The sequence below is a fragment of the Paracoccus sphaerophysae genome (genome assembly GCF_000763805.1).
GTDB lineage: Bacteria > Pseudomonadota > Alphaproteobacteria > Rhodobacterales > Rhodobacteraceae > Paracoccus > Paracoccus sphaerophysae.
On sequence record NZ_JRKS01000010.1, the window covers coordinates 1 to 54,866 of the forward strand.

General features: G+C 70.1%; 58 protein-coding genes. 15 read left to right on the plus strand and 43 right to left on the minus strand.

Going from position 1 to position 54,866, the window contains the following annotated elements; translation table 11 throughout:
• Positions 1-54: 54 nt before the first annotated feature.
• Genes mepA through IC63_RS04915 form a run of 3 tightly spaced genes read right to left on the minus strand, consistent with a single transcriptional unit; the run spans position 55 to position 2,885 of the window.
• Positions 55-942 (minus strand): penicillin-insensitive murein endopeptidase, encoded by an 888-nt coding sequence (gene mepA, locus IC63_RS04905; RefSeq protein ID WP_052041887.1) that lies wholly within the window; start codon positions 940-942, stop codon positions 55-57.
• On the minus strand, positions 909-2,267 hold the full coding sequence (locus IC63_RS04910) for an MFS transporter (protein ID WP_036717460.1): 1,359 nt from the start codon (positions 2,265-2,267) through the stop codon (positions 909-911). Before IC63_RS04910 ends, mepA begins: the two co-directional genes overlap by 34 nt.
• Before the next feature lie 42 nt (positions 2,268-2,309).
• Entirely contained in the window at positions 2,310-2,885 is a 576-nt protein-coding gene (locus IC63_RS04915; protein ID WP_036717462.1) for an acyl-CoA thioesterase, read from the minus strand.
• A gap of 194 nt (positions 2,886-3,079) precedes the next feature.
• Here IC63_RS04915 and IC63_RS04920 point away from each other — a divergent pair, with 194 nt between their 5' ends.
• On the plus strand, positions 3,080-3,373 hold the full coding sequence (locus tag IC63_RS04920) for a YggT family protein (RefSeq protein ID WP_036717466.1): 294 nt from the start codon (positions 3,080-3,082) through the stop codon (positions 3,371-3,373).
• Complete coding sequence (gene recQ / locus IC63_RS04925) at positions 3,373-5,400, plus strand: DNA helicase RecQ (protein ID WP_036717469.1); 2,028 nt, start codon at positions 3,373-3,375, stop codon at positions 5,398-5,400. The genes IC63_RS04920 and recQ overlap by 1 nt, the downstream gene beginning before the upstream one ends.
• Before the next feature lie 3 nt (positions 5,401-5,403).
• Here recQ and IC63_RS04930 read toward each other — a convergent pair whose 3' ends face one another.
• Positions 5,404-6,180, minus strand: a complete 777-nt coding sequence (locus IC63_RS04930) for an IclR family transcriptional regulator (RefSeq protein WP_052041888.1) — start codon at positions 6,178-6,180, stop codon at positions 5,404-5,406.
• Between the two features lie 109 nt (positions 6,181-6,289).
• On the opposite strand from IC63_RS04930, the gene IC63_RS04935 reads away from it, so the two are divergent.
• Positions 6,290-8,419: a malate synthase G gene (locus IC63_RS04935; RefSeq protein ID WP_036717474.1), complete on the plus strand. Its 2,130-nt coding sequence runs from the start codon at positions 6,290-6,292 to the stop codon at positions 8,417-8,419.
• Positions 8,420-8,455: 36 nt separating this feature from the next.
• Here IC63_RS04935 and IC63_RS04940 read toward each other — a convergent pair whose 3' ends face one another.
• The 3 genes from IC63_RS04940 to IC63_RS04950 all read right to left on the minus strand — a co-directional run bounded on the left by IC63_RS04940 (position 8,456) and on the right by IC63_RS04950 (position 11,717).
• Positions 8,456-9,994, minus strand: coding sequence for a phospholipase D family protein (locus IC63_RS04940; RefSeq protein ID WP_036717476.1), 1,539 nt, complete (start codon positions 9,992-9,994; stop codon positions 8,456-8,458).
• Between the two features lie 53 nt (positions 9,995-10,047).
• Positions 10,048-10,431 (minus strand): host attachment family protein, encoded by a 384-nt coding sequence (locus tag IC63_RS04945; RefSeq protein ID WP_036717478.1) that lies wholly within the window; start codon positions 10,429-10,431, stop codon positions 10,048-10,050.
• 83 nt (positions 10,432-10,514) lie between these two features.
• Positions 10,515-11,717: a pyridoxal phosphate-dependent aminotransferase gene (locus IC63_RS04950; RefSeq protein ID WP_036717480.1), complete on the minus strand. Its 1,203-nt coding sequence runs from the start codon at positions 11,715-11,717 to the stop codon at positions 10,515-10,517.
• Between the two features lie 75 nt (positions 11,718-11,792).
• On the opposite strand from IC63_RS04950, the gene IC63_RS04955 reads away from it, so the two are divergent.
• On the plus strand, positions 11,793-12,083 hold the full coding sequence (locus IC63_RS04955; protein WP_036717483.1) for a succinate dehydrogenase assembly factor 2: 291 nt from the start codon (positions 11,793-11,795) through the stop codon (positions 12,081-12,083).
• A 60-nt stretch (positions 12,084-12,143) separates the two neighbouring features.
• Positions 12,144-12,668: a MarR family winged helix-turn-helix transcriptional regulator gene (locus IC63_RS04960; RefSeq protein WP_084115513.1), complete on the plus strand. Its 525-nt coding sequence runs from the start codon at positions 12,144-12,146 to the stop codon at positions 12,666-12,668.
• 308 nt (positions 12,669-12,976) lie between these two features.
• Here IC63_RS04960 and IC63_RS04965 read toward each other — a convergent pair whose 3' ends face one another.
• Positions 12,977-13,405, minus strand: coding sequence for a VOC family protein (locus tag IC63_RS04965; RefSeq protein ID WP_036717485.1), 429 nt, complete (start codon positions 13,403-13,405; stop codon positions 12,977-12,979).
• 151 nt (positions 13,406-13,556) lie between these two features.
• Between IC63_RS04965 and thyX the strand changes: the two genes are divergently transcribed.
• Positions 13,557-14,477: an FAD-dependent thymidylate synthase gene (gene thyX, locus IC63_RS04970; RefSeq protein ID WP_036717488.1), complete on the plus strand. Its 921-nt coding sequence runs from the start codon at positions 13,557-13,559 to the stop codon at positions 14,475-14,477.
• The gene (locus tag IC63_RS17335) at positions 14,474-15,460 is read left to right on the plus strand and encodes a toll/interleukin-1 receptor domain-containing protein (RefSeq protein WP_198026257.1); all 987 of its coding nucleotides are present in this window, start codon (positions 14,474-14,476) and stop codon (positions 15,458-15,460) included. The genes thyX and IC63_RS17335 overlap by 4 nt, the downstream gene beginning before the upstream one ends.
• Before the next feature lie 122 nt (positions 15,461-15,582).
• Here IC63_RS17335 and IC63_RS04975 read toward each other — a convergent pair whose 3' ends face one another.
• From IC63_RS04975 to fabA, 5 genes are all read right to left on the minus strand, one after another.
• Positions 15,583-16,416, minus strand: a complete 834-nt coding sequence (locus tag IC63_RS04975; RefSeq protein ID WP_036717489.1) for an alpha/beta fold hydrolase — start codon at positions 16,414-16,416, stop codon at positions 15,583-15,585.
• Positions 16,417-16,475: 59 nt separating this feature from the next.
• Positions 16,476-17,297, minus strand: coding sequence for a universal stress protein (locus IC63_RS16895; protein WP_052041889.1), 822 nt, complete (start codon positions 17,295-17,297; stop codon positions 16,476-16,478).
• 93 nt (positions 17,298-17,390) lie between these two features.
• Positions 17,391-18,179 (minus strand): enoyl-ACP reductase FabI, encoded by a 789-nt coding sequence (locus IC63_RS04985; RefSeq protein WP_036717491.1) that lies wholly within the window; start codon positions 18,177-18,179, stop codon positions 17,391-17,393.
• Positions 18,180-18,200: 21 nt separating this feature from the next.
• Complete coding sequence (gene fabB / locus IC63_RS04990; protein ID WP_036717493.1) at positions 18,201-19,430, minus strand: beta-ketoacyl-ACP synthase I; 1,230 nt, start codon at positions 19,428-19,430, stop codon at positions 18,201-18,203.
• Between the two features lie 11 nt (positions 19,431-19,441).
• Entirely contained in the window at positions 19,442-19,951 is a 510-nt protein-coding gene (fabA, locus tag IC63_RS04995) for a bifunctional 3-hydroxydecanoyl-ACP dehydratase/trans-2-decenoyl-ACP isomerase (protein WP_036717495.1), read from the minus strand.
• Between the two features lie 193 nt (positions 19,952-20,144).
• Here fabA and gdhA point away from each other — a divergent pair, with 193 nt between their 5' ends.
• Positions 20,145-21,500, plus strand: coding sequence for an NADP-specific glutamate dehydrogenase (gene gdhA / locus IC63_RS05000; protein ID WP_036717497.1), 1,356 nt, complete (start codon positions 20,145-20,147; stop codon positions 21,498-21,500).
• Positions 21,501-21,633: 133 nt separating this feature from the next.
• On the opposite strand, the gene IC63_RS05005 is transcribed toward gdhA, so the two are convergent.
• Both IC63_RS05005 and IC63_RS16900 read right to left on the minus strand, forming a co-directional pair.
• Complete coding sequence (locus IC63_RS05005; protein WP_036717600.1) at positions 21,634-22,494, minus strand: glycosyltransferase family 2 protein; 861 nt, start codon at positions 22,492-22,494, stop codon at positions 21,634-21,636.
• Positions 22,495-22,616: 122 nt separating this feature from the next.
• Positions 22,617-23,291, minus strand: coding sequence for a hypothetical protein (locus IC63_RS16900; RefSeq protein WP_084115509.1), 675 nt, complete (start codon positions 23,289-23,291; stop codon positions 22,617-22,619).
• A gap of 130 nt (positions 23,292-23,421) precedes the next feature.
• Between IC63_RS16900 and infC the strand changes: the two genes are divergently transcribed.
• The gene (infC, locus tag IC63_RS05015; RefSeq protein ID WP_232222515.1) at positions 23,422-24,009 is read left to right on the plus strand and encodes a translation initiation factor IF-3; all 588 of its coding nucleotides are present in this window, start codon (positions 23,422-23,424) and stop codon (positions 24,007-24,009) included.
• 67 nt (positions 24,010-24,076) lie between these two features.
• Positions 24,077-25,177, plus strand: coding sequence for an NAD(P)/FAD-dependent oxidoreductase (locus IC63_RS05020; protein WP_036717498.1), 1,101 nt, complete (start codon positions 24,077-24,079; stop codon positions 25,175-25,177).
• 72 nt (positions 25,178-25,249) lie between these two features.
• Here IC63_RS05020 and rlmN read toward each other — a convergent pair whose 3' ends face one another.
• Together rlmN and IC63_RS05030 are read right to left on the minus strand one after the other, a co-directional pair.
• A complete protein-coding gene (gene rlmN, locus IC63_RS05025; protein WP_052041890.1) occupies positions 25,250-26,470 on the minus strand; it encodes a 23S rRNA (adenine(2503)-C(2))-methyltransferase RlmN in 1,221 nt (406 codons plus the stop codon).
• Between the two features lie 96 nt (positions 26,471-26,566).
• On the minus strand, positions 26,567-27,088 hold the full coding sequence (locus tag IC63_RS05030) for an invasion associated locus B family protein (protein ID WP_036717500.1): 522 nt from the start codon (positions 27,086-27,088) through the stop codon (positions 26,567-26,569).
• 146 nt (positions 27,089-27,234) lie between these two features.
• On the opposite strand from IC63_RS05030, the gene IC63_RS05035 reads away from it, so the two are divergent.
• Positions 27,235-28,233 carry an asparaginase gene (locus tag IC63_RS05035; protein ID WP_036717502.1) on the plus strand — a complete coding sequence of 333 codons (999 nt, stop codon included), beginning with the start codon at positions 27,235-27,237 and terminating at the stop codon, positions 28,231-28,233.
• A gap of 100 nt (positions 28,234-28,333) precedes the next feature.
• A complete protein-coding gene (locus IC63_RS05040; protein ID WP_036717504.1) occupies positions 28,334-28,582 on the plus strand; it encodes a hypothetical protein in 249 nt (82 codons plus the stop codon).
• A 42-nt stretch (positions 28,583-28,624) separates the two neighbouring features.
• On the opposite strand, the gene IC63_RS05045 is transcribed toward IC63_RS05040, so the two are convergent.
• The 22 genes from IC63_RS05045 to meaB all read right to left on the minus strand — a co-directional run bounded on the left by IC63_RS05045 (position 28,625) and on the right by meaB (position 49,796).
• Positions 28,625-29,374, minus strand: a complete 750-nt coding sequence (locus IC63_RS05045) for a TSUP family transporter (RefSeq protein WP_036717506.1) — start codon at positions 29,372-29,374, stop codon at positions 28,625-28,627.
• A 7-nt stretch (positions 29,375-29,381) separates the two neighbouring features.
• Positions 29,382-29,702, minus strand: a complete 321-nt coding sequence (gene hspQ, locus IC63_RS05050; protein ID WP_036717508.1) for a heat shock protein HspQ — start codon at positions 29,700-29,702, stop codon at positions 29,382-29,384.
• A 101-nt stretch (positions 29,703-29,803) separates the two neighbouring features.
• Entirely contained in the window at positions 29,804-30,370 is a 567-nt protein-coding gene (locus tag IC63_RS05055) for a DUF2585 domain-containing protein (RefSeq protein WP_036717509.1), read from the minus strand.
• Entirely contained in the window at positions 30,367-31,107 is a 741-nt protein-coding gene (locus tag IC63_RS05060; protein WP_036717512.1) for a metallophosphoesterase family protein, read from the minus strand. The genes IC63_RS05055 and IC63_RS05060 overlap by 4 nt, the downstream gene beginning before the upstream one ends.
• A gap of 53 nt (positions 31,108-31,160) precedes the next feature.
• Positions 31,161-32,750 carry a phosphoglycerate dehydrogenase gene (gene serA, locus IC63_RS05065; protein WP_036717515.1) on the minus strand — a complete coding sequence of 530 codons (1,590 nt, stop codon included), beginning with the start codon at positions 32,748-32,750 and terminating at the stop codon, positions 31,161-31,163.
• A gap of 101 nt (positions 32,751-32,851) precedes the next feature.
• Entirely contained in the window at positions 32,852-34,000 is a 1,149-nt protein-coding gene (locus tag IC63_RS05070; RefSeq protein ID WP_036717517.1) for a phosphoserine transaminase, read from the minus strand.
• A 90-nt stretch (positions 34,001-34,090) separates the two neighbouring features.
• Complete coding sequence (locus IC63_RS05075; protein ID WP_036717520.1) at positions 34,091-35,683, minus strand: FGGY-family carbohydrate kinase; 1,593 nt, start codon at positions 35,681-35,683, stop codon at positions 34,091-34,093.
• Positions 35,673-38,039, minus strand: a complete 2,367-nt coding sequence (locus IC63_RS05080) for an aldehyde dehydrogenase family protein (RefSeq protein WP_036717522.1) — start codon at positions 38,037-38,039, stop codon at positions 35,673-35,675. The genes IC63_RS05075 and IC63_RS05080 overlap by 11 nt, the downstream gene beginning before the upstream one ends.
• 10 nt (positions 38,040-38,049) lie before the next feature.
• On the minus strand, positions 38,050-39,009 hold the full coding sequence (gene deoC / locus IC63_RS05085) for a deoxyribose-phosphate aldolase (RefSeq protein ID WP_036717525.1): 960 nt from the start codon (positions 39,007-39,009) through the stop codon (positions 38,050-38,052).
• Positions 39,002-39,964: a ribokinase gene (gene rbsK, locus IC63_RS05090; protein WP_036717528.1), complete on the minus strand. Its 963-nt coding sequence runs from the start codon at positions 39,962-39,964 to the stop codon at positions 39,002-39,004. Before rbsK ends, deoC begins: the two co-directional genes overlap by 8 nt.
• Complete coding sequence (locus tag IC63_RS05095; protein WP_052041891.1) at positions 39,961-40,875, minus strand: DUF4432 family protein; 915 nt, start codon at positions 40,873-40,875, stop codon at positions 39,961-39,963. The genes rbsK and IC63_RS05095 overlap by 4 nt, the downstream gene beginning before the upstream one ends.
• Positions 40,830-41,345 (minus strand): DeoR family transcriptional regulator, encoded by a 516-nt coding sequence (locus IC63_RS05100; RefSeq protein WP_052041892.1) that lies wholly within the window; start codon positions 41,343-41,345, stop codon positions 40,830-40,832. The genes IC63_RS05095 and IC63_RS05100 overlap by 46 nt, the downstream gene beginning before the upstream one ends.
• Positions 41,346-41,372: 27 nt before the next feature.
• Complete coding sequence (locus tag IC63_RS05105) at positions 41,373-42,104, minus strand: ABC transporter ATP-binding protein (RefSeq protein ID WP_036717531.1); 732 nt, start codon at positions 42,102-42,104, stop codon at positions 41,373-41,375.
• Positions 42,097-42,810, minus strand: coding sequence for an ABC transporter ATP-binding protein (locus IC63_RS05110; protein ID WP_036717534.1), 714 nt, complete (start codon positions 42,808-42,810; stop codon positions 42,097-42,099). The genes IC63_RS05105 and IC63_RS05110 overlap by 8 nt, the downstream gene beginning before the upstream one ends.
• Positions 42,807-43,772 (minus strand): branched-chain amino acid ABC transporter permease, encoded by a 966-nt coding sequence (locus tag IC63_RS05115; protein WP_052041893.1) that lies wholly within the window; start codon positions 43,770-43,772, stop codon positions 42,807-42,809. The genes IC63_RS05110 and IC63_RS05115 overlap by 4 nt, the downstream gene beginning before the upstream one ends.
• Positions 43,769-44,623, minus strand: coding sequence for a branched-chain amino acid ABC transporter permease (locus IC63_RS05120; RefSeq protein ID WP_036717536.1), 855 nt, complete (start codon positions 44,621-44,623; stop codon positions 43,769-43,771). Before IC63_RS05120 ends, IC63_RS05115 begins: the two co-directional genes overlap by 4 nt.
• A 5-nt stretch (positions 44,624-44,628) precedes the next feature.
• Positions 44,629-45,429 carry a hypothetical protein gene (locus tag IC63_RS05125; RefSeq protein ID WP_036717539.1) on the minus strand — a complete coding sequence of 267 codons (801 nt, stop codon included), beginning with the start codon at positions 45,427-45,429 and terminating at the stop codon, positions 44,629-44,631.
• Between the two features lie 90 nt (positions 45,430-45,519).
• Positions 45,520-46,812: a serine--tRNA ligase gene (serS, locus tag IC63_RS05130; RefSeq protein WP_036717542.1), complete on the minus strand. Its 1,293-nt coding sequence runs from the start codon at positions 46,810-46,812 to the stop codon at positions 45,520-45,522.
• 66 nt (positions 46,813-46,878) lie between these two features.
• Complete coding sequence (locus IC63_RS05135; protein ID WP_052041894.1) at positions 46,879-47,196, minus strand: ArsR/SmtB family transcription factor; 318 nt, start codon at positions 47,194-47,196, stop codon at positions 46,879-46,881.
• Positions 47,193-47,570 (minus strand): thioredoxin domain-containing protein, encoded by a 378-nt coding sequence (locus IC63_RS05140; protein WP_052041895.1) that lies wholly within the window; start codon positions 47,568-47,570, stop codon positions 47,193-47,195. The genes IC63_RS05135 and IC63_RS05140 overlap by 4 nt, the downstream gene beginning before the upstream one ends.
• Positions 47,571-47,639: 69 nt before the next feature.
• The gene (locus IC63_RS05145; RefSeq protein WP_232222516.1) at positions 47,640-48,731 is read right to left on the minus strand and encodes a bifunctional transcriptional activator/DNA repair enzyme AdaA; all 1,092 of its coding nucleotides are present in this window, start codon (positions 48,729-48,731) and stop codon (positions 47,640-47,642) included.
• Positions 48,732-48,791: 60 nt separating this feature from the next.
• Complete coding sequence (gene meaB / locus IC63_RS05150; RefSeq protein WP_052041896.1) at positions 48,792-49,796, minus strand: methylmalonyl Co-A mutase-associated GTPase MeaB; 1,005 nt, start codon at positions 49,794-49,796, stop codon at positions 48,792-48,794.
• 239 nt (positions 49,797-50,035) lie between these two features.
• Here meaB and rpmB point away from each other — a divergent pair, with 239 nt between their 5' ends.
• The 3 genes from rpmB to IC63_RS05165 all read left to right on the plus strand — a co-directional run bounded on the left by rpmB (position 50,036) and on the right by IC63_RS05165 (position 51,390).
• The gene (gene rpmB / locus IC63_RS05155; protein ID WP_036717620.1) at positions 50,036-50,311 is read left to right on the plus strand and encodes a 50S ribosomal protein L28; all 276 of its coding nucleotides are present in this window, start codon (positions 50,036-50,038) and stop codon (positions 50,309-50,311) included.
• 88 nt (positions 50,312-50,399) lie between these two features.
• Complete coding sequence (locus tag IC63_RS05160) at positions 50,400-50,795, plus strand: hypothetical protein (protein WP_036717545.1); 396 nt, start codon at positions 50,400-50,402, stop codon at positions 50,793-50,795.
• Between the two features lie 37 nt (positions 50,796-50,832).
• Positions 50,833-51,390: a copper chaperone PCu(A)C gene (locus tag IC63_RS05165; RefSeq protein ID WP_052041897.1), complete on the plus strand. Its 558-nt coding sequence runs from the start codon at positions 50,833-50,835 to the stop codon at positions 51,388-51,390.
• Positions 51,391-51,448: 58 nt separating this feature from the next.
• Here IC63_RS05165 and IC63_RS17905 read toward each other — a convergent pair whose 3' ends face one another.
• The 4 genes from IC63_RS17905 to IC63_RS05185 form a co-directional block, all read right to left on the minus strand.
• Positions 51,449-52,012 carry a polysaccharide biosynthesis protein gene (locus IC63_RS17905; RefSeq protein ID WP_156965358.1) on the minus strand — a complete coding sequence of 188 codons (564 nt, stop codon included), beginning with the start codon at positions 52,010-52,012 and terminating at the stop codon, positions 51,449-51,451.
• A 54-nt stretch (positions 52,013-52,066) separates the two neighbouring features.
• Positions 52,067-52,228, minus strand: coding sequence for a hypothetical protein (locus IC63_RS17910; protein WP_156965359.1), 162 nt, complete (start codon positions 52,226-52,228; stop codon positions 52,067-52,069).
• A gap of 602 nt (positions 52,229-52,830) precedes the next feature.
• Positions 52,831-53,910: a tRNA 2-selenouridine(34) synthase MnmH gene (gene mnmH / locus IC63_RS05180; protein WP_036717548.1), complete on the minus strand. Its 1,080-nt coding sequence runs from the start codon at positions 53,908-53,910 to the stop codon at positions 52,831-52,833.
• 3 nt (positions 53,911-53,913) lie between these two features.
• Positions 53,914-54,486, minus strand: a complete 573-nt coding sequence (locus IC63_RS05185; protein ID WP_036717551.1) for a L,D-transpeptidase — start codon at positions 54,484-54,486, stop codon at positions 53,914-53,916.
• Positions 54,487-54,866 lie beyond the last annotated feature (380 nt).

Genomic DNA, 54,866 nt, shown 5'->3' on the forward strand with positions numbered 1-54,866 from the left:
GGGCGGGGGCCGGGGCCGGCCCGGCTGCCAGAATGGCAAGGGCCGCCGCGGCGATCAGCGCGCGACCAGGGCCTGACATGTGCGGGGCATCTCACTCAGCCGGAAGCTGCGGGGGTGGCGGTAATCGGGGTCGCCCGGCGGCTGCGGCGGCGGGTTGATGCGGTTGCGGATCCACTGTTCGGCCTCGGCGCAGCCATCGCCGGGCGGGGGCGCGGCCTGGTTCTCGCAGCCCTGGTTGGTGCAGGCGAGGCGGACGTGGAAATGATAGTCGTGGTTGTTGATCGGACGGATCTTGCGCAGATAGGCGCGGTTGCCGCGTTCCTCGTTGCACATCATCACCTTGGCGACCGGATCGACGAAGATCCGCGCCACGCGCGGGTCCGAGGCCGCCGCGCGGATGATCGCGTGGTGCGAGGCCGACCACAGCCGGCTGGGCGCGACGCCGCCCTTGGCGACGACCGACTGCGAGGACAGCTTTTCCCGCTGCGCCGGGGACAGCCGCAGGGACGCGGGCGGCAGCATCCAGATGTCGGCGTCCAGCCCGATCTGGTGGCTCGCATGCCCCGAGGTCATCGGCCCGCCCAGCGGCTGGCTCATGTCGCCGATATACAGCCCCGCCCAGCCATAGCGGGTGGCCTGCTGCGACAGGCCGATCAGGAAATCGACCAGCTGCGGGTTGCCCCAGTTGCGGTTCCGCGACAGCCGCATCGCCTGCCAGGTCGGGCCGGTTTCGGGCAGCTGGATGTTGCCCGAGGCGCAGCCGCGCGAATAGCCGCCAAAGGCCGCCGCCGGCCCGCCATTCGAGCTGCGGAAGGCGCCGAAGACGTCCTTGGCCAGCGTATCGGCCGCCGCCGGAATCGCCAGCACGGCCATCGCCGCGGCGGCGAGGATGGTTTTCAGGTTGCGGATCACTGCCCGGGTTCTCCCTCTGGTTTGACCCATCTTAGCAGCGCCAGCGACAGAAGGAACATCACGATCAGCGGCGATATGCCGATGCGCTGGCTTCCGGTGGCGGCGGTGACGGTGGCGATCAGGAAGGGGGCGAGGAACGCCGTCGCCTTGCCGGACAGGGCGTATAGGCCGAAGGCCTCGGTCGCTCGTTCGGCGGTGGTGTGGCGGACCATCAGTGTGCGGCTGGCGGCCTGCAGCATCCCGCCGGCGCCGCCGATCGCCACCCCGCAGGCAAAGAAGATCGCGTCGGGGATGCGCGAGCCGTGGGCCAGCGGGAGGCCCATGAACTGCTCGCGGCTCATCCCAATCACCACGGCGCAGACGGCGATCAGCGCCAGCGTGCAGGTGACGATGACCGGCTTTGGCCCATGTGCGCGGTCCGCCCGGCCGCCCAGCCAGCAGATGATCGCGGCCGAGACCGCGCTGACCACGCCGAAGATCCCCGACCAGATCACCGGCCAGCCCAGCACCGTCGCCGCATAGACCCCGCCAAAGCTGTAGAGCGCGTTCAGCGCATCGCGCGAGAACATCGACGACAGCAGCCATGCGGCCAGCGAGCGCCGGTGCCGCAGGCTGGCCACCAGCGCGCCCAGATCGCGCAGCGCCGCCCCCGGGCGAACCGGGCGCGACGGGCCGCGGGGCTCGCGCACCCACAGGAAGAACGGGACCATGAAGACCGCATACCAGATCGCCGTGAACGGCCCGACGAAGCGCGTCCCCTCGCGCGCCGCGGCGTCCAGCCCCAGCGCCGGCGGCTGGCCCAGCAGGGTCAGCCCGGTGGTGGCGCTTTCGGCGAACAGCGCCAGCATGACGACCAGCGACAGCACGCCCCCGACATAGCCGAAGGCATAGCCCGAGCCCGAAACGCGCCCCATGTCCTCGCGCGAGGTCAGGGTCGGCATCAGCGCGTTGGTGAAGATCGCGGTGAACTCCATCCCGATCAGGCCGAGGCCGAAGAAGACCAGCGCCGGGATCAGCGCGGCGCCGTCGGGGGCCAGCACCCACAAGCCGGCGGCGCCCGCGACATACAGCGCCGAGAACAGCCAGATCCACGGCATCCGCCGGCCGGTGGAATCCGCGACCGCGCCCAGAACCGGCGCCAGCAGCGCGATGATGACGCCGGTGACGGACAGCCCCCAGCCCCAAAGCGCCTGCGCCTGCGCGCCGGCCTGGACCGTATCGGCGCCCAGCATGGCAAAGCGGTGCTTGGCCACCTCGGCGAAATAGATCGAGAAGATGAAGGTCAGCAGCAGCGTCGCATAGGGCTGGCTGGCCCAGTCATAGAACCACCAGCCCCAGATGCGTTTGCGGTTCATGGCGGTCCCCTGCGCTGACGCCGGCATAAGGCCGGAACCGGGTCAGGCTGGCAAGTCGTCCGTGCGCGGGGTGACGCCTTCGGGCAGCACCGGCGGCCAGGGACGCTGGGCGTCGGCCTCGATCCAGGCGCGGACCCAGCCGGGCAGCTCGGGCGCGGGGCCGTGGTGACCCAGCGCGGCCATGAACTCGGAGGGCGGCACGATCCCCTTGCGGCCGCCGCCGACGATGGCCACGCGCAGCAGCATGTGATTGGCGCATTCGCGCTCGATCCACATCGACTGCTCCATGTAGACGAAGCGGTCGTCCCAGCCCAGCGTCCGGCTGACCTGGGTGAAGCGGTGGAACAGCTGGATGCGCTTGCGATACCGCACGCTGTTGCCGGCGACGGTAAAGCCCCAGCCCTTGTCCCTCAGCGTGTCGGTGATGCCCAGCCGGATCGCCATCGGGATGCGCCCCAGATCATACAGCGTCAGCGTCCGGCCGTTGTTCAGCTCCCACCACGGATCGAGGTCCCAGGGCCAGACGCGGTGGGTCGAGACATGGGCGCCCAGCGGCGGCAGATGCGGCGCGCGGCGCGCGGCCATGACCTCGCGGGCAAAGCGGATCAGCGGATACATGGCGGCTCCCTTCAGCTTTCTGCGGCGGTATCGGCGCCCCGTCCGGCCGTCAACCCGGACCCCGCGGCAGGTGGCACGCCATCTTCTGTCCGTAAATATCCCGCGGGGGTCCGGGGGCGCGAAGCCCCCGGCTTGCATGGGCGGCCCGCATCCCCTACCTCAACCACCGGACGCGGACCCCGGAGAAACCCGACATGACCACGCTGTTTCAGGCGCTGATGCTGATCCTCGACATCCTGTGGTTCATCATGATCGCGCATATCATCATGTCGTGGCTCATCAACTTCCAGGTGCTGAACCTGCGCCAGCCGCTGGTCGCGCAGGTTTGGGACGGGCTGAACCGGCTGCTCGAGCCGCTGTATCGCCCGATCCGCAGCATCCTGCCCGATCTCGGCGGCATCGACCTGGCGCCGCTGGTGGTGTTCATCGGCATCATCATCCTGCAGCGGGCGCTGGTGAACAACGCCGGGTTCTTCCTGGGCTACTGATGCCCGCCGACCTTCTGCGCGAGGTCTGGGGCTTCGACGGCTTCCGCCCGGGCCAGGGCGAGATCGTCGAGGCGGTGGCCGGTGGCCGCGACGTGCTGGCGATCATGCCCACCGGCGGCGGCAAGTCGCTATGCTATCAACTGCCGGCGCTGATGCGGGACGGCGTGACCGTGGTGATCTCGCCGCTGATCGCGCTGATGCGCGATCAGGTGCGGTCCCTGCGCGAGGCGGGGGTGGCGGCCGGGGCGCTGACCTCGGGCAATACCGACGCGGAAACCGACGCGGTGCTGGACGGGCTGCGTGAGGGGACGCTCAAGATCCTCTACATGGCGCCGGAACGGCTCGCCTCGGGCGCGACCGTGCCGCTGCTGAAACGCGCCGGCGTCACCGCCATCGCGGTGGACGAGGCGCATTGCGTCAGCCAGTGGGGCCATGATTTCCGCCCCGACTATCTGCGGGTGGGCGAGTTGCGCCGCGCGCTGGGCGTGCCGCTGGCGGCCTTCACCGCCACCGCCGATGCCGAGACCCGTGACGATATCGTGGCGCGGCTGTTCGACGGGCGCGCCCCGCAAAGCTTCCTGCGCGGCTTCGACCGGCCGAACATCCATCTCGCCTTCCAGCCCAAGGACGGGCCGCGCCGGCAGATCATGGATTACGCCGCCGCCCGCCGCGGCCAGTCCGGCATCATCTATTGCGCCACCCGCGCCAAAACCGAAACGCTCCAGGCCGCGCTGAACGCCGCCGGCATCCCCGCCGTCGCCTATCACGGCGGCATGGAGGCCGAGGCCCGCCGCGCCGTCGAGGCGCGGTTCCAGCGCGAGGACGGGCTGGTCGTCACCGCCACGGTCGCCTTCGGCATGGGCATCGACAAGCCCGACATCCGCTGGGTCGCCCATGCCGACCTGCCCAAGTCGATCGAATCCTACTATCAGGAAATCGGCCGCGCCGGCCGCGACGGCGCCCCGGCCGAGACGCTGACACTCTACGGTCCCGACGACATCCGCCTGCGCCGGTCGCAGGTCGACGAGGGGCTTGCCCCCGCCGACCGCAAGGAGGCCGACCACGCGCGGCTGAACGCGCTGCTGGGACTGGCCGAGGCGACCGCCTGCCGGCGCCAGCACCTGCTGGCCTATTTCGGCGAGACGGCCGAGCCCTGCGGCAACTGCGACCTGTGCGACACCCCGCCCGAGACGTTCGACGCCACCCAGCCGGTCCGCATGGCGCTGTCGGCGATACTGCGGACGGGCGAGTGGTTCGGGCAGGGCCACATCATCGACGTGCTGACGGGCACGGCGACCGACAAGGTCACCCAGCGCGGCCATGACCGGCTGCCGACCTTCGGCGTCGGCAAGGACACGCCGCGCCCGCAATGGCAGGCGATCCTGCGCCAGATGCTGGGGCGCGACCTGATCCGCCCCGACCCGGAACGCCACGGCGGGCTGCGGATCACCGCCGCCGCCCACCCCGTGCTGCGCGGCGGGGAAAACATCACGCTGCGCCGCGACCTCATCGCCCGCGCCCGCCCGGCGACGGTGGTGCGCACCCAGGTCGATGACGAGGACGCGCCGCTGCTGTCGGCGCTCAAGGCCAAGCGCCGGGCGCTGGCCGAGGCGCAGCGGGTGCCGGCCTATGTGATCTTCCCCGACCGTACCCTGATCGAGATGGCGCAGGCGCGGCCGCAGACTCTGGATCAGCTGGCCCGGATCAACGGGGTGGGAGCGAAGAAGCTGGACAGCTATGGCGCCGAGTTCCTCTCGGTGATCGTCTCAGAGGCGCCGCTGCCGATGCACCCGGCGCGGCGGGCGCTGGCCGGGCGGCGGGCGGGCGATCTGTATGACCGGCTGCAGGACGCGGCCCGCGATCTGGCGCGGGGGGCGGACGGGACGGAAAAGCCGCTGTCGCTCAGCGCCTCGGCGCTGCGGCGGATCGCCGAGGACCGGCCGGCGGATCTGGGCCGCTATCTGGACGAGGCGCGGCTGGAACGGTTTGGCGCGGCGTTCGCGGCCGAGATCGCTGTCCAAGACTAGGCCTCAGGCGTCAGGTGGCGTGCCGCCCAGCAGCTCGGTCAGCTGCGCCGCGGCCTGGGCGACCCGCTCGCCCATCTGGTCCAGCCGGTCGGCGGGCAGCCGCCCAGCGGCGCCGGAAATCGAGATTGCGCAGGCAGCCTCGCCCTGCGGCGACCAGACCACGGCGGCGAGGCAGCGCATCCCAAGGTTGAACTCCTCGTCGTCCAGCGCCCAGCCGCGGGCGCGGGTGCGGGCGATGTCCTCCATCGCCGCCTCGGGCGAGCGCAGGCTTTTCGAGGTCAGCGGCGGCAGGCCGGTGCGCTCGGCCAGCGCCAGCACGTCCTCGTCGCGCCAGGTGGCGAGGATCGCCTTGCCCATCGCCGAGGAAAACACCGGGACCCTGCGGCCGGGGGGCGACAGGGCGCGCCGTATCTCGCGGCTTTCGACCTGGCTGACGGTGACCAGGTGGTCGTCGTCGAGAATCCCCAGGTTCGCCGTCTCGCGCGTGGCGTCGCGCAGCCGGCGCAGCAACGGCAGGGCCGGGGCCACGAAGCTGAGCCTGCGGCCATAGGCCATGCCGGTCGAGAACGCGTCGCGCCCGACATGCCAGGCCGAGTCCGAGGGATGGAACTGCGCGAAGCCCTGCTGTTCCAGCGTCGTCAGCAGCCGGTGCGCGGTCGAGACCGGCAGCCCCGCCGCCCGCGCCAGGTCCGACAGCCGCGCGCCCCCCTCGCCCTGCGCCATCAGCCGCAGCAGCGACAGGGCCCGGACCACAGACTGCACGCCATCCTTTTCGGCCATTGCCGGATTCTCCCTCGTTCCTTGCCGCATCATGGAAAAAAATCCGGCGGCTGTCACCTTTGTCTGATGCCGCCTGCTATCGGGTCGGAAACCATCGGAGGACCGAGTGATGACCCAGTATGTCGACCGCGCCGGATTGCAGGTGGCCGCACCCCTGGCCGATCTGGTGGACAACGAGGTTCTGACCGGCGGCGTGACGCCCGACCAGTTCTGGCAGGGCTATGCCGACCTGCTGCGCGACCTTGGCCCACGCAACCGCGCGCTGCTGGACACACGCGACGAGATGCAGCGCCAGATCGACGACTGGCACCGCGCCCGCCGCGGCCAGCCCCACGACGGCGCCGCCTATCAGGCCTTCCTGCGCGAGATCGGCTATCTGGTGGACGAACCGGCGGCCTTCACCGTGGGCACGGCGAATGTCGATGACGAACTGGCGCAGGTCGCCGGGCCGCAGCTGGTCGTCCCGGTGTCGAATGCGCGTTTTGCGCTGAACGCGGCCAACGCCCGCTGGGGGTCGCTGTATGACGCGCTGTATGGCACCGACGCGATTCCGGGCCAGCCGGCGGCGGGCGGCTATGACGCCGCCCGGGGCGCCAAGGTGATCGCCTGGGCGCGCGAGCATCTGGACCGGGTAACGCCGCTGGACGGCGCCGGCTGGGCCGACGTGACCGCGCTGAAGGTGGCCGACGGCAAGCTGGCCCTGACCGCTGGCGGCCGCGAGACCGCGCTGACGGACCCGGCCCAGTTCGCCGGCACCACGAACGAGGACGTGTTCCTGCGCGTGAACGGCCTGCTGCTGCGCATCAAGGTCGACCGCGGCTCGACCATCGGCAAGGTCGATCCGGCCGGCATCTCCGATGTGCTGGTGGAAAGCGCCCTGACCGCGATCCAGGATTGCGAGGACAGCGTCGCCGCCGTCGATGCCGAGGACAAGGTCGCCGTCTATCGCAACTGGCTGGGGCTGATGAAGGGCGACCTGGTCGAGACCTTCGACAAGGGCGGCCGCCAGATGACCCGGCGGCTGAACCCCGACGTCACCTATACCGACCCGCAGGGGCGCGAGGTCACCCATCCCGGCCGCGCCGTGCTGCTGGTGCGCAACGTGGGCCACCTGATGACCACCGACGCGGTGCTGCTGGACGGGCAGGAAACCCCCGAGGGCATCATGGACGCGATGGTGACCGTCGCTGCCGCGATGCACGACCTGGGCGAGGGCGGCGGGCGCAACTCGCGCACCGGCTCGGTCTATGTGGTCAAGCCCAAGATGCATGGCCCCGACGAGGTCGCCTTTGCCAACGACCTGTATGCGCGGGTCGAAAAGATCCTCGGCCTGCCCGAAAACACCGTCAAGCTGGGGGTGATGGACGAGGAACGCCGCACCTCGGCCAACCTCGCCGCCTGCCTTGCCGCGGTGAAGGACCGGGTGGTGTTCATCAACACCGGCTTCCTCGACCGGACCGGGGACGAAATCCACACCTCGATGGAGGCGGGGCCGGTCGTTCCGAAGGAACAGATGAAGGACCAGCCGTGGCTGGCGGCCTATGAGGCCGGGAACGTCGATACCGGGCTGGCCGTGCAGCTGGCCGGCAAGGGCCAGATCGGCAAGGGGATGTGGGCCAAGCCCGACGACATGGCAGATATGCTCAAGGCCAAGATCGGCCACCCGCAGGCCGGGGCCAACACGGCGTGGGTGCCCTCGCCCACCGCCGCCACGCTGCACGCGACGCATTATCATCAGGTGTCGGTCCCCGGCGTGCAGGACAGCCTGCGCAGCCGCGAAAAGGCCAGCCGCGACGCGCTGCTGACGCCGCCGATGCTGGGCGGGCGCAACCTGTCGCCGGACGAGATCGCGCATGAGATCGACAACTCGTGCCAGTCGATCCTGGGCTATGTGGTGCGCTGGGTCGATCAGGGCGTTGGCTGTTCCAAGGTCCCCGACATCAACGACGTGGCACTGATGGAGGACCGCGCGACGCTGCGGATTTCCTCGCAGCACTTGGCGAACTGGCTCAGGCACGGGGTCATCACCGAGGCGCAGGTCGAGGACTCGCTCGCCCGGATGGCGGTCAAGGTGGACCAGCAGAACGCCGGCGATCCGGCTTACGCCCCGATGGCGCCAGCGCTGAACGGCCCGGCCTTCAACGCCGCGCGCGACCTGATCCTGAAGGGCGCCGAGCAGCCCTCGGGCTATACCGAGCCGCTGCTGCACGCCGCCCGACGCGCCGCCAAGGCCGGCTGACGGCTGAAAAGGGGGGCGGCAGGTCCGCCCCCCTGTTCACAGCATCCATTCGATCGGCAGCCGGCCCAGCAGCCACAGGGTGATCCGCTGCACCATGTTGGTGCCGTGCTCGGTCCGGTGGACGGTCTCGGCATCCGCGACGGCCGGCTCGTTCCAGACGATGCGGCCGCGCGCGTCGCGGCGCGGGCCATAGCTGAGCCGCGGCAGCACCTCGTCCAGGCCGCCGCTGACTTCCTGCGCCAGCCGGGGGCTGTCGATCACCACCCCCATCTCGGTGTTCAGCATGACCGAGCGCGGGTCGAAGTTGAACGACCCGATGAACAGCCGGTGGCCATCCACCGACACGGACTTGGAATGCAGGCTGGCGCGGGTCGAGGTGCCGGGCACCCGCGGCTCGGGCGGCATCGCCGGGGTGGCGCGCAGTTCGTACAGCGAGACCCCGCCGTCGATCAGGGCGGGGCGGTATTTCACATAGGCCGAGTGGACGACCAGCACGTCGGTCGCCTCTTGCGAGTTGGTCAGGATGCGGACGCGCTTGCCCTCGCCCGCCAGCCGCACCAGCCGCTGGGTAAAGCGTCGGCCGGGCACGAAATAGGCCGAGACGATGTCGACGCTGCGGTCCGGGCTGGCGATCAGCCGCATCAGCTGCGCGAACATCAGGTCGCGATTGCGCGCCCGGCCCAGCCCCTTTGCGGGATCGTCGCTGAGCAGGGTGACCGGCACCCAGTCGAGCCCGAGTTCGCCGTTCACCATGTCCTTGACGAAGGGCCGCGTATCGACCACCTGGCGGTATTCCAGCGCCGTTGCGTCCTGCAGGGCCAGGTCCAGATCGGCCTGCATGCGGCCCCGGCCAGTCGGCGCGCGCAGGATGCGTTCGGCCGGATAGGCCGAACGGCAGGCCCAGTAGCGGTCGAATTCCGCCGCCGCATCCGCCGCCACCCGCCCCACGGCCAGCACGTCGGTATCGAGGTAATGCGGCCCGGCGCCATACGAGAAATAGACGTCGCCGATATTGCGTCCGCCGAGGATGGTGGCGGCGCCATCGGCGATCAGCGCCTTGTTGTGCATCCGCCGGTTCAGGCGCACGAAGTCGAAGGCATAGCCCAGCGACTTGGGATGGCGCAGGATGAAGGGGTTGAACAGCCGCACCTCGACCGTCGGCATGGCGTTCAGTACCGCCAGATCGTCGTCAAGCCCGGCGATGCCGTTGTCGTCCAGCAGTAGCCGGATCCTCACTCCGCGCTCGGCGGCCTGGCGCAATTCGTCCAGCAGCACCATCCCGGTCAGGTCGCGCTGCCAGATGTAATATTGCACGTCCAGCGCCTGCTCGGCGCCGCGGATCAACGCGAGGCGGGCGCCAAAGGCGTCGAGCCCACCATGCAGCGCCACGATGCCGCTGTCATGGTCCCGGCCGCGCGCCTGGTCCAGCACCGCCCGGCCGATGGCGGTGGCGTCGCTGATCGGCACCGACTGCGACACGCTGCCCCCGTCCAGGGACGGCGGGCGATAGACCACGCGCAGCAGCAGAAGGATGATGGGGATCAGGGCGAGGATGACCAGGACCCAGTTTATCATGGTCAACCCCGCGAAAAGGCGGGCCCCGGCCGATCAGGGCCAGCGCCGCGCGGTCAGCTCAGCGCCTTGCCGATGTCCTCGCCCGAGGCGGTGGTCAGCGTCTTGGCCAGTTCCTTGACCAGCGCCTTTTCCAGCATCTTGTGGTAATGCTTGCGCATCGTGCCCAGCGTGGTCGGGTCGGCGATGATCGCAAGCTCGTCCACCTTGTTCTGCAGCACCATGCGGTTCAGCCGCTCCGCGAGCTGCTTGGCGAAGGTCGCCTCGTCCTCGTCCTTGGGCGTGGTTTCCTCGGGCTGCTTGCCCTGGCTTTCGTCCTGCAGGTGCTTGGGGCTGAGACGTTCCTTTTCCTCAAGCTCGATGCCCTGTTTCGCGGTGTTGCGAAACAGCACGGCCTGATGACCATCGGCGACGACGACGAGCGCGTTATGCGAAAGCATTTCCTGTCCTTTCAGCGTACTCGGACAGGGAACGCTGCCTTGCCGAGTCGGTTCCGGCCGCCGTGACGACGGCGGCGTCGCGGCTAGCGCAGCGTGCCGCAAAAGCCGCGGATGCGGTCGATCGCGTCGATCAGCTGCGCGTCCGAGGCGGCGTAGCTGATGCGGAAATGGGGCGCGAGCCCGAACGCCTCGCCGAAGACCACGGCGACTCCGGTGGCGTTCAGCAGCTCCATCGCGAAGGTCCGGTCGTCGGTGATCTCGACCCCGCCGGGGGTGCGGCGGCCGATCAGCCCGGCGATCGAGGGATAGACGTAGAAGGCGCCCTCGGGCGTCGGGCAGTCGATCCCCTCGCACTGGTTCAGCCCCGAGACGACCAGATCGCGGCGGCGCTGGAACACCGCCCGGCTTTCGGCGATGTAGTCCTGCGGACCGGTCAGCGCGGCCACGGCGGCATGCTGGCTGACCGAGCAGGGGTTCGAGGTCGATTGCGACTGGATCGTCCCCATCGCCCGGATCAGCTCGACCGGCCCGCCGGCATAGCCGATCCGCCAGCCGGTCATCGCATAGGCCTTGCTGACCCCGTTCACGGTCAGGGTCCGGTCCTTCAGCCCAGGTTCCACCTGCGCCGGGGTGACGAAGCGGAAATCGTCGAAGACGAGATGTTCATACATGTCGTCCGACATGATCCAGACCTGAGGATGCCGCATCAGCACGTCGGTCAGCGCCCGCATGTGGCTTTCGCCGTAGCCGGCCCCGGTCGGGTTCGACGGCGAATTGAGGATCACCCATTTCGTCCGGGGCGTGATCGCCGCCTCGAGCCGATCGGCCGAGATCCGATAACCGGCCTCGATCCCGGCCTCGATGACCACAGGGGTGCCGCCGGCCAGCGCCACCATGTCGGGATAGCTGACCCAGTAGGGGGCCGGGATGATGACCTCGTCGCCGGGGTTCAGCGTCGCCATCAGCGCGTTGTACAGCACCTGCTTGCCGCCGGTGCCGACGGTGATCTGCGCGGGGATATAGTCCAGGCCGTTGTCGCGGGCGAACTTGTCGCAGATCGCCTGCTTCAGCTGCGGGATGCCGTCCACCGCCGTATAGCGCGTCTGGCCCGCGTCGATGGCGGCCTTGGCGGCCTCGCGGATATGGGCGGGGGTGTCGAAGTCGGGCTCTCCGGCCGACAGGCTGATGATGTCGCGGCCTTCGGCGGCCAGCTCGCGCGCGAGGTTGGTCATCGCGATGGTGGGCGAGGGTTTGACGCGGGACAGCGTCTCGGACAGAAAGCTCATCGGCGCGCTCCGGCATGGGTTCCCTGCGGGTGTAGGCGCGCAGTCCAGGCGCTGCAAGGCGCGGCGGAGGGTGTGATGGACGACCACGAGGCGCGGCTGAAGCGGCTGCGGATGCGAAGCTGGCGGCGCGGCACGCGCGAGATGGACCTGATCCTCGGGCCCTTCGCCGACAGCGAGCTGGCCGTACTGGATGCCCCGGCACTGGACGCCTATGAGCGGCTGCTCGAGGAAAACGACCAGGACCTGTATCCGTGGGTCACCGCCCGGCTGCGCGGCGACCGCGCCGGGCCCGAGGGTCACGCGGCGATGCTGGACCGGATCGCGGCACATTCGGCGGGCCGGCTGAGGGAAATCCGCGGCGCTTAACCGAATCTTGGGGTTTTTGGGTCAGCCTCGCGTGAACAGATGCTCATGCGGATGACCCCGATGACCCGACTTGCACTCTTGCGCCACGCCGGCCCGATCGCCATCCCCGCCGATGGCGAGCTGCCCGATATCCTTGGCACCTACCTGGAAAGCCTGCAGATTCTCGACCGGCTGCACCGGCTGATGCTGGATCTCATCAAGGACGAATTCGAACGGCTGGGGCAGGGCGAACTGACGCCGGTGCAGGCGCTGCTGGTCTATAACCTCGGCGATGCCGAGGTGACGGCGGGCGAATTGCGCTCGCGCGGCATGTATCAGGGGTCGAACGTCAGCTACAACCTCAAGAAGCTGGTGCAGATGGGCTATGTCCATCACCAGCGCTGCGAAAACGACCGCCGCTCGGTGCGGGTCCGGCTGACCGCAAGCGGCGAGGCGGTGCGGGAGATCATCGGGCAGATGTTCGCGCGCCACGCGGCGGGGCTGCAGGCGTCGGGGGTGCTGGACGATCCGGCGCTGGCGCAGGTCAACATGCAGTGGCGGCGGGTGGAACGCTACTGGGCTGAGCAGATCCGGTATATCTACTGACGCGGACGGCGGGCCGACGCCATTCGGAGGGCACGAGCGGCGCCGGATGCGGACGTGTGGCGCTGTGCGGGGCCGAGACGCGGCGCCGGATGCGGGCGCAATTCGGTGGTCGAAGCGGCGTCCCCGGGGAGCCCGCGGGTCGCGATGTCGCGGCCTGCTTGCGTCAGAAAGCGGCGCCAGCTTACCCCGGCCGCTAAGCCTTGTTAGCGCCCCACCCCACCGCGCCTTGCACCGCGCTGACTTGCGCGGCGAGCGCCGCGCCTCGCGCATCTCGCCTGGCGCCGCAGCCCACCCAGTGCCGTCGCACGTCACCAGTGGCCGGTGTTCTCCATGCTGGCCCAGGGTTCCTGCGGCGGCAGCCGCTCGCCGGCCTGCAACAGCTCGACCGAGACGTTGTCGGGGCTGCGGACAAAGGCCATGTGCCCGTCGCGGGGCGGGCGGTTGATCGTCACGCCGTTGTCCATAAGGTGCTGGCACATCGCGTAGATGTCCTCGACCTCATAGGCGAGATGCCCGAAATGGCGGCTGTCCGAGGGCAGGCCCTCGTCGCCGTCCCAGTTGAAGGTCAGCTCGACCGGCGCCGCCTCGTCGCCGGGCGCCGCCATGAAGATCAGGCTGAACCGCCCCTTGTCGTTGTCGATCCGCCCCGTCTCGCGCAGGCCGAGCAGCGAAAAGAACCGCATCGTCGCATCCAGATCGGCGACGCGCACCATCGTGTGCAGATATTTGACCTTCATGGCTCAGCCCTTCCTGACAGTTCGGGCGCCATTCTGGCACGTCCCGCCCGGCGCCGCCATACCGCCCCGGCCGCCCCCGCGGCGGTCGCAAGTCTTGTGGGAGAAACCCTATTCGGCCACAATGGGTAGGAATTTTTCAGCGAGTCACCCCATGAGCCTGACCCCCGACCAGCAAGCCGAGATCGACGAAGCCCGCAGCACCCCCCGGCCCACGCTGCGCGCCGTCTCCCCGGGGATCGAGGCGCATCTGCACAGTGCTTACCCGGTGCTGGATCACGGGTTGATCCGGGTCATCGACTATATGGGCGACGACGCCGCCATCGTGCAGGCGGCGCGAGTCAGCTATGGCCGCGGCACCAGGGCGGTCAGCAACGACGAGGGGTTGATCCGCTATCTGATGCGGCACTGGCACTCGACGCCGTTCGAGATGTGCGAGATCAAGTTCCACGTCAAGCTGCCGGTCTTCGTCGCCCGCCAGTGGATCCGCCACCGCACCGCCAACGTGAACGAATACTCGGCCCGCTATTCGATCCTCGACCGCGAGTTCTACATCCCCGCGCCTGAGCAGCTGGCCGCGCAATCGACGGTGAACAACCAGGGCCGCGGCGCGCTGCTGGAGGGGGACGAGGCGCAGCGGGTGCTGGACATCCTCAAGGACGACGCGACCCGCGCCTATGACCATTACGAGGCGATGCTGTCGCAGACGCAGGCCGACGGCTCGCCCCAGCAGGGCCTCGCGCGCGAGCTGGCGCGAATGAATCTGCCGGCGAACATCTATACCCAGTGGTATTGGAAGACCGACCTGCATAACCTGTTCCACTTCCTGCGCCTGCGTGCCGACGCCCACGCGCAATACGAGATCCGCGTCTATGCCGAGACGATGTGCCAGATCGTCCGCGACTGGGTCCCGCTCGCCTATGCCGCCTTCGAGGACTACCGCCTGGGCGGCGCGGTGCTGTCGGCGAAGGGGGTGGCGGTTCTGCGGCGCCGCCTAGCCGGGGAGGCGGTGACGCAGGAGAGCTCAGGCATGAGCAAGGGCGAGTGGCGGGAGTTTGAGGGGGTGTGGGGGTGACTAACGCGTTTATTTCTTACGTACGTGAAAATTCAGCACAAGCTGACTATCTGAAGAAGGTACTGGAAAAAAACGGCGTCACTGTTTGGCTTGATCGCGACAAGCTAACTCCTGGCGTTCGGTGGAAGGATGCGATCGAGCGCGCAATTCGTGGCGGCATGTACTTCATTAGCCTTCATTCGAAGGAGCGTGAAACCCGAGATAAATCGTACGCCCATGAAGAGTTGACTGTCGCAGTGGAAGAGATCCGCCAAAGATCGACCAATAAGGCATGGTTTTTAGGGGTTCGTTTGGACGATTCTCCTATTCCTGATCGAAGAATAGGCGGCGGCGAGCTGCTAAGTGACCTTCAATTCGTAGATATTCGTAACTGGCCTCATGGCATAATCCATCTACTGGCGGCTATGGGGGTCGAGAATCCTGTTGTTGATCATCGCGCGCCTCTAGCCCCCTGTATTGCGCCAGAGGTCGCAATTGTTTCCGGGTATTTGCGATATGTGCATATGCAAAGCGCTCCTGAAATCTGGCAAGGAATGGAACACAGGATCTCAGGTGGTTGGTGTAGGCGAGAAGATGATGGCCGGATATTAGGCCAAGTTACGGTTGCGGCGCCGCTTGCACAAGTTCAGCATGTTAATGACATGCTGGGAACAGGCGTTTATGATATCCAGTTGGAAGGGAATGAGATTTCTGCAGATCCTGCGCGGCCTACTAAGCTAACCCACGCACAACGTATAACTCTGCCACAAGGCACTCCAATCCCTGACGTCGCAACTGGGCGAAATATCATTTTACCGATAGACTTTCCAATACTATCTCAAATGGTGGGAGAGGGCTGGCTAGAAGGGCGGCGCTTCAAGGGGAAATTCACGTCCACCATTTCTCCTCTACGGCCTATGCCGGGTTTAGTAGCCAGTTTGAACCAGGAAGGTCTGTTCGAATTGGTGTTCGAAGATCGGCTCCCGCGTGATTTGGAGGGCTAATATCTTGGTTTAACAAAGCCTTTCGTAACGATGGTGGCTGCTCCATGACATAGTTCCACTTCATTAGCAGACCTATGGCGGGGCTCCGCACGCTGGTAGAGCGTTTCGGCGCAGTACGCACCCTACGTAGCCGTCACCCCCTCCACCCACGCCCTGACCACCGCCACCGCCTCCGGCTCGTCCAGCCACGGGATATGCCCCCGTCCGGGGACCTTCCCATAGATCATGTCCGGCCGGCGGCGGCGCATCTCGGCGACCGTCTCGTCGGACAGCAGGTCCGAGCCGGCGCCGTGGATCAGGGCCAGGGGCAGCCCCTCCAGCGCGTCGAACAGCGGCCAGGCGGTGGCCGTGGGGTCCTTCATCGCGGCAAGGAAGCTGTCGCGCAGGGTCGGGTCATAGGTCAGCTCGACCCCGTCCGCGGTCTGGCGGAACAGGCGCGCGGCCTCGGCCTGCCAGCGGCCCTCGGGGACGGCGCCGAACCCGCGCAGGGTCTGGGGCAGGCGGGCGGCGACCTCGTCCAGCGTCCGGGCCGAGGGTCGGCGGCCGACATAGTCCATGATCGCCGTCAGCCCCTCGACCGACAGCGCCGGGCCCACGTCGTTCAGGCACACGCCCAGCAGCCGGTCGCGCGCCGTCGCCGCCAGATACATCGCGATCAGCCCGCCGCGCGAGGTGCCGAAGATCGCCGCGCGCGCGATCCCCAGATGGTCCAGCAGGGCCAGCGCGTCGGCGCCTTCCTGCGGGACGGTATAGGTCGCGGCGCCGGTCCAGGCCGACTGGCCGCGGCCGCGATAGTCCATGCGGATCATCCGGCAATCGGCCAGCGCCGGCGCGAGATAGTCGAAATCGTCCATGCTGCGGGTCAGCCCGGCCAGGCACAGCACCGGCAGGCCCTCGCCCTGATCCCGATAGGCGAGGCGGGTGCCGTCGGCGGCGGTGAAGAACTGGACGGTCATCGGCAAACCTCTCGTGCTGTGCGTCAACGCGTGCTGGTGCGGAAAGGTGACGCGGGCGGCTAGTGCGACATCAGCACCGGCAGGCGTGCGTCGGACAGGATGTCGCGGGTGGCGCCGCCCAGCAGGTCCTCGGAAAACTTGCTGTGCTCGTAGGCGCCCATGATCAGCAGGCCCGCACCCAGCTCGGTGCAGGCGTCGAGGATCGCGGCGCCGGCGCCGCGGGCGGGGGCGGGGCGGGTGACCAGGTCGGCCTCGATCCCGTGGCGGGCCAGCAGCCGCAGCGCGTCCTGGCCGAACTGGGCGGGCAGGTCGTTGCCGACGCCCAGCAGGGTGACCTTGTCCTTGGTGCCGAGGATGTGCATCGCGTCCCCCAGCGCGCGGGCGGCGGCGCGCTTGCCGTCCCAGGCGACGACCGCGGTTTCGCGGATCGCGGGCTCGGCATAGCCCTGCGGCACGATCAGCACCGGCCGGCCCGAGCGCAGCGCCACCACGTCGGGGCGGGTCGAGAACTCGGCCGTGCGGTCGCGGTCGGTCGGTGCGCCCAGGATGACGATGTCGTGGCCCCGCGCGGCTTCCGAGATCCCGCCGCCCCGGGCGTCGAGCACGACGAAGTCGGCCTGCCCGGCCAGGCCCGCCTGTGCGACCGCCTGCTCGAAGGCGGCGCGGCGGCTGGCGGCGAACTCGGCCTCGGCCTGGTCCAGCACGCGGTCGATCTCGCGGGTCATGAAGGCGCCGGCGCGGGCGCGCAGCGGGTTCGGGGGCTGCCACAGGGCGGCGGTCAGGTGGGCGTCGTATTTCCGCGCCACCAGCAGCGCCATGTGGAGCGCCGCGGCCCCGCCGCCAGAGCCGGTATAGCTGGTCAGGATGCTGCGGATCGTCATGGCGCCCCCGTGGGTAGGATCGGGCCGACTATCGGGCAGTTGCGGCGCCGCTGCAATCGCCCTGTCTTCGGGGCGGGGCAGATGGTTCGCGGGTCAGATGTTTTCGGACTGCGGCATGCCCAGCACGTGATAGCCGCCGTCGACCATCACCACCTCGCCCGTCGTGCAGGCGCCCCAGTCGGACGCGAGCCACACCGCCGTGCCGCCGATCGCCTCGAGCGTGGCGTTGGCGCGCAGGGGGGCGTTCGCCTCGGTATGGCGATAGGTCTTGCGGGCGCCGCCGATCGCCGCGCCGGCCAGAGTCTTCATCGGGCCGGGGCTGATCGCGTTGACCCGGATGCCGTCGGGGCCGAGGTCGTTGGCCAGATAGCGCACCGTCGATTCCAGCGCCGCCTTGGCCACGCCCATGACGTTGTAGAACGGCGTCACCCGGTTCGACCCGCCATAGGTCAGGGTCAGGATGCTGCTGCCCGGCGCCATCAGGGGCAGCGCCCGGCGGGCGACCTCGATCAGCGAATAGCATGAAATGTCCAGCGATTGCTTGAAGTTGGCCCGGCTGGTGTTGACGAAGCGCCCGGTCAGTTCGTCCTTGTTGGAAAACGCGATGGCGTGGACGAGGATGTCGATCCGCCCCCAGCGATCCGCCAGCGTGGCAAACGCCGCGTCCAGCGAGGCGTCGTCGGTCACGTCCACGTCCACCAGCAGGTCCGACCCGACCGAGGCCGCCAGCGGCTCGACCCGCTTGCCGAAGGCTTCGCCCTGATAGGTGAAGGCGAGTTCCGCCCCCTGGCCGGCCAGCGCCTGCGCGATCCCCCAGGCGATCGAGCGGTCGTTCGCGACCCCCATGACCAGCGCGCGTTTCCCGTTCAGCAATCCGGCCATGTCGAAAACCTTGTAATGAAATCAGTCGCGGTAGCGGGACATCACCAGGGTCGCGTTGGTGCCGCCAAAGCCGAAGCTGTTCGACAGCACGCTGTCGAAGTCGACCCCGTCGATGCGCTGCAGGGCGATTTCCTCGGGGCGGATCTCGGGGTCCAGCTGGGTGATGTTGGCCGAGGCGGCGATGAAGCCGTTCTGCATCATCAGCAGCGAATAGATCGCCTCGTGCACCCCGGTGGCGCCGAGGCTGTGGCCGGTCAGCGACTTGGTGGACGAGGTCTTGGGCACGTTCCCCTCACCGAACACCCGGCGCAGGGCCTTGATCTCGGTGACGTCGCCGGCGGGGGTCGAGGTGCCGTGGGCGTTCACATAGGTGATCCGCCGCCCCTCGGGCAGGGTCGCCAGCGCCAGCCGCATCGACCGCTCGCCGCCCTCGCCCGAGGGCGCGACCATGTCATAGCCGTCCGAGGTCGCGCCATAGCCGGTGACCTCGGCATAGATCCTGGCCCCGCGGGCCAGCGCGTGGGACAGTTCTTCCAGCACCACCACCCCGGCGCCGCCGGCGATGACAAAACCGTCGCGGGTGGCGTCGAAGGGGCGCGAGGCGGTCTCGGGCGTGTCGTTGTATTTCGACGACATCGCGCCCATCGCGTCGAAGAGGCAGGACAGCGTCCAGTCCAGTTCCTCGCCGCCGCCGGCGAAGACGATGTCCTGCTTGCCCATCTGGATCTGCTCGACCCCGTTGCCGATGCAATGGGCGCTGGTCGAACAGGCCGAGGTGATCGAATAGTTCACCCCCTTGATCGCGAACGGCGTGGCGAGGCAGGCCGAGTTCGTGCTGCTCATGCAGCGCGTCACCATGAACGGCCCCATCCGCTTGGGCGCGCCCTTCTCGATGACGATCTGGTGAGCCTGGAAGAAGTTCGAGGTGGACGGCCCGCCCGACCCCATGATGAGCCCGGTGCGCGGGTTCGACACGTCGTCCGGTTCCAGCCCGCTATCGGCCACCGCCTGCTGCATGGCGAGGAAGTTGTAGGCCGCGCCCGGCCCCATGAAGCGCAGGTCGCGCTTGTCGATATGGTCTTCCAGCACGATCTGCGGCATGCCGTGGATCTGGCTGCGGAAGCCGTGTTCGGCGTATTCCGGCGCAAACACGATGCCCGACCGGCCGTCGCGCAGCGATCGGGTGACTTCGTCGGCGTTGTTGCCGATGGGCGAGATGATCCCCAGCCCGGTGATGACGACGCGGCGCATCTGACCTCCCCTCAGCTCTCGGAGAGAGCGACTTTCATGTCCTTGACCTGATAGATGACCTCGCCATCGGCCTCGACGATGCCGTCGGCGACGCCCATCGTCAGCCGGCGGGTCTGCACGGCCTTGGTGAAATCGACCTTGTAGGTCAGCATCCTGCGGTCCGGGCGGACCATCCCGGTCAGCTTGACCTCGCCCACCCCCAGCGCATAGCCGCGCCCCTGCCAGCCCCGCCAGCCGAGGTTGAAGCCGGTCAGCTGCCACAGCCCGTCCAGGCCCAGGCAGCCCGGCATGATCGGGTTGCCGGGGAAGTGGCAGGCGAAGAACCACAGGTCGGGCGTGATGTCGAATTCCGCGACGACATGGCCCTTGCCGTGCAGGCCGCGGTCTTCGGAAATGTCGGTGATGCGGTCCATCATCAGCATCGGCGGCTCGGGCAGCTGGGCGTTGCCGGGGCCGAACAGCTCGCCGCGCGCGCAGGCCAGCAGATCGTCGCGGGTGAAGCTGGTCTGTTCCATCGCCATCGTGTCTGCCCCGTTCCTGGCCCGGCCGACGGCCGGCTGTCATCGCGTCTCGCTGTAACATCCCGGCGCCGAAGCCTGCAAGGGCAGCGGCAGGCGGCCGGGCCGCGCGGGCGGGCGTGCGAATTGCGGCGTTGCGCCACCGTCCGTGATCGCTATTGATCAAAATCTGGACACAGAGGCAAGGAAACACGCAGTGGCACGGATCGACGAAAAGCTCGAACCCATTCTCGAGACGGTCAAGCAGCGCAACGCGGGCGAGCCGGAGTTCCACCAGGCCGTCATCGAGGTGATGGAAAGCCTGGGCCGCGTCGTCGCCAAGCACCCGCAATTCCTTGATGAAGGGCTGATCGAGCGCATCTGCGAACCCGAGCGGCAGATCATCTTCCGGGTGCCGTGGGTGGACGACCAGAACCGGGTGCGGATCAACCGCGGCTTCCGGGTCCAGTTCAACTCGGCGCTTGGCCCCTACAAGGGCGGCATCCGCTTTCACCCCTCGGTCAACGTGGGGATCATCAAGTTCCTGGGCTTCGAGCAGACCTTTAAGAACGCGCTGACGACGATGCCGATCGGTGGCGGCAAGGGGGGGTCCGACTTTGACCCCAAGGGCCGGTCGGACGGCGAGGTGATGCGCTTCTGCCAGTCCTTCATGACGGAACTGTATCGCCATATCGGCGAATATACCGACGTCCCGGCCGGCGACATCGGCGTGGGCGGGCGCGAGATCGGCTATATGTTCGGCCAGTACAAGCGCCTGACCAACCGCTACGAGGCCGGGGTGCTTACCGGCAAGGGCCTGTCCTATGGCGGCAGCCGGGCGCGGCCCGAGGCCACGGGCTATGGCACGGTCTTCTTCGTCCGCTCGATGCTGGATGCCTGCGGCGAGGGCTTCGAGGGCAAAACCGCCGTCGTATCCGGATCGGGCAACGTCGCCACCTTCGCCATCCAGAAGCTCCAGCACTACGGCGCCAAGGTCGTGGCCTGTTCGGACAGCGGCGGTTATGTCGTCGATGAAAACGGGCTGGACCTCGACCTGGTGCGCGAGATCAAGGAAAACCGCCGCGGCCGGATTTCCGAATACCACCGGATCAAGGGCACCGGGACCTATTTCATCGAGGCGGGCAAGGGCTCGATCTGGGACGTCCCGTGCGAGATCGCGCTGCCCTGCGCGACACAGAACGAGCTGAACGGTAAGCAGGCGGCGACGCTGATCAGGAACGGCGTCCGGGTGGTGGCCGAGGGCGCCAACATGCCCTGCACCCCCGAGGCGATCGCCGCCTTCCAGCGAGCCGACGTGCTGTATGCCCCTGGCAAGGCCGCGAATGCGGGCGGGGTCGCCACCTCGGCGCTGGAAATGCAGCAGAACGCCTCGCGCGACAGCTGGACGTTCGAGCAGACGGTGGACCGGCTGGACGACATCATGACCAACATCCACGATGTCTGCGCCCGGACCGCCGAGGAATACGGCGCCCCGGGCGACTATGTGCTGGGCGCCAATATCGCGGGCTTCGTCCGGGTGGCCGAGGCGATGCGGGCGCTGGGCGTCATCTGAGCGCTGCCCCGCAGTGAGAGGGCCGGCCCTGCGCGGGGCCGGCCTTTTTCATGCGCGGCTTCTTCTTCTTTGCTCAAATATCCCCGCCGGAGGCGTCACCGCCTTGCCGAAGGACCGGCCGTGCCGCCTCGGCTCAGAACCACTGGCCGGGCTCCATCAGCCCCAGTTCCATCAGCTGGTGCGAGTTCCAGCGGAACGGGTGCGATCCGCGCCAGGTAAAGCCGCGGATCTGCGCCCGCGATCCGGGGTTGCGGGCCAGCGCCTTGGCGACCCGGAACGAGGCCACCGCCGCCGTCAGGTTGTTGTGCCAGGGGCAGGAATAGGTGTTCATCTCCTCGACCGACAGGCGGTGATCGGCCAGCAGCCGCAGGCCCGGTTCGGTCCGGAACAGCGCGATCCGGTCGATGCGGCGGCGGTCGGGGGGCAGGTGCTCCTCGAACCGCCAGCGCAGGCCGCCGAAGAAATCCAGCTGCCGTTCCTTCCAGCCGCCCTGGCGGTCCGGCCGCCCCAGCGCGTAATAGCCGGTGCGGTCAAACATCGCCTCGCCGACGCTGACCGCGGTGGGGTGCCGGTCCAGGTCGGGCGCGTACAGGTCGACCACATAGGTCAGCAGGGCGCGCCGGCGTTCCTCGGCATGAAAGGCCAGCATCTCGCCCACGGTGCGGGATTCCGAGAAGGGATAGAACAGATATTCGGCGTTATAGCCGTAATACAGCCAGCTGTCGGGCGGCGCCTTGTCGATCACCGCGTTGACGGCATGGACATGCGCCCCCGGCCGGCGGGCGTCGAACAGCAGGTTCAGGATCACGCCCTTGGGGTCAAGCGGCATCTGCGACGGGCCCAGCGGTTCGGGCGACAGGGCGAGAATGCGCTTGAACCCCGCCTGCAGGTGGTGGGCCAGCGTCGAGGCGATCTCGACCTGGTCCTCGATCAGGATCACCGCGATCGGCCCGCGGGCCAGCTGGTCGGTCGGCGCGTTCAGGAAACTCTCCAGCGCGACCGGGGCCGCCGGCCGGGCCGGGGGCGCGGCGGTGACGGGGGCCGGCGTCGTCGTCTCGGGCTCGATCAGCCCTTCGGGATCGGCGGGGTCGGGCCGGATCGAGGGCGCGGGCTCGGTCACTTGAGCACCGCCCGCACCTGTTCCAGGGCGCTGCCCAGCATGGCCGGGCTGCTGGCGGCGGCCTTGACGATGGCCGACAGCGACTGCTGCTGCGCGGGGTCGAGGTTGCTGTCGCGGATCAGCGCCTCGACGGCGGCGGCGTCAAAGCCCTCGGGCGTCAGCAGGCGGTCGATTTCCTCGGCGGACCGGGCGGCGCTGGCCGCCTCGCGGGTGGCCTCGGCCGCCGTCTGCGCGGCGCTGCCTGCCTGCCGCGAGGCGGCGGCGGCATCGCCCGCGTCGCCCGCCGCGGCCCCGGCCGCCGCTTCCGAGGCGGCATCGGCGGCACTGTCGGCGGCCTCGATGGCGGTTTCGGCGGCGGCCTGGGCCTGGGCCGCGGCGTCGCTGACCGGCGCGGCGGGGTCGGCGGTGGTGGTGCTGGCGGCCTCGGCGGCCTGATCGGCGGCGATGACGGCCGCGTCGGCCGCAGCATCCGCGGCGGTTCCGGCGGCGTCGGCCGCGGCCTGGGCTGCGGGTTCGGCGGTGGGTGCAGTCTCGGCCGGGACCGGGGCCGGCGCCGGCGCCGTGGCGGTCGGCGCCAACGCCCCCGGCGCGATCACGTCGCGCGAACTCCACAGCCAGAACCCGCCCAGCAGCAGGGCGATGACGAGAATCAGGGTGGCAAGACGCGACATGGCGGGCTCCGGTCTGGATGCGGCCCGGCAGGTCGGGCGCGCGCGCCCCCTATCGCACAGCTTGGCGCGGCCGAAAAGCCGCCCGGGGCCGGCGGCGGCGCACCGATCGGCAGTTGAAAACGAGCCCGGAGTGGACTATTTCAACGCTGGATTCCCCAACCATCGAAGGACCACGAAAATAGCTCGCAGACCGCACAACGCTCCGCCCACCCGCGACACCGGCCCCCGCACCAATGACCGCATCCGCGTCCCCGAAATCCGCCTGATCGGCGCCGAGGGGGAAAACATCGGGGTCGTCACCCCCGCGCGCGGCATGGCCCTGGCCGAAGAGGCGGGCCTGGACCTGGTCGAGATTTCGCCCAACGCCGTGCCGCCGGTCTGCAAGATCATGGACCTGGGCAAGTTCAAGTACGAACAGCAAAAGCGCGAGGCCGAGGCCCGCAAGAAGCAGAAGATCATCGAGATCAAGGAAATCAAGTTCCGTCCCGGGACCGATACCCATGATTACGACGTCAAGATGCGCTCGGTGCTGAAGTTCCTGGAAGAGGGCGACAAGGTCAAGATCACCCTGCGCTTTCGCGGCCGCGAGATGGCCCACCAGCAGCTGGGCGTGGAACTGCTGAACCGCGTCCGCGACGACGTGGGCGAGGCCGGCAAGGTCGAATCGATGCCCAAGCTGGAAGGCCGGCAGATGGTGATGATGATCGCCCCGCGCTGAGTGCAGGGCATCTGACGGACGACGCGGCCTGCCGGATCGGCGGGCCGCTTGCACATCGGGGGGCGGGATGGACAGGGTCGGCTGCATCGTGATCGGCGCGGGGGTCGTCGGCTTGGCCGCGGCGCGCGCGCTGGCCCTGCGCGGGGTCGAATTGGTGATCCTGGAACGCGCCGCCGCCATCGGCACCGAGACCAGTTCGCGCAATTCCGAGGTGATCCACGCCGGGATCTATTACCCGCAGGACAGCCTCAAGGCGCGGCTGTGCGTCGCGGGGCGCCGGATGCTGTGTGACTACGCCGCGGCGCGGGACGTGCCGCACCGGCGCTGCGGCAAGCTGATCGTGGCGACCTCGGCCGCGCAGGTAGCGACGCTGGACGCGATCCGCGCGCAGGCGGCCGCGAATGGCGTGGCGCTGCAGCCGCTGACGGCTGCAGAAGCGCAGGCGCTGGAACCGGCGCTGGCCTGCCACGCGGCGCTGATGTCGCCCGACACCGGCATCGTGGACAGCCACGCGCTGATGGCGGCGCTGCTGGCCGATGCCGAAGAAGCCGGGGCGCTGCTGGCGCTGGGGACCGAGGTTACCGGCGTCACCCCCGAGGCGCGGGGCTTCGTCGTCCACACCCGCTCGGGCAGCGAAGACTTCGCCCTGGCCGCCGACCGGGTGGTCAACGCCGCCGGTCTGTGGGCCTCGGAGGTCGCCGCCCGCATCGAGGGGCTGGGCCCGGCCCACGTCCCGCAGATCCGCTATGCCCGCGGCAGCTATTACGCCGCGCCGGGCCGGGCGGTGTTCTCGCGGCTGATCTACCCGGTCGCGGAACCCGGCGGCCTCGGCGTCCACCTGACGCTCGACCTGGGTGGGGCGATGCGCTTCGGGCCGGATGTCGAATGGATCGACGCCATCGACTACCGCGTGAACCCGACCCGCCGCGCCCATTTCGAAACCGAGATCCGCCGCTACTGGCCCGGCCTGCCCGCCGATGCGCTCGCCCCGACCTATTGCGGCATTCGCCCCAAGATCAGCGGCCCGGGCGAGCCCGCCGCCGATTTCCGCATCGACGGCCCCGACCGCCACGGCGTCCCCGGCCTCGTCAACCTGTTCGGCATCGAAAGCCCCGGCCTCACCGCCTCGCTGGCGATCGCAGAGACCGTCGCCGACCTGCTGGGCTAGCTTCTTCTTTGCAGAAATATCCCACGGGATGAACGCATGCGTTCATGAGGGTGTGAAACCCCCGTGGCAGCGCTACAGCCCCGCCTCGGCCGCCACCTGAGCGGCGGACTTGCGCCCCCGCTCGGTCGCTGATTTCAGCTGCCCGCAGGCGGCCATGATGTCCTCGCCCCGCGGGGTGCGGATCGGCGAGGCGTAACCGGCCTTGTAGATGATGTCGGCGAAGGCCTCGATCCGGTCCCACGACGACCGGCGATAGGGCGCGCCGGGCCATTCGTTGAAGGGGATCAGGTTGATCTTTGCCGGGATGCCGCGAATCAGCCGGATCAGGCGGCGCGCATCGTCGTCGCTGTCGTTCACCCCGTCGAGCATGACGTATTCGAAGGTGATCCGCTCGCTGTTCGACAGCCGAGGATAGTCGCGCAGGGCGCCCAGCAGCTCGTCGATGTTCCAGCGCTTGTTGATCGGCACCAGCCGGTCGCGCACCGCGTCGGTGGTGGCGTGGAAGCTGACCGCGAGCAGGCAGCCGATCTCTTCGGCCGTGCGCGCGATCTCGGGCACCACGCCCGAGGTCGAGAGCGTGATCCGCCGGCGCGACAGCGACAGCCCCTCGCCGTCCATCACCACCCGCATCGCGTCGCGGACGTTGTCGAAGTTGTAGAGCGGCTCGCCCATCCCCATCAGCACGAGGTTCGACACCAGCCGCGTCTCATCCTTGGGCGCGCCGGGTTCGGGCCATTCGCCCAGATCGTCGCGGGCGACCATCAGCTGCCCGACGATTTCCCCGGCGGTCAGGTTGCGGACCAGCTTCTGCGTGCCGGTGTGGCAGAAGGAACAGGTCAGCGTGCAGCCGACCTGAGAGCTGACGCACAGCGTGCCGCGGTTGTCCTCGGGGATGTAGACCGTCTCGACCTCGTGCCCGCCGGCGATGCGCAGCAGGTATTTGCGGGTGCCGTCCTCGCTGACCTGGCGGGTGACGACCTCGGGGACGGCGATCTCGAACCGCTCGGCCAGAAAGGCGCGATAGTCCTTGGCAAGGTTGGTCATGGCCGTAAAGTCGCGCACTCCCCAGTGATAGACCCACTGCCAGATCTGGCCGACCCGCATCCTGGCCTGACGCTCCGGCGTGCCGGCCGCGATCAGCGCGTCGCGCAGCTGGTCGCGGGTCAGCCCGACGATGTTGATCCGCAAGGCCGGTTCCATCCGGCGCGGGATCGTCACCACGTCCTGCGTGATGGGCGCGCCCGCAAGGCCGCCGGGCGCGGCGACAGGGGGGATGGTCGGGTGCGAGGTCATCGGTGCAGGATCCGTCGGTTCGGAAAAATCATGGGGCCGCCCTCAGATGGGGCGGCCCCTTGCATAGCACAAGCGCAGGCGGCGCGGCAGCGCAGATTACTTGCAGCTTTCCTTGGCCTTGTTGGTCATCGCCGTGATGCCCGACAGCGAGAACGTGTCGGCGGTGTGGGTGCCACGCGACGACCGCGCCTTGAACACGGCATCGGTCCCGGCGCGCAGGGCGCTGATCAGCTTGGCGTCCTCGTCGGGCGAGCCGGTCCACGCGTTCTCGCCTTCGGTGAACAGCTTGAAGCTGTTGCTGCCGATGGTCACGTCCACGGTCGAATCCGGCGCGAACGGGTAGCCGCCCTGGAACGAGACCTCGCCGTTCTGGCCGGGACGATAGGCGATATACAGGCGGATGTCGCTGCGCGTCACCTCTTTGGGGTTGCCTTCGGCATCGGTGTTCTTGCTGGATTTCGGGGGCGAGACGGCCCAGCATTCCTTGGGATCGGTGCCCCCGAACGCGGTCCAGGCGCCCTCGCTGCCCAGCACCGACGGTTCGGCCGCCAGCACCGGCGACGCCAGCGACGTCAGCAGTGCCGCGGCAAGGCCGAGGTGAAGGATGGATTTCGTCATGCTCGTGGCCTCCTGCAGCCCCGGTTCGGCCCGGGTTGTAACGGATCGGTGGTCTTGCGACCGGATGTGGCCTAGATAACCGGAAAACCGGGGCGCGCAAAACCCCCGGGGGCGGGAAATCGCGCATTTGTCAAAGGGACTTGCACATGGCGGCGGCCGATCTGATTGAACTGTGGCGCGGCGGCCTGATGGAAAGCGTCCATCGCGGTCACGCGGTGGTCTGGGACCGCGGCGGCATGGTCGCCGCCTGGGGTGACGCGGATGCGGTGATCTTTCCGCGGTCCTCGTGCAAGATGCTGCAGGCGCTGCCGCTGATCGAAAGCGGCGCGGCGGACGCGGCGGGGCTGGGGACGGAACAGCTGGCGCTGGCCTGCGCCAGTCACCAGGGTGCCCGGATCCATGTCGACCGGGTCGCGGCGTGGCTGGACGGGCTGGGGCTGGCCGAGCCCGACCTGCGCTGCGGCGCCCACATGCCCAACGATCCCCCGGAAAACCGCCGCCTGACCTGCTCGGACGAGGCGCCCTGCCAGCTGCATAACAACTGTTCGGGCAAGCACGCGGGCTTTCTGACCTGGACCCGCCATCACCGCGCCGGGCCGGATTATCACGAACCCGACCACCCGCTGCAGCAGGCCGTCCGGCGCGTCTTCGAGGAGGTGACCGACGAGACCTCGCCCGGTTACGGCATCGACGGCTGTTCGGCGCCGAACTTCGCCACCTCGGTCAGCGGCCTTGCGCGGGCGATGTCGGCCTTTGCCGTGGCGGCCTCGGGCGAGGGCAGCGGCGCGCGGACCGCGGCGATGCGGCGGCTGACCCGGGCGATGACCGCGCATCCCGATCTGGTCGCGGGCGAGGGCCGGGCCTGCACCGAGCTGATGCGCGCGATGGGCGGCCGGGTCGCCGTCAAGACCGGGGCCGAGGCGGTGTTCGTCGCCATCGCCCCCGACAGGGGCCTGGGCATCGCGCTGAAGGTCGCGGACGGCGCCACCCGCGCGTCCGAGGCGGCGATCACCGCGCTGCTGGTACGGCTCGGGCTGCTGGACGCGGGCCACCCGGTGGTCGGCAAGTATCTGACCGACCCGCTGCGCAACTGGCGCGGCATCGCGGTGGCCGAACGGCGGCTGGCGACCGGCTTCGACGCATGACCCCTGCGGGGCGCGCCGGCTGACCGGCTGGCCGACCCCCCACAAATCACCTAGCGGCTGCGGGACATGAACTGTTAATCAGGGACCGGGGCAGAAGGTGATGTCAGGCGGCTATGGCCGCGACCAGTTCATCTTCGATGGCGGCCGCGACATGATCCGCGACTTCGACGCCGCCCAGTGCGAGCTGATCCGCATCAACGTGGACGGCTTCGACAGCTATGACGACGTCATGGCGGTGGCGACCCAGCAGGGCGACGACGCGGTCTTCACGCTCGGCCAATGGAAGGTCCTCACGCTGGACAACGTCAAGCTGTCGGAACTGAGCGCGGACCACTTCTTCTTCGCCTGACCTGGGCGAACGCGCGCCCGGCGGGTCACGGCGTGCCGGGCGTCACAGCATCTGCCACAGCAGACGGAGCGCCAGCGCCGACGAGGTCACGACCAGCAGCGGCTTGATGACCCGCGCGCCGATCCGCATCGCCAGCCGCGCGCCCAGCCACGCCCCGGCCATCTGCCCCGCGCCCATCATCAGCCCCAGCGCCCATAGCGGGTTGCCGGTCAGCGCGAAGGCCGCCAGCCCGCCGATGTTCGACGCGAAGTTCAGCAGCTTGGTGTGCGCCGTGGCCTTGAGGATGCCATAGCCCGCCAGGGTGACGAAGCTGAGCATGTAGAACGCCCCGGCGCCGGGCCCGATCAGCCCGTCATAGAACCCGACCGCCGTCACGGCGGTCAGCGCAAACGCTCCCGGTGCCAGACGCGCGGCCCGGTCGACGTCGTTCAGCCCCGGCTTGAAAGCGAAGAACAGCGCGATCCCGATCAGCACCACCGGCAGGACGATCCGCAGCGCCTGGGTCGGCAGCGCCGTCACCAGCGCCGCCCCGGCGACGCCGGCGGCAAAGGCGATCGCCGCCGTGGGCAGTTGCTTGCGCAGGTCCACGAGCCCCGACCGGGCATAACTGAAGGCCGCGGTGGCGGCGCCGAAGCTGCCCTGCACCTTGTTCGTCGCCAGCGCCTGGTCGGGCGGCAGCCCGGCCAGCATCAGCACCGGCACGGTGATCAGCCCGCCGCCGCCGGCGATGGAATCGACGAAACCGGCGGCCACCGCCGCCGCAACCAGCGCCGCGATCAGCTGGGCGTCCACGCGCCGCTCAGTTCAGGCCGTATTGCAGCGGATAGCGCCCGTCGCTGAAATCGCCAAAGCGCGCGGTCAGTTCGGGATGTTCCAGCGGCTCGCCCGAGGGGTCGGGCACGAGGTTCTGTTCCGAGACATAGGCCACGTAATAGGTCGCCTCGGTTTCGGCATACAGGTGGTAATAGGGCTGGTCCTTGGTCGGGCGGCAATCCTCGGGGATGGACTGGTACCATTCCTCGGTGTTGGCGAATTGCGGATCGACGTCGAAAACCACGCCCCGGAACGGATGTTCCCGGTGCCGCACGACCTGTCCGATATTGTATTTCGCGGTGCGCATATCGCCAGTCCGCCCTTGCTGTCCCGCGCATGTTTAACGCGCGACGGGCCGTGAGTAAATCCGCAGCACGCCGCGCCGGGCTGCGAGATGTCAAGAATGCGTCATAAACCGCCGGCGCCGGCCTGCCAGGCCCGGACCGCCTCCAGCGGCCAGATCAGCATCAGGACGTTCAGCAGCAGCCCGTCGCGGATGAACCATACCGTCACCGACTCGGCCAGCACGAACAGCGCGACGCTGGCCCAGACCGGCAGCCGCCGCGCCAACCAGAACCCCAGCCACATCGCGCCGATGTCGGCCAGCGAGTTCACCACCGAGTCGCCATGGTAATCCAGCGCGATGGTCGCCGCGCGATAGCGCTCGATCACCGCGTTGGTGTTCTCGGCGATCTCCCACGCGGCCTCGACCAGCGTGGCGATGACCAGCCGCGCGCCGAGGCTCAGCCGCCGCGCGACGAGCCACAGCACCCCGTAGAAGATCAGCCCGTGCAGCACGTGGCTGGGGGTGTACCAGTCGGTCAGGTGTTGCGAGTTCTCGGCGCTGACGGTCTGGCCGTGCCACAGCTTGACATGGCCGCATTGGCAGATCGGCAGCCGGCCCATTGCCAGCAGGATCGCCGCCGTGGCCAGCAGGATCGCGGCCAGCAGGATCGCGATGCGGCGCGTCGTCATTCCGCGTCGGTTCCGGAGGGGTGCAGCGGCCGCGGGCCGCTGTCGTCCAGCACCCAGACTCCGGCCTCGTCGATGCGGATCGCCGTCAGCGTGCCGTCATAGGTGGCGCCGGTGTCGATGTTGACCCGGTTGCCGTAATGCGTCGCCCGGCGGACCGGGGTGTGGCCGTGGACCACCAGCACGCCGTGGTCCCGGGGGTCCTGGTGAAACGGCTTCCTGATCCACAGCAGGTCGTCCTCGATCTGCGCGTGCAGATCCAGGCCGGGGCGGATGCCGGCATGGACGAACAGCGCCTGCGGAGTGAGGTGCCAGGACGGCAGCCCGTCCAGCCAGCGGGCGTGATCGGCAGGGATCGCGGCCAGCGCCTCGGCATGGACGGCGTCCAGATCGCGCAGCATCGCGTCGTTGACGCCATAGGAGGCAAGCGTCGTGTCGGCCCCGGAATTCCGGGCGATCCAGTCCTTCTGTTCGGCAGCGCGCGGATCGATCCAGCGCGGATCGCGCAGGAAGTTCGGCAGCTGGCGGTCGTGGTTGCCCTTGACCACCAGCCAGTTCCGGCCGCGCGCCTGGCCGTCCATCAGCAGCTCGATCACGCCGCGGGAATCCGGTCCGCGGTCGATCAGGTCGCCGACATGGACCACCAGCGCGTGGTCGCCGCCGTCGCGGGCGATGCGCTCATGCGCGGCCTCCAGCATCGCGCGCTGGCCGTGAATGTCGCCGATCGCATAGATCCGCATCGCCGGTCCCGTCGTGAGAAAGCCCGGCCAGCGAACCGGCCGGGGGAAATTCGTCAAAGCTCGAAGCGCAGCGGGCGCACCTGCTCGAACTTGCCAGTGGCCATCAGCGCGCTGCGCACGTCCTCGCGCAGCGGCTCGTCCAGATAGGTGATGGCGATGGCGTCGCCGCCATCGGCCGCCCGGCCCAGCGTGAAGTTCGCCATGTTGACGCCCATGCCCCCCAGCGTGACGCCCAGCGTGCCGATGACGCCCGGCACGTCCTTGTTGCGGGTGTACATCATGTGCGGCCCGATCTCGGCATCGACGTTGATGCCGCGGATCTGGATAAACCGCGGCTTGCCGTCCGAGAACACCGTCCCGGCAATGGCGCGCTCGCGGTCCGACACCATCGTGACCTTGATATAGCCGTCATAGACGCCCGACTTGTCCTGCGTGGTGGTGGCGATCTGGATGCCACGCTCCTTGGCGACCACGGGGGCCGAGACCATGTTGGCGTCCGGGTTCACCGACTTCATCACCCCGGCGATCACCGCCGCGTTCAGCGCGTTCAGGTTCATGCCGGCGGCGACGCCGTCATACAGGATGTTGATCGCCTTGATCGGCTCGTCGGTCATCTGGCCCACGAAGGCGCCCAGATGCCCGGCCAGCTTGATCCACGGGCCCATGACGGCGGCCTCCTCGGCGGTGACCGAGGGCATGTTCAGCGCGTTCTGCACGGCGCCGGTCAGCAGATAGTCCGACATCTGCTCGGCCACCTGCAGGGCCACGTTTTCCTGCGCCTCGGTGGTCGAGGCGCCCAGATGGGGGGTCACGACGACGTTCGGCAGACCGAACAGCGGGCTTTCCGTCGCCGGCTCGGTGGCGAAGACGTCCAGCGCGGCGCCGGCGACATGGCCCGATTTCAGCAGTTCGGCCAGCGCGGTCTCGTCGATCAGCCCGCCGCGGGCGGCGTTGATGATGCGCACGCCCTTCTTCGTCTTGGCGAGGTTCTCGGCCGACAGGATGTTGCGGGTCTTGTCGGTCAGCGGCACGTGCAGCGTGATGAAGTCGGCGCGGGCCAGCAGTTCGTCCAGCTCGACCTTGGTGGCGCCGATCTCCTTGGCGCGCTCGTCGGACAGGAAGGGGTCATAGGCCAGCACCTTCATGTGCAGCCCGCGGGCGCGGTCGATGACGATGCCGCCGATATTGCCGGCGCCGATCACGCCCAGCGTCTTGTTGAACAGCTCGACGCCCATGAAGCGGTTCTTTTCCCACTTCCCGGCGTGGGTCGACACCGACGCCTCGGGCAGTTGCCGGGCGACCGCGAACATCAGCGCGACGGCGTGTTCGGCGGTGGTGACGCTGTTGCCGAACGGCGTGTTCATGACGATCACGCCCTTTTTCGAGGCCGCCGGAATATCGACGTTGTCCACGCCGATCCCGGCCCGGCCGATGACCTTCAGCCGAGTGGCCTTTTCCAGCAGCTTGTCGGTGACCTTGGTCGCCGACCGGATCGCGAGCCCGTCGTAATTGCCGATGATCTCGGCCAGCTTGTCCTTGTCCTTGCCCAGATCGGGCATGTAATCCACCTCGACCCCGCGATCGCGGAAGATCTGGACGGCGGTTTCGCTCAGCGCGTCGGAAACCAGAACCTTGGGTGCCATTCTATGCTCCTGCAAAGGGACGGGCCTCGGACCTCGCGTCCCTTCTTCTTTGTGAAAATATCCCACGGGGGTCCGGGGGTGTGAAACCCCCGGTGCAACGGTCACGCCTGAGCGGCGATCTCGGCGTTGAAGGCCCATTCGATCCACGGCATCAGCGCCGCGACATCGGCCTGCTCGACGGTCGAGCCGCACCAGATCCGCAGCCCGGCCGGGGCGTCGCGATAGGCGCCCACGTCATAGGCGACGCCCTCTTTCTCCAGCCGCTTGGCGACCGCCTTCGCGAAGGCCTCGCCATCCGTGATCCGCGGGTCGGTGAAGCGCAGGCAGACCGAGGTCGTCGACGCCGTCGCCGGATCGACCGCGAGATTGGCAATCCAGTCGCGCGCGGCGCAGAAATCCCAGACCGTCCTGGCGTTGGCCTCGGCCCGCGCGACCAGACCTTTCAGGCCGCCCACCGACTTCGCCCAGTTCAGCGCGACGATGTAATCCTCGACGCACAGCATGGACGGCGTGTTGATCGTCTCGCCCTTGAAGATGCCCTCGATCAGCTTGCCGCCCTTGGTCAGGCGGAAGATCTTGGGCAGCGGGCGGTCGGGGGTAAAGCTTTCCAGCCGTTCCACGGCGCGCGGCGACAGGATCAGCACACCATGCGCGCCCTCGCCGCCCAGCACCTTCTGCCAGCTGAACGTGACCACATCCAGCTTGTCCCAGGGCAGTTCCATCGCAAAGGCCGCGCTGGTCGCGTCGCAGATCGTCAGCCCTGCGCGGTCGGCAGGGATCGCGTCGCCATTCGGCACCCGCACACCCGAGGTGGTGCCGTTCCAGGTGAAGACCACGTCGCGGTCGAAATCGACGCGCGCCAGATCGACGATCTCGCCATAGCCGGCCTTGGTCACCTTCGCGTCCAGCTTGAGCTGCTTGACGGCGTCAGTCACCCAGCCCTCGCCAAAGCTTTCCCAGGCGAGCATCTCGACCGGCCGGGCACCCAGCATGGTCCACATCGCCATCTCGACCGCGCCGGTGTCGGAACCGGGGACAATGCCGATGCGGTAGTCGGCGGGCACACCCAGGACCTCGCGCGTCAGGTCGATCGCCTGCGCCAGCTTGGTCTTGCCGACCGCGGCGCGGTGCGAGCGGCCCAGGGGCGCGTCCGACAGCATGTCCAGCGAAAAGCGGGGGATCTTGGCACAGGGGCCAGAGGAGAAACGCGGGTTTGCCGGCCGCGTCGCCGGGGTCGTCGTGTCAAGCATGGTTAGCCTTCCAGCTAAATAGCCCCTCGTTGGGGAGGGGTGTCCCGCTGCCGGACATAGGCCACGCCAACGATTCCCGCAATGGCGATTTCAGCAGTCGCGGATCTCGCGTCCCAGCGACTGCAGCGCCAGGTAAGCGGCGTGGCGCGCCGCGTGCAGCGCGGCCGTTGCCGGGTCGGGCAGGTGGCTGCCCGCGGCCCGCGTCATCGCCGCCATCGCCGTGGGAACATCGGGGTGAACGCCGCCGGCCACCCCGCCCAGGATCGCGGCGCCCAGCAGCACCGGCTCGCGGCAGTCGGTCGCGGCCAGCGGCCGGGCCGCGGCGTCGGCCAGCAGCTGCCGCACCAGCGGCGCCGACCCCGCGCCGCCGCTGATGACGATGCGCCGGGTCGGCGCCCTGGCCGCGTCCTGCGCGTCGAGGATCTGGCGCAGCCCATAGCCGATGCCGGTCAGCCCGGCGAGATACAGGGCGAGCAGGCTGTCCACGTCCCGCTCCATCCCCAGCCCCGCGATCACCGCGCGCATCCGCGGATCGGCCAGCGGGGCGCGGTTGCCGAGGAACTCGGGCACCACGTGCAGGCCGCGGATCAGCTCGGTCACCGGCCGCCCCTCGGCCCGCCGCGCGAGCCAGGCCGGCAGCGACAGGCCGTCGGCGGACGCGGCAGCCGTGGCCTCGGGCGCTGCGGGATGATGCAGCAGCAGCTGTTCGATCGCGGCGCCGGCGGCGGACTGGCCGCCCTCGTTCAGCCACAGGCCCGGCACCATCGAATCGTGATATGGCCCCCAGACGCCGGGGACAAAGACCGGATCGCGGGTCGAGGTCATGGTGCAGGACGACGTGCCGAAGACATAGGCGACGTTGCCGGTCGGACTGCCCTCCAGCCCGACCGTGCCCAGCCCCCCGGCATGGGCGTCGATGAGTCCCGCCCCGACCGGCGTGCCCGCGGGCAGGCCAAGCTGGCCCGCGGCCTCGGCGGTCAGGCCGGCGGCCAGCGCCGTGCCGGGCGACACGATCCGCGCGCCGATCCGCCGGAAGCCCTCGTCGGCCAGAACCCCCAGCCCGATGGCGCGGAAATAGCCGGCGTCCCAGCGGCCTTCATGCGCGAGATAGGTCCATTTGCAGGTCACCGTGCAGGCCGAGCGATCCAGCGCCCCCGTCGCCTTCCAGGTCAGGAAATCGACCAGGTCGAAGAACTGCCACGCCTGCCCGAAGACCTGCGGGCGATGCTCGGCCAGCCACAGCAGCTTGGGCGTCTGCATCTCGGGCGAGATGCGGCCGCCGACATGGCGCAGCACGGCGTGGCCGCCGGCGTTGATGCGGTCGCCCGGGTCGATGGCGCGGTGGTCCATCCAGACGATCACGTCGCGCTGCGGATCGCCCGACGGCCCCACCGGCAGCGAGACGCCGCCCGCCCCCAGCACCACCATCGAGCAGGTGGCGTCAAAGCCGATCCCCGCCACGCTGTCGCCGCCGATGCCGGCGCGCGCCACCGCCTTGCGCACCGCGGCGCAGACGGCGGCCCAGATGTCGGCGCTGGACTGTTCGACGACGCCGCCCTCGTCATGCCAGATGGCGATCGGCCGACTGGCCGCGGCGCGCAGGTGGCCGGCCGCGTCGAAGACGCCGGCCCGGGCGCTGCTGGTGCCGACATCGACGCCGATCAGGTGCCGTTCAGGCGCCATAGGGGACCCAGATCGTCTTGACCTGGGTCGCCCCCTGCAGCAGCCGCGCAAGGCCCGCCGGGTCGGAGCGCGGCAGGCCCGCCATGACCGGCTTGAGGTTCCCCGCCGCCGCCGTTTCGACGGCCGCGCGCAGGGCCGGGTCGGCCAGCCACAGCGCATCGACCTCGTCATGGGCGGCCAGCACCGGGGCCAGCTCGGCCGGGTCTCCGGTCAGCAGGTTCAGCGCCCCGCCGGGCACGTCCGAGGTGGCGATCAGCTGCATCAGGTCACCCGCGACCAGCGCGTGGCGGGCCGAGGGCACCGCGACGACCCGGTTGCCTGCGGCCAGCAGCGCGCCCACGCCGGCGATCAGCGCCGACAGCGGCGCGCGGTCGTCGCAGACCAGGCCCGCCACGCCCCAGGGCTCGCGCATGGTCATCGCCACCATGCGGGGCTGGCCGACCGAATGCAGGCCGCCGTCGAGCTTGTCGGCCATGCCGGCCGCGAAGATCAGCGCATCGACCGCCGCCCCGACCTCGCGGTCCGCGGCGTCCTCGGCCAGGCCGGCGCGGGTCAGGCTCACGGCCAGGTCGGCGCGGCGCTGGTCCATGTTCTCGGCGAGGAAATACAGCACCTGGGCGCGGCCGGCGGCGGGCATCCGCGCCCAGCCCGCGGCCTTGACGGCCGCCTCGACGGCGTTGCGCACGTCCTTGCGGTTGGCCCGCGCCGCCAGCGCGACGCTGCGGCCGGTGCCGTCGGTGACGGCATAGCTGCCGCCGCCATCGGGGCGGACCTGCTTGCCGCCGACATACAGCTTGAGCGTGCGGTCCACTGCCTCGGCCGCGGGGCCGGCCCCCTGCGGAGCGGTCGAGAAATCCACCGGCTCGGTCGCAGGACCCGGCGCGGGATCGTCGGCCAGGGGGTGCAGATAGGCCTCGAGCCCCGCGCGCCCGCCTTCGCGGCCAAAGCCGCTTTCCTTCATCCCGCCGAAGGGGGCGGCGGCGTCGAACAGGTTGGTGCCGTTGACCCAGACCACGCCCGCCCGCACCCGCGCGGCCAGATCCAGCGCCGTGTTGATGTTTTCCGACCAGACCGAGGCGGCCAGCCCATAGGCGGTGTTGTTGGCGAGTGCGACCGCCTCGTCGGGGGTGCGGAAGGTCATGGCGACGGCGACGGGGCCGAAGATCTCCTCGCGCGCGACGGTCGAGGCCGGTTCAGCCCCGGTGAAGAAGCCGGGCAGGTGGTAATGCCCGGTTTCGGGCAGGGCGGCGTCGGCGGCGTGCAGCGTGCCGCCCTGGGCCTGACCCTCGGCCACCAGCCGGCGGATGCGGGCCAGCTGGTCGCCCGACACGATGGCGCCGATGTCGGTGGACTTGTGCAGCGGATCGCCGATCCGCAACCGTGCCAGCCGGTCGCGCAGCCGGGCGTAGAAGCGCTCGGCGATCCCCTCCTGCACCAGCAGCCGCGATCCGGCGCAGCAGACTTGCCCGCCATTGAACCAGATGCCGTCCACCACGCCCTCGACCGCCGCCTCCAGATCGGCGTCGGCGCAGACGATGAAGGGCGACTTGCCGCCCAGTTCCAGCGTCAGTCCCTTGCCCGACCCGGCGAGGCTGCGGCGGATGGCGCGGCCGACCTCGGTCGAGCCGGTGAAGGCGACCTTGTCCACCCCCTTGTGGGCGACCAGCGTGGCGCCGGTGTCGCCGGCGCCGAAGACGATGTTCACGGCGCCGTCCGGCACCCCCGCCTCGCGACAGATCTCGGCAAAGGCGAGCGCGGTCAGCGGGGTCTGTTCGGCGGGCTTGAGCACCACGGTATTCCCGGCGGCCAGGGCCGGGGCGATCTTCCAGGACAGCATCAGCAGCGGAAAGTTCCACGGGATCACCTGCGCGCAGACGCCCCAGCCCGCGCGGCCCGGAAACTCGACCTCGGCGGCGGCGGCCCAGCCGGCGTGGTGATAGAAATGCCGCGCCGCCAGCGGCACGTCGATGTCGCGGCTTTCGCGGATCGGCTTGCCGTTATCCAGCGTCTCGAGCACGGCGAGGAAGCGGGCGCGTTTCTGGAGATGCCGCGCCAGCGCATACAGTACCCGCGCCCGCCCCTGCGGGCCAAGCCCGCGCCAGCCGGGCAGGGCGGCCCGTGCCGCGGCCACCGCCGCATCGACCGTGGCCGCCGACGCGACGGGCATCGTCGCCAGCACCGCGTGGGTGGCGGGGTTTTCCACCTTCATGGCGGTTTCCTGCGGGTCCGCGTGGAAGGCGCCGGCGATGAAATGGCCGGGCCAGTCCTGCCGGTCCTTCAGCCAGGCCAGCGCGTCGTCGGCGGATTCCGGGTTTGGGCCGTATTCCATCGTGGTCAGGATTTCCGTGATGTCCATGTCATCCCCTTCAGGCGGCCGCGTGGTGGGACAGCGCGGCATAGCGCCCGGTCACCGCATGTTCGATCTGGCGCTCGATGTCGCCCAGCATCGACGAGGCGCCGATGCGGAACAGGTCGGGCTGCATGTGGCGCAGGCCCAGCTCCTCTCGCATCAGCGACAGCCAGACCGTCGCATCCCTGGCCGAGCGCAGGCCGCCCGCCGGCTTGTAGCCGATCAGCGTGCTGGTCCGGTCCTGATAGTCGCGGATCGCCCGGATCATGGTCAGCGCCACGGGCAGGGTCGCGTTCACGGTTTCCTTGCCGGTCGAGGTCTTGATGAAGTCCGCCCCCGCCTGCATCGCCACCATCGAGGCCGCGTACACATTGGTCAGCGTCCCCAGTTCCCCGGTGGCGAGGATCGCCTTGAGATGCGCCGCCTCGCAGGCCTCGCGCATGGCGGCGATCTCGTCGTGCAGGCGGCTCCACTGGCCGGTCAGGGCGTATTCGCGGGTGATGACGATGTCGATTTCGGCCGCCCCTTCCTCGACCGCATAGCGGATCTCGGCCAGGCGTAGGGGCAGGGGCATCAGCCCGGCGGGAAAGCCGGTGGCGACCGAGGCGACCGGGATGCCCGAGCCCTCCAGCGCCGCGACCGCGTGGGGGACCATCGTCGGATAGACGCAGACCGCGGCGGTGGTCAGGCCCAGATCGGCGATGCCGAGGGCCTCGACCAGATCGGGGCGCAGCGGCTGGCGGGCCTTGGCGCACAGGCGGCGGACCCGGCCGGGGGTGTCGTCGCCGGCCAGCGTGGTCAGGTCGATGCAGCGGATCGCATGGACAAGCCAGGCGGCCTGATGCGCCTTCTTGACGCCGCGCCTTGTGCCGATCTGGTCGGCCCGGCGTTCGGCGGCCGAGCGGTTGACCTGCACGCCGTCGAACCAGCTTTCGTCCAGCGCCATGCCGGGATTGCGGGGGAAGGACTCACTCATGGCCGGGCTCCGTCAAGGGGGGCGTGTTGGGGGCGTGCCGGGTCTCGAACCGCGCGAAGTCGGCGGCCGAGGCGTAGGATTTCTGGGTCCCGCGGCGGGTGATCGAATCGGCCGCATACAGCGCCGCCCGGGTCAGCGCGGCCTCCGGCTCGGCCCCCTGCGCCAGAAAGCAGGCAAAGCTGCCGATGAAGGCATCCCCGGCGCCAGTGGTGTCGACCGCGGTCACGGCGACCGGCGGGATCGCGCGGACCGCATCCGCCGTCACCAGCCGCGCGCCACGGCTGCCCAGCGTCACCACCACCTGCCGGATGCCGCGGGCGATCAGGCTGCGGGCGGCGGCGGCGATCTGGTACTCGTCCTCGGTCGGCATACCGGTCAGCAGCGCCAGCTCGGATTCGTTGGGGCAGAAGAAATCCAGCCCCGCCAGCCGTCCGGGGTCCAGCGCACGGCTCGCCGGGGCGGGGTTCAGAATGCTGCGGATGCCGTGTTCGCTGGCGAAGGCCACGGCGCGATAGACGGTCTCCAGCGGCACCTCGAGCTGCAGCAGGATCAGCCCGCAGCGTCTCAGATCCTCGGCTGCCGCGTCCACGTCGGCGGGCGACAGGATGGCGTTGGCGCCGGTGACGATCAGGATCGAGTTCTCGCCCGTCGGGTCCACGAAGATCGGCGCGACGCCCGAGGGCGTGCCCGGCACGGCGCGGCAATGGGTGGTGTCAATGCCGTTATCCGCCAGGTTCTTCAGCGTCGCCGGGCCGAACACGTCGTCGCCCACCCGCGTCACCATCATCACGTCGGCCCCCAGCCGGGCCGCGGCGACGGCCTGGTTGGCGCCCTTGCCGCCAAAGCCCATCTCGAAGCTTGGCGCCTCGACGGTCTCGCCCGGGGCGGGCATCCGGTCCACATAGGTGACGAGGTCGTGCATGTTCGACCCGATGATGGCGATCCGTTCGCTCATGCGCCTGCTCCTTCGATGTTGCGGGCCAGCGCCGCGGCCTCGTCCCGATCCACATAGCCCAGGCGGGTCGAGAAGCGTGCGGTTTCCCCCGGCGCCAGCATCCGCACGTTACCCTTGGACTTTTCGGCCAGATACCCCTCGGGTTCGCAGGTCGAGGGCAGCGCGAAGGCCGCCACCTCGGTATCCCGGTTCACGAAGATCCAGCGCACCAGCTTCGGAAATTCGGTCGGGCGATAGCTAAGCGCGAAGCCGTCGCCCGCCGGACGCTGCAACAGCAGATGCGCCAGCCCCTGCGGGTCGGTCGCGGGGTCGCGGACATAGAACACCTGTTCGGGGTCATAGCGGTCGGGCTCGGACAGGGTTTCCATCCGCGCGGGGTCATCCTTCAGCGCGTCGATCAGCGCCAGGTAATCCGGCGTCGGCGTGACATGGGCCGGCACGGCGGCCCGGACCCGGGTGCGGTCGGGGGTGAATGGCGCCGGCTGGACGATCCGCGCGCCGGGCAGGAAGTCGAAATTGACATGCGCCATGGACATCAGTTCCATCGGCGCGAACGAGCGGTTCTCGACCGCCATGCCCAGATCGAACAGCGTCTGCCCGGCCTGCAGCGTGACCGAGGGCGTGGCCCGGTAATGGGGGCCGAAACCCTCGATGTGATCCCGCCGGCCGGTGACGCGCAGCGTGTCGCCGTCGATCTCCAGCCCCGCCTCGTCCATCGGGGCGGTGGGAAACTCGCCGTGGACGGGGTGGCTGTCGGCGGCGGTGGGGACGCCGTTGCGCAAGAGCCCGGAATGGAACGCGAGGCAGCCATAGGTGCCGATGATGGTCGGCGCAGGGCGCGGCATGTCGAACTGGCTTTTCATCGTCAGCCGCAGCCCGTCGAACGCCGCATCCCACAGCATCTGGCCCATGAAGGGCAGCACCTCGACATGGCGTTGATCCGTCCCGCCAGCAGCATCCCCGCGATGGCGGCCAGCGCGCCGGTCAGCAACTCGGCCACCGGCAGCGAATGGGTGATGACCGCAATGCCGGCGTCGGCGGTCAGCAGGCTCGCCAGATGGGTCGTGGTGCTGCCGCAATCGACAAAGACCCGCACCCGCCGCAGCAGCGCCAGCACCTGCCGCGCGGCGGCGCGCTTGGCGTTCACCTGCCGGCGCAGCGCGTGGTCGAAGTCATAGGCGCCCGCCCCGCCGGCGCTGGCCGACACGACATAGCCGCCCAGACAGGCAAAGCCCGCATCGGGGAACTGCGCGTCGCGGCGCAGGGTCATCTCGGACACGCCAAGCTCCTGCGCCAGGTCGCGCAGCCGCACCGAGCCCGCGGTGGCGATCAGCGCCGCGATGGCGTCACTGCGGCGGTTCCGTGCGCTGCTTCTGCCCATGCTGGCCCTTGTCCGGTCAGCGGCAGACTAGGGCGCGGCGGCCCCCCGCGGCAAGACCGCCGAGGCGACCCCCAGATGCGCCTCCAGGGCCGCGGTGTCGTGGCGCAGCTCGGCGCTGGGGGCCTCGTGGACGATGCGGCCGCGATCCAGGATCACGGCGCGGTCGGTCAGGTCCAGCACGCCACGGGCATGCTGTTCGACGACGATCAGCGCCACGCCTTCTTGCCGCAGTTGGCCAAGCGCGGCGAACAGCCGGTCCACGATCACCGGGGCCAGCCCCTCGGTCGGCTCGTCCAGCAGCAGGACCGAGGGGTTCAGCATCATGGCCCGGCCGATGGCCAGCATCTGCTGTTCGCCGCCCGACAGCTGGTCGCCCATGTGGCCGCCGCGCTCGGCCAGCCTGGGAAACATCTCGTGGACCCGGTCCAGCGTCCAGGGGCCGGGGCGGGCGGTGGCGGTCAGGTTCTGGCGCACGGTCAGCGAGCGGAAGATGCCGCGGCTTTGCGGGACCCAGCCGATCCCGGCGCGGACCCTCGCCTCGGGCGGCCGGGCCGAGATGTCGCGGCCGTCCAGCGCCACGGTCCCGGCAAAGCGCCGGGTCAGCCCGACGAGGCTTTCCACCAGCGTCGTCTTGCCGACCCCGTTGCGGCCCAGCACGGCCAGCGCCTCGGCCCGGGCCAGCGACAGCGACAGATCGCGGATCACCCGCAGGTCGCCGTAACCGGCGCTCAGCGCCGTTACCCGCAGCAGCTCAGCCATCGCTGCCGTCCAGATAAACGGCGCGGACGCGGGGGTCGGCGGCGATCTCGGCCGGCGGGCCTTCGGCCAGGATGCGGCCGTCGACCATGACCGAGATCCGGTCGGCGAAGGAAAACACCAGCTCCATGTCATGCTCGATCATCAGCACCGAGACCTCGGGCGGCAGGTCCGACAGCCGCGCCAGCAGCCCCCGGCGTTCGCTTTCGGACAGGCCCGCGGCGGGTTCGTCCAGCAGCAGGACGCGTGGCCGGCCGGCCAGCGCGATGGCCAGTTCCAGCAGGCGCTGCTGGCCATGGCCCAGCCGGCGCGCGGGCGTGTCGCGGACCTCGGCCAGGCCCAGGCGGTCGATCAGCGCCGCCGTCTTTGCCGCCACGTCCGCGCCGCCGCGTTCGGCCACCGCCAGCGCCACTGCCTCGGTCGCGGTCAGGCTGGGGAAGATCTGGTTGATCTGGAAACTGCGCGACAGCCCCATCCGGGCGCGGGCCGAGGCGGTCGCGCGGGTGATGTCGCGGCCCTCCAGCAGGATGCGCCCGGCATCGGCGCGCAGCGCGCCGGACAGCAGGTTGACGAAGGTGGTCTTGCCGGCTCCGTTCGGCCCGATCAACGCCTGCCGGGCGCCGCGCGGCAGGGTGAAGTCCACCCCCGCCGCGGCGGTGAGTCCGCCAAAGCGGCGGCTGAGGCCCAGGGTCTGCAGCGCGGCGGTCATCCGCGCCCCCGCAGCCGATCCAGCCCGGCGGGGATCCGGTCGCGCCCGACCAGCACCACGGCGACGAGGATCAGCCCCATCCAGAACTGCCAGTAATGCGGGGTCAGCGCCGACAGCGCGTCCTGCAGCAGCTTGAACGCCAGCGCGCCTACCAGCCCGCCATACAGCCAGCCGGTGCCGCCCAGGACCAGCACGATCAGCGCCTCGGCCGAGCGGTGCAGCGCGGCGGCGTCCAGCGACACGAACATCGTCGTCTGCGCGATCAGCGCCCCGGCGGCCCCGGCATAGGCGGCGGCGAGCGTACAGACCGCGACCAGCCGCCGTTCGACCGGGATGCCGATCGCCTGCGCGCGCAGCGGATTGTCGCGGATCGCCTGCAGCGACAGGCCGAAGCCCGACCCCATCAGCCAGCGGGCGATCAGGAACAGCACCGCCAGCACCGCCAGCGCATAGGCATGGCCGGTGCGCCCGGCCAGGTCGAACTCGAACCGCCCCAGCAGCGGGTCGATCAGGATGCCCTGCAGCCCGTCGGCGCCTCCGGTCAGCCAAGACAGGCGGTTGGCGCCCTCGACGACCAGCATCGCGATGCCCAGCGTCACCATCAGCCGCGACAGGTCGGTGGCCCGGCGCACCAGCAGCGGCGCGGTCAGCAGCCCCAGCGCGGCGCTGGCGGCAGTGGCGATGGCCAGCCCGCTCAGCGGCTCGGCCGTCCAGCGCAGCGCGACGATCCCCGCGACATAGGCGCCAAGGCCGAAGAACGCACCGTGCCCCAGCGACACGATCCCGGCAAAGCCGAGGATCAGGTCCAGTGACAGCGCGAACAGCGCAAGGATGGCGATCTCGGTCAGCAGCAGGTGGTGGCCGGACAGCAGCAGCGACCCCGCGGCGGCGGCCCAGAACAGCCACTCGGCCGGGTGCCAGCGGCGCGACAGGGCAGCGCGGACCTGCGCGGCGGTGGTCATGCCCGCCGCCCCAGCAGGCCCTGCGGGCGCAGCACGAGGGCCGCGATCATCACCAGGTAGATCAGGAACGCTCCCGCGCCCGGCAGGTAATACTTTCCCGCGGTGTCGGCGATGCCGATCAGCAGCGCGGCAAGGAACGGGCCGGCCAGCCCCTCGGTCCCGCCGACCGCGACGACGATCAGGAAGAAAGCCATGAAGCGCAGCGGAAAGCCAGGCTCCATCCCCAGCAGCTCAAGCCCCAGTGCGCCGCCCAGGCCCGCAAGCCCAGACCCGAGCGCGAAGGTGGCGGCGAAGATGCGGCCGACCTCGATCCCCATCCCGCGCGCCGTGCGCCGGTCGTCCACCGCGGCGCGCAGCAGGCTGCCCAGCCGGGTGCGGGTCAGCGCCAGCTGCAGCCCCAGCGCCAGCGCGCTGCAGACGACGATCAGGAACAGCCGGTAGCGGCCGATCCCGACCTCGCCCAGGGTGATCCGCCCCTGCAGCCAGCCGGGCAGCGAGATCAGCTGCTGCTGCGGCCCGACCAGCCAGCTGGCGGTGGCGATGGCCATGTAGATCAGCCCGATCGAGAACAGCACCTGGTCCAGATGCGGGCGGGCATAGAGCTGACGATACAGCGTCCGCTCCGCCGCCGCCCCGACTAGCGCCGGGATCAGGAAGGCCAGCGGCAGGGTGGCAAGGAACGGCACTCCGGCCCGGCTCATCAGCAGCGCGGTGACATAGCCGCCCAGCATCGCAAAGGCGCCGTGGGCGAGGTTGACGAAGTTCATCAGCCCCATCGTCACCGACAGCCCGACCGCCAGCACGAACAGCAGCATGCCGTAAGCCACTCCATCGACGAGGATCGTCAGCACCGGCGTCAGGTCGTCACGCGCACCAGCACCACGGCCAGCGCGGCGATGCCCAGCACGCAGGCGGTGGCGATGGTGATGCTCGCGCCCGCCGCGGCCGCGGCAAAGCCGATCATCGCCCAGATGATCGCCAGCGAGAAGGTCACCGCGCGTTCCATGCGCAGCTGGCCCCAGGCGCCCAGCAGGGCGGCCAGCAGCAGCCCGACCAGCACCGAGCGTTCCAGCCCCATCCCCAGCCGGTGGTGGACGAAGGTGCCGAGCGCCGAGGTCGCCGCGACCAGCAGCCAGCCGGCGATGAAGGCGGTCAACTGCGGCGCCGGCCCGGCGCGCAGGATCGGCTCGACAGGGTCGGCGTCGGGGGTGGTGTCCCCGAGCGTGTCGCTGAGCCCCCGCACCAGCAGCAGGCAGGACAGCGCCGCCAGCGCCAGCCCGGCCAGCGGCGCCGGGTTCAGCACCCAGGGCCACAGCGCCGCGACCAGCAGCCCGGCCGGCAGCATCCAGCTGCGCGGGGTCGAAACGCGGCTCCACGAGGCGGTGAGCACATGCATCAGTGCCGCGAGGATCACCGCGATCAGCAGCGCCCACAACACCGGGTTGGTCGGCTGCGACACGACGCTCAGCAGGTTGTCGCGCACCGCCACGACGGGGGCCGAAAACCCCGACAGCGGCGCGGTCCGTGGTTCCAGCAGCACCTGTTCGGTGCGCAGCGCGGCCAGCGTGTCCGTCGTGCGCAGCGCCGTCAGCAGCACCGAGATCGCAAACGATCCGGCGGCGAAGGCTTCGGCAGCGATGCTGGCGTGACGGTTCATGAGCCAAGAACGACCCGGGATCAGCGGGGGGTTCCCGCAGCCCGCGCGATTTCCTTCACAAGACGCGGCGTCGGTCCGCAGGTTGGAGGGTCAGACCAGCCGGCCCTCGGCCGACAGCCGGGTGGCGCCGCCCAGATAGGGCCGCAGCGCCGCGGGCAGATCGACCGACCCATCCGCGCGCTGGCCGTTTTCCAGCACCGCGATGAGCGTCCGCCCGACCGCCAGCCCCGAGCCGTTCAGCGTGTGGACGAATTCCGGCCGGCCGCCCTCGGTGGGGCGATAGCGGGCATTCATCCGCCGCGCCTGGAAATCGCCGCAATAGCTGACCGAGCTGATCTCGCGATACTTGCCCTGACCGGGCAGCCACACCTCGAGATCATGGGTGATCCGGGCCCCGAAGCCCATGTCGCCGGTGCACAACACGATGGTGCGATAGGGCAGGCCCAGCGTTTCCAGCACTGTTTCGGCGCAGCGGGTCATGCGGTCGTGTTCGGCCAGGCCCGCCTCGGCGTCGGTGATGGAAACCATTTCCACCTTTTCGAACTGGTGCTGCCGCAGCATCCCGGCGGTGTCGCGCCCGGCGCTGCCCGCCTCGGAGCGGAAGCACTGGGAATGGGCGACCATCCGCCGGGGCAGGGTGGCCTGATCGACCAGATCGCCGTGGACGGTGTTGGTCAGCGTCACCTCGGCGGTGGGGATCAGCCACCAGCCCTCGCGGGTCTGATAGGATTCCTCGCCGAACTTGGGCAGCTGGCCGGTGCCCTCCATCATCTCGGTCAGGACGAGGACCGGGGTCCAGGTCTCGATCAGCTCGTGGCGGGTCACATGCAGGTCCAGCATGAACTGCGCGAGCGCCCGGTGGATGCGGGCGACGGCGCCCGACAGCAGCACGAAGCGGGCGCCCGACAGCTTGGCGGCGGTGGCGAAATCCATGCCGGCCCGGACGCCGGCGATCTCGAAATGCTCGACCGGCTGGAAATCCAGGGCAGGGGGTTCGCCCCAGCGGCGGATCTCGACGTTGTCATCCTCGTCTGCGCCGTCGGGGACGCTGTCCAGCGGCAGGTTCGGGATCGTCATCAGCAGGTCGCGCAGCTGCGCGTCCAAGGCGTCGGCCTCGGCCTGCATGGCGGCGATCTCGGACTTCTTCTCGCCGACCAGGGCGCGCAGGCGTTCGAACTCGGCGTCATCGCCGCGGGCCTTGGCAGCGCCGACCTCCTTGCTGGCCTTGTTCTGGTCGGCCTGCGCGGTTTCGGCAGCGGCGATGCGGGCGCGGCGGTCGGCGTCGAGCGCGAGGATTTCGGGCGACATCGGCGCAAGCCCCCGGCGCGCCAGGGCGGCGTCGAACGCCGCCGGGTCGTCGCGGATAACGCGGATGTCGTGCATGGGATGTCCTTTCCGGGTCGCGGTCGCCGCCCCATAGCGCAGCCGCGGGCCCAGAGCAAAGGGGCGTCAGTTCCCGCAGAACGTCTCGTACAGCAGTTCGACCACCCGGGCCGCGCGGGGGTCGGCGATGCGGTACAGCCGCGCCTTGCCGTCGGCGCGGCTGGTGACCAGCCCGTCCTCGCGCAGCCGGGCCAGCTGCTGGCTGACGGTGGCCTGGCGCTGGTGCAGCAGCGCCTCCAGCTCGCCCACGCTGCGTTCGCCGGTGGTGAGATGGCACAGGATCATCAGCCGGCCGTCATGGGCCAGCGCCTTGAGCAGCGCCGTCGCGTCGCCCACCCGCCCGGTCATCTCCTCGGGCGTCATCGCGCCGGCCTGCCCCGTCATCCCGCCCGCGCCCCGCTGCCCGAGCGGTCCAGCAGCAGCGCCACCCCGGTCCAGAAATGGTCGCGGCCGGGATAGCCCTCGATGCGGGCCACCTCGATCCCGCCGTCCAGCAGAAGGAAGGTCGGCGAGATCAGCGGCGCGCGGTCCAGCGCGATCCCGTCGGGCCACGGCCCGTCGATGGGGACGATGCGCAGCGGCAGGGTGCGGCCGACCGGGTGGCTCGCGTAGCCGGGCAGGATGTCCTGCTTCCACGCGCGGCAATAGCTGCAGCCGGGCCGGTCCACCATGATCAGCGTCAGCCGCGGCGCGGCCGCTGCGGCCGAGGCAGCGCCCGCTGCGGCAAGCGACATCAGGAAGGCACGGCGGCGCAGCACGGGGCAGCTCCGGTTGGACGAAAATGCCCGCGAACTCTAGGCCCCGCGGTGGGTCCGCGCAAGCGCCCCTCAGCCGGGCTGGGCCAGCCGCCGCTCGATCCCGATCAGCGCCTGCTTGCGCCACAGCCCGCCGGCATAGCCGGTCAGCGTGCCGTCGGCGCCGATGACGCGGTGGCAGGGGATCACGATGGCGATCTGGTTGGCACCGTTGGCGCGCGCCACCGCCCGTGCCGCCGTGGGCCGGCCGATGCGCTGGGCTAGCTCGCCATAGCTGATCGTCGCGCCCGGCGGGATGCGCTGCAATTCGCGCCAGACCTCGCGCAGGAAGGGTGTGCCGTGCAGCGTCAGCGGCACGTCGAAAGCGCCGCTTTCGGCGGCGAAATAGCGGGTAAGCTGGCGTTCGGTCTGCTCGGTGATCGCGGTGCGGCCCAGCCCGATGCGCCCCCCTGCCCCGGCCGACAGGCGGCGCAGTTCCGCGCCCAGCCCCCTGCGGTCGGTGAATTCCAGCAGGTGCAGGCTGCGCGCGTCGGCGACCGCGATCATCCCGCCCAGCGGCGTGTCGATCCAGTCGGCCAGCAGCAGCGGCGCGGCCCCCGTCATCGCCGCCGGCGGGTGCCCGAACAGTCGCGCGAAGGCGTCGCGGAAGCCGCTGGCGCTGTCGAAGCCGGCATCCATCTGCGCCGCGATCACCGGAGCCCCGGCGGCGAGCCCCCGCATCCCCTCGCGCAGCCGCATCTGGCGGGCGAGTTCCAGGAACGTCATCCCGGTATGGCGCCGGAACGCCCGCCGCACGGTCGAGGGGTCGAGCCCGGCCTGCGCCACGTCCGCCTCGGTCCAGCGCCGGGCCGGGTCGGCGTTCAGCATCGCCAGCAGGCGCTGGACGACCGGATCGCCCGCCGCCTCGGGGCCCAGCGGGTGACAGCGGCGGCAGGGCCGGAACCCGGCGGACAGGGCCGCGGCCGGGCTGTCGAACCAGCGGCAGTTCTCGGGCAGCGGTTTGCGCGCCGGGCAGGTCAGGCGGCAGAAGATGCCGGTCGTCGTCACCCCGACCCAGGCGCGGCCCTCATAGGCGGGATCGCGGCGCAGCAGGGCGGCGTGCAGCGTGTCGGCTTCGGGCAGGGAGAAAAGCGAGGTCATGGCGTCCGATCGTGCGCTGGTCATCCCGCCATCCCTACCCGATACGCGGAAGGGGTGCGGCCGCGGATCGGGCGCGTAATTCGCTCATTCGAGCAGCCGCAGCATCTCGGCGGCGGCGGCGACCGGGTCGGTGCGCCCCGCCGCGACCTCGGTCCCCAGGCGGTCAAGACTTCCGGCGGCGGGCTCGCGGTCGAGGCGCGCCAGCAGCCCGGCGCGCACCTCGGCGCGGAACCAGCGCTCTGCCTGTTCGGCACGGCGGCGGTCGAAACGACCGTTGTCGCGCCGCCAGCGGTCCAGCGCCTGCATCTCGGCCCAGGCGGCGTCCAGCCCGCCGCCCTCGACCGCCGATACCGGCAGCGCCTTGGGAAAGCCCTCGGGGTCCTGCGGGCGCTTGCGCAGCAGCCGCAAGGCGCCGGCGTAGTCGGCGACGGTGCGCAGCGCGGTGGGGCGCAGCTCTCCGTCGGCTTTGTTCACCAGGATCAGGTCAGCCATTTCCATGATGCCGCGCTTTACGCCCTGCAGCTCGTCGCCGCCGGCCGGGGCCAGCAGCAGCACGAACAGGTCGGACATCTCGGCCACCAGCGTCTCGGACTGACCGACGCCCACCGTCTCGATCAGCACCACGTCAAAGCCCGCGGCCTCGGCCAGCCGCACGGTCTCGCGGGTGCGGCGGGCGACGCCGCCCAGCTCGGCCCGGCTGGGCGAGGGGCGGATGAAGGCGCGGGGATCGCGGCTCAGCCGCTCCATCCGGGTCTTGTCGCCCAGGATCGAGCCGCCCGAGCGCGCCGAGGACGGGTCCACCGCCAGCACCGCCACCCGCAGCCCCTGGCCGGTCAGCATCAGGCCGAACGATTCGATGAAGGTCGACTTGCCGACCCCGGGGGTGCCCGACAGCCCGATCCGCAGCGCCTGCCGGGGCGGCAGGGCGGCCAGCAGGGCGACGGCCTCGGCCCGGTGGTCGGGGCGGGTGCTTTCGACCAGCGTGATCGCCCGCGCCAGCGCCCGGCGGTCGCCCGCGGCCAGTCGGCGGGCCAGGTCCTGGATGGGGTCCTTCACCGGGTCGGGGGGCCGGGAAATCGAGTCGGACATCGTGTTCCTTGCTGGCGACGGCGGACTGCCCCGTGGTATGGGCGCGGGGTCGCCTTGCCAAGGGCTGCCCGGTCTGCGGGGCCCTCGCGGGCGCCCGGACGGGCGAGATTCCGGCTTGACGGCGGGGCCGGCTGCGCATATGCCCCCGCAACGGATTTCCGGGCGCTGCGTCGCGGCGCCCTTTCATTTTCCGGTCCCCGGCCGCGAGGGACCGGGTGCTGCAACGAAGGAACACGATCATGTCGCGCGTCTGCGAACTGACCGGCAAGGGGCCGATGACGGGCAACAACGTCAGCCACGCCAACAACAAGACCCGCCGCCGGTTTCTGCCGAATCTCAACGACGTCACCCTGATGTCGGACCAGCTGGGCCAGTCCTATTCGCTGCGGATCTCGGCCGCGGCGCTGCGCTCGGTCGATCATCGGGGCGGGCTGGACGCGTTCCTGGCCAAGGCCAAGGACTGCGACCTTTCGGCGCGCGCGCTGAAGATCAAGCGCGACCTCGCCAAGGCTTGACCGGCGTTTGCCCTGCGATCGCAGGGTTCGCCGTGAGCTACGCCGCCTGACCTGCCCCGTCTCGTTCCGTCGAGCCGGGGCCTTCTGCATGTCCGCCGCGCTTGGCGGCCAGCGGGCGAGCGGCTATGCAGGCACCATGAAGATGCTTGCCCGCGCGATCCTGCTGTGCGTCATCGCGGCCACCAGCCTTGGGCTGGGGGCGGCCCGCGGCCAGCTGCGGCTGGCGGGCGACGTCGTGCTGTGCGCCGGCGGCGTGGTCACGGTGCTTGAACGCACGCCCGACGGAACCCCGGTCGCGCGCACCCATGTCTGCCCCGACATGACCACCGCCTTCCTGTTCGGATTCGATTCGCCGCCGCAGGTGCCGCAGCGATCCGCGTGGCGGGTCGAGCGTGGGGGCGTGGCCGTCGGCGATGTCGTGGCGCCGCAACCGCGGCCGGGGATCAAGCCCGCGCGGGGTCCTCCGGGGATGCGGGTTGCCTGAGCCGACACCGTCATCCGACATCAGAAAGAGACTTCTCATGAAATCCCCCATCCTTGCCGCGGCCGTGGCTGCAACCCTGCCCCTTGCCGCCGCAGCCCAGACCGCGGCCCCCGCGGCCCCCGCTGCCGCGCCTGCCGCCGCGTCGGCGGTGACGATCACCGACGCCTTTGCGCGGTCCAACAACCCCGATGTGGGCGCGGTCTTCATGACCATCGCCAACGCCGGCACCACCGACTGCGTGCTGACCGCCGCCACGGCCGGCGGGATCGGCCGCCCGGAACTGCACACCCACCGCGACGAGGGCGGGGTGATGAAGATGGTCAAGGTGGACAGCATGACCATCCCCGCCGGGGGCACGCACGAGCTGAAGCGCGGCGGCGATCACATCATGCTGATGGAGCCGGCCGCCCCGCTGGCCCAGGGGCAGGCGATCGCGCTGACCCTCGACTTCGGCGCCTGCGGGAAGGTCCCGCTGAGCTTGACCATCGACAACGCGGCCGGCGGCGGCGCGATGGGTGGCGCGGGGATGCACGGCACGCATGGCAAGGGGATGGGCGGCGGCATGGGCAAAGCCGGCGGCATGCCGTCGAACTGATCCCGCAAGCCGAAGGGCGGCCCCGCAAGCGGGCCGTCCACCGTCCAATCTGGGCAGGTCACCCGTGCGCGGCGCGACGGGTGCCCACCCGCAGCCCGCGTCCACCACGGCCCGCCCGCAGGCGTCGGGCGCCGCCGCAGGCGTCCGCGCCACGGCCTCCCAGCCACGGCGATCCCTGCCTACCGGCCAGATCACGCCGCCGATCCCCGGATCGACCCCGAGCCGCCGGCGGATGCCGGTGACGGCGACCAGGTTCCCCGCCAGGACGGCGAGGGTCGAGGCTAGCGCCGCCCCGCGCGCGCCATCCCAGGCGATCGCCGGCGGCAGCTGCGCCAGCGTCGCCCCCTTGGATGACCAGCGTCTGACCCAGCAGCGCCCGGTGCCCGTGGCACAGCGTCATCACCTGTCCCGTCAGCCCGCACAGCGCATTGATCATCGCCCCGCAGATAAGGATCGCCAGCGGGGCGCGCATGGCGGCGGCCTCGGCGCCCCACAGGCTCAGCAGCGGCCCCGCCCCCGCGAAGGCGGCCGATCCCAGCAGGACCGTCGCCGCGATCGTGGTCAGCCGGTCGCGGGCGAGAACCCGGCCAAGCCGTTCGGCGCCGCCAGAGGCGTGGGCCACCGCGATGTCGCGGGCCCGCGCCGAGTTGGCCGCGATCAGCGGCAGGCCCGCAATCTAGGCGATGCGCTGGGCCACGAAAAACGCGCCCGCCGCCGACGGCCCCATCACCGCGGCGATCACCACCACCGACAGGCTGGCCAGCGCCAGTCCGGAGAGAGCGCTCGCCGCGCGGCCAAATCCCGCCCGATCCGGACGCCAGCGCGGGCGCAGCACCAACCGCCCCCCCCCGGCACCCCGCCCGCGCCACCTGAGCGGCAACGCAGAGTAAAAGAAGCATCGCCGCCGCGACCGCGCTCGCCAGGGGACCCGGCGCGATCCACCCGGCCAGTAGCAACCCGTCCACGCCCAACGCGCCCCGCCAGATCTGTTCGCGCGGCGCGATCGCGAGCCACAGCCGGCGTTGCGCCTGGACGGCCGCGATCCCGATCTCGGCCCAGGCCAGGGCGAATGTCAGCGCCGCCGCGCCGAGGGCAACCACCGCCGCCGGTCGATGATCCGAGAGGCCAAGCCCCCCGGCCGCCGCCAGCAGCGCGCCGACCACGACCAGCGTGGCGACCCCCAACCGTCCCGGCAGCGTCTCGCAGAGGGCCCCGAGGGTCCGGCGCGTCCGCTGCCCGCAGGATCGTCGCGTTCTGCCCCAGGACGGCCACCGCCGCCGCCAGCACCGCGACCGCGTTCATCGTCGCAAAGACGCCAAAGCCGTGCGATGGATGTGACCTATTACTGGCGAGCGTCGCCGCTGACCGATCTGAGGATCCTGCTCGGCACACCATCCGCCTCGCTCCCTCGCTCCCTTGCGGAAAGTTAGCGCAGGCGGGTTAAGATACGGTTTCCGCGGTAAGATTCCCCAGCGCGGCCTCGATGGCCGCGGCGGCGGTGTCGAGACCGCGCTCGGACAGGTCGGCCACCGGGATCGCCAGCCGCTCGGCGCTCGCGTGACGGGCGCGCTGGCGGGCATAGCGGGGGTCGTAGTGATCCTGCATGAGGCCGAGGGCCAGCGGCTCCCACGCCGCGGCGCGGACCAGCGCCTGCCACGCCGCGATGCGGTCGGCGGGGTGCAGCGGCGCCAGCCGGGCGACGGTTTCCGCGATGCGCCCGGGCTCGGCCGTCGCCTCGGCATAGGCGCGGGCGGTATAGGCGGCGCGGGCCTCGAGCCGCGCCTCGATCCGCAACCGCGGCGCGGCGCACAGCGACTTCCACACTGCCCGCGGCACGATCAACTCGCCGATGCGCGAGCTTTCCGCCTCGATCACCGCCGGGCGCGCCGGGTCGAGGCTCGCCAGCACCATCGCCAACCGGCTTTCGAACAGCTTCTGCGCAGGTTGCCCGCCGGGCATGGCGCCGAACAGGCTGCCACGGTGGTTGGCCAGCCCCTCGAGATCGATGATCTGCACCCCGCGGGCGGCGAGACGCTGCAGGATCTCGGTCTTGGCCGACCCGGTATTGCCGTCCAGGACCACCAGCGGGCAGGGCGGCCCGGCCTGCTCCACCTGCGCTACGACCAGCGCCCGCCAGGTCTTCCAGCCGCCGTCCAGCCGGGCGACGCGCCAGCCGATCTGGTCGAGGATGGTGGCGAAGGACCCCGAGCGTTGCCCGCCGCGCCAGCAATAGACCAGCGGCCGCCAGCCGCCGTCACGGTCGGCCAGCGGCCCCGCGACATGGCGCGCGATGCTGGACGCGACCAGCGCGCCGCCGATCTTGCGGGCCTGGAACGGCGCGACCTGCTTGTAGATGGTGCCCACCTCGGCCCGCTGGGCGTCGTCCAGCACCGGCAGGTTGATCGCGCCGGGCAGGTGATCCTCGGCGAATTCCGAGGGCGAGCGGACGTCGATGACGTCGTCGAACCCCGCCCGGGCGAGGTCCGACAGCGCGGCCGGCCGAAAGTTGCTGAGCGGCACCTGTCAGTAGACGTAGACGGGCGTACCCACCGGAACCTGGTCGAACAGGCTCATCACCGCCTCGTTGCGCATCCGGATGCAGCCGTTCGAGACCGCGCGGCCGATCGACCCCGGCTCGGTGGTGCCGTGGATGCGGATCGAGGTGTCGTTGCCGCCGGCGGTGTATAGATACAACGCCCGCGCGCCCAGCGGGTTGGTCGGGCCGCCCGGCATGCCGTTTTCGTATTTCTTGTACTGCTCGGGCTTGCGTTCGATCATCGCCGGGGTGGGTTTCCACGACGGCCATTCGACCTTGCGGCCGATCAGGGCGCGGCCCTTCCAGACCAGTTCGTCCTTGCCAACCGCGACGCCATAGCGGATCGCGCGACCCGGGGCGACGACGTGATACAGGTAATAGTCGTCCGAGACGACGACGATCGAGCCGACCTCGAAGCCCTCGCGGATTGGAACCTCGGTCGGGGAGAGGTCATAGCCGGCGCCCTTCTCGGGCGGGGTCTTGGCGGCAGGTGCGGCCATCAGCGCGCCGGGGGCGGCCATCAGCGGCAGGGTCAGCATCAGCAACTGGCGGCGATTCATGGCCGGTCCCCTTTTGTCGGTTTTGCCGCCACGGCTACAGCGAGAGGGGCTGCAATTCAACCCACAGCGGCGTGAGTCGGGGTGCGGCGGGGCCATTGGCGGACCATTGGTGGGGCCATTGAAAGCGTTGCCCGCCGCCCCCAACTCGGAGGAAGAAGGAGCCGCGATGTCCTGCTGCACCCGCCCCCTGTATCCTGACCTGCCTGCGGTGCCGCGCGCCCGGCGCGCGGCGGTGCGCCCGGCGCATCTGTGCCGCGGCCGGGGCGGGCGCGGATGCCGCTGTCACCCGCGCGGTCGCCGGCTTGCGGCGCTGGCTCCGGTCATTCCGCCCGCGGCCCGGTTCGAGCCGCCGCCGCGGCTGGCAGAGCCTGCCCTCCATC

Excerpts from the sequence above, each read along its gene's own strand:
- mepA (WP_052041887.1), bottom strand. The coding sequence starts at position 942 with ATGGGTCAAACCAGAGGGAGAACCCGGGCAGTGATCCGCAACCTGAAA.
- IC63_RS04910 (WP_036717460.1), bottom strand. The coding sequence starts at position 2,267 with ATGAACCGCAAACGCATCTGGGGCTGGTGGTTCTATGACTGGGCCAGC.
- IC63_RS04915 (WP_036717462.1), bottom strand. The coding sequence starts at position 2,885 with ATGTATCCGCTGATCCGCTTTGCCCGCGAGGTCATGGCCGCGCGCCGC.
- IC63_RS04920 (WP_036717466.1), top strand. The coding sequence starts at position 3,080 with ATGACCACGCTGTTTCAGGCGCTGATGCTGATCCTCGACATCCTGTGG.
- recQ (WP_036717469.1), top strand. The coding sequence starts at position 3,373 with ATGCCCGCCGACCTTCTGCGCGAGGTCTGGGGCTTCGACGGCTTCCGC.
- IC63_RS04930 (WP_052041888.1), bottom strand. The coding sequence starts at position 6,180 with ATGGCCGAAAAGGATGGCGTGCAGTCTGTGGTCCGGGCCCTGTCGCTG.
- IC63_RS04935 (WP_036717474.1), top strand. The coding sequence starts at position 6,290 with ATGACCCAGTATGTCGACCGCGCCGGATTGCAGGTGGCCGCACCCCTG.
- IC63_RS04940 (WP_036717476.1), bottom strand. The coding sequence starts at position 9,994 with ATGATAAACTGGGTCCTGGTCATCCTCGCCCTGATCCCCATCATCCTT.
- IC63_RS04945 (WP_036717478.1), bottom strand. The coding sequence starts at position 10,431 with ATGCTTTCGCATAACGCGCTCGTCGTCGTCGCCGATGGTCATCAGGCC.
- IC63_RS04950 (WP_036717480.1), bottom strand. The coding sequence starts at position 11,717 with ATGAGCTTTCTGTCCGAGACGCTGTCCCGCGTCAAACCCTCGCCCACC.
- IC63_RS04955 (WP_036717483.1), top strand. The coding sequence starts at position 11,793 with ATGGACGACCACGAGGCGCGGCTGAAGCGGCTGCGGATGCGAAGCTGG.
- IC63_RS04960 (WP_084115513.1), top strand. The coding sequence starts at position 12,144 with ATGACCCGACTTGCACTCTTGCGCCACGCCGGCCCGATCGCCATCCCC.
- IC63_RS04965 (WP_036717485.1), bottom strand. The coding sequence starts at position 13,405 with ATGAAGGTCAAATATCTGCACACGATGGTGCGCGTCGCCGATCTGGAT.
- thyX (WP_036717488.1), top strand. The coding sequence starts at position 13,557 with ATGAGCCTGACCCCCGACCAGCAAGCCGAGATCGACGAAGCCCGCAGC.
- IC63_RS04975 (WP_036717489.1), bottom strand. The coding sequence starts at position 16,416 with ATGACCGTCCAGTTCTTCACCGCCGCCGACGGCACCCGCCTCGCCTAT.
- IC63_RS16895 (WP_052041889.1), bottom strand. The coding sequence starts at position 17,297 with ATGACGATCCGCAGCATCCTGACCAGCTATACCGGCTCTGGCGGCGGG.
- IC63_RS04985 (WP_036717491.1), bottom strand. The coding sequence starts at position 18,179 with ATGGCCGGATTGCTGAACGGGAAACGCGCGCTGGTCATGGGGGTCGCG.
- fabB (WP_036717493.1), bottom strand. The coding sequence starts at position 19,430 with ATGCGCCGCGTCGTCATCACCGGGCTGGGGATCATCTCGCCCATCGGC.
- fabA (WP_036717495.1), bottom strand. The coding sequence starts at position 19,951 with ATGGCGATGGAACAGACCAGCTTCACCCGCGACGATCTGCTGGCCTGC.
- IC63_RS16900 (WP_084115509.1), bottom strand. The coding sequence starts at position 23,291 with ATGTCGCGTCTTGCCACCCTGATTCTCGTCATCGCCCTGCTGCTGGGC.
- IC63_RS05020 (WP_036717498.1), top strand. The coding sequence starts at position 24,077 with ATGGACAGGGTCGGCTGCATCGTGATCGGCGCGGGGGTCGTCGGCTTG.
- rlmN (WP_052041890.1), bottom strand. The coding sequence starts at position 26,470 with ATGACCTCGCACCCGACCATCCCCCCTGTCGCCGCGCCCGGCGGCCTT.
- IC63_RS05030 (WP_036717500.1), bottom strand. The coding sequence starts at position 27,088 with ATGACGAAATCCATCCTTCACCTCGGCCTTGCCGCGGCACTGCTGACG.
- IC63_RS05035 (WP_036717502.1), top strand. The coding sequence starts at position 27,235 with ATGGCGGCGGCCGATCTGATTGAACTGTGGCGCGGCGGCCTGATGGAA.
- IC63_RS05040 (WP_036717504.1), top strand. The coding sequence starts at position 28,334 with ATGTCAGGCGGCTATGGCCGCGACCAGTTCATCTTCGATGGCGGCCGC.
- hspQ (WP_036717508.1), bottom strand. The coding sequence starts at position 29,702 with ATGCGCACCGCGAAATACAATATCGGACAGGTCGTGCGGCACCGGGAA.
- IC63_RS05055 (WP_036717509.1), bottom strand. The coding sequence starts at position 30,370 with ATGACGACGCGCCGCATCGCGATCCTGCTGGCCGCGATCCTGCTGGCC.
- IC63_RS05060 (WP_036717512.1), bottom strand. The coding sequence starts at position 31,107 with ATGCGGATCTATGCGATCGGCGACATTCACGGCCAGCGCGCGATGCTG.
- serA (WP_036717515.1), bottom strand. The coding sequence starts at position 32,750 with ATGGCACCCAAGGTTCTGGTTTCCGACGCGCTGAGCGAAACCGCCGTC.
- IC63_RS05070 (WP_036717517.1), bottom strand. The coding sequence starts at position 34,000 with ATGCTTGACACGACGACCCCGGCGACGCGGCCGGCAAACCCGCGTTTC.
- IC63_RS05075 (WP_036717520.1), bottom strand. The coding sequence starts at position 35,683 with ATGGCGCCTGAACGGCACCTGATCGGCGTCGATGTCGGCACCAGCAGC.
- IC63_RS05080 (WP_036717522.1), bottom strand. The coding sequence starts at position 38,039 with ATGGACATCACGGAAATCCTGACCACGATGGAATACGGCCCAAACCCG.
- deoC (WP_036717525.1), bottom strand. The coding sequence starts at position 39,009 with ATGAGTGAGTCCTTCCCCCGCAATCCCGGCATGGCGCTGGACGAAAGC.
- rbsK (WP_036717528.1), bottom strand. The coding sequence starts at position 39,964 with ATGAGCGAACGGATCGCCATCATCGGGTCGAACATGCACGACCTCGTC.
- IC63_RS05095 (WP_052041891.1), bottom strand. The coding sequence starts at position 40,875 with ATGGGCCAGATGCTGTGGGATGCGGCGTTCGACGGGCTGCGGCTGACG.
- IC63_RS05100 (WP_052041892.1), bottom strand. The coding sequence starts at position 41,345 with ATGGGCAGAAGCAGCGCACGGAACCGCCGCAGTGACGCCATCGCGGCG.
- IC63_RS05105 (WP_036717531.1), bottom strand. The coding sequence starts at position 42,104 with ATGGCTGAGCTGCTGCGGGTAACGGCGCTGAGCGCCGGTTACGGCGAC.
- IC63_RS05110 (WP_036717534.1), bottom strand. The coding sequence starts at position 42,810 with ATGACCGCCGCGCTGCAGACCCTGGGCCTCAGCCGCCGCTTTGGCGGA.
- IC63_RS05115 (WP_052041893.1), bottom strand. The coding sequence starts at position 43,772 with ATGACCACCGCCGCGCAGGTCCGCGCTGCCCTGTCGCGCCGCTGGCAC.
- IC63_RS05125 (WP_036717539.1), bottom strand. The coding sequence starts at position 45,429 with ATGAACCGTCACGCCAGCATCGCTGCCGAAGCCTTCGCCGCCGGATCG.
- serS (WP_036717542.1), bottom strand. The coding sequence starts at position 46,812 with ATGCACGACATCCGCGTTATCCGCGACGACCCGGCGGCGTTCGACGCC.
- IC63_RS05135 (WP_052041894.1), bottom strand. The coding sequence starts at position 47,196 with ATGACGGGGCAGGCCGGCGCGATGACGCCCGAGGAGATGACCGGGCGG.
- IC63_RS05145 (WP_232222516.1), bottom strand. The coding sequence starts at position 48,731 with ATGACCAGCGCACGATCGGACGCCATGACCTCGCTTTTCTCCCTGCCC.
- meaB (WP_052041896.1), bottom strand. The coding sequence starts at position 49,796 with ATGTCCGACTCGATTTCCCGGCCCCCCGACCCGGTGAAGGACCCCATC.
- rpmB (WP_036717620.1), top strand. The coding sequence starts at position 50,036 with ATGTCGCGCGTCTGCGAACTGACCGGCAAGGGGCCGATGACGGGCAAC.
- IC63_RS05160 (WP_036717545.1), top strand. The coding sequence starts at position 50,400 with ATGTCCGCCGCGCTTGGCGGCCAGCGGGCGAGCGGCTATGCAGGCACC.
- IC63_RS05165 (WP_052041897.1), top strand. The coding sequence starts at position 50,833 with ATGAAATCCCCCATCCTTGCCGCGGCCGTGGCTGCAACCCTGCCCCTT.
- IC63_RS05185 (WP_036717551.1), bottom strand. The coding sequence starts at position 54,486 with ATGAATCGCCGCCAGTTGCTGATGCTGACCCTGCCGCTGATGGCCGCC.